The organism is Fulvivirga sp. M361 (genome assembly GCF_007097395.1).
GTDB lineage: Bacteria > Bacteroidota > Bacteroidia > Cytophagales > Cyclobacteriaceae > Fulvivirga.
The window spans coordinates 1-57671 of record NZ_VKDC01000011.1 but is presented as its reverse complement, the minus strand read 5'-3'; the positions used below and the strand labels follow the sequence as shown (position 1 = coordinate 57671).

51 protein-coding genes and 1 pseudogene (1 of these 52 running past the window's edge) are annotated in these 57671 nt (G+C 39.7%); 23 read left to right on the top strand and 29 right to left on the bottom strand.

All coding sequences use genetic code 11. The features are described from left to right. Positions 1–4 carry the final stretch of a hypothetical protein gene (locus FNH22_RS14335; RefSeq protein WP_143399092.1) on the top strand. It extends 221 nt beyond the left edge of the window, so only the last 4 of its 225 coding nucleotides appear in the window; its start codon lies off the left edge, out of view; its stop codon occupies positions 2–4. Between the two features lie 4 nt (positions 5–8). Here FNH22_RS14335 and FNH22_RS14330 read toward each other — a convergent pair whose 3' ends face one another. Together FNH22_RS14330 and FNH22_RS14325 are read right to left on the bottom strand one after the other, a co-directional pair. Next, on the bottom strand, positions 9–302 hold the full coding sequence (locus tag FNH22_RS14330) for a transcriptional regulator (protein WP_143399091.1): 294 nt from the start codon (positions 300–302) through the stop codon (positions 9–11). A gap of 7 nt (positions 303–309) precedes the next feature. Continuing rightward, positions 310–1275 (bottom strand): sodium-dependent bicarbonate transport family permease, encoded by a 966-nt coding sequence (locus tag FNH22_RS14325; RefSeq protein WP_143399090.1) that lies wholly within the window; start codon positions 1273–1275, stop codon positions 310–312. A 78-nt stretch (positions 1276–1353) separates the two neighbouring features. Here FNH22_RS14325 and FNH22_RS14320 point away from each other — a divergent pair, with 78 nt between their 5' ends. The 7 genes from FNH22_RS14320 to cutA all read left to right on the top strand — a co-directional run bounded on the left by FNH22_RS14320 (position 1354) and on the right by cutA (position 9424). Then, on the top strand, positions 1354–2304 hold the full coding sequence (locus tag FNH22_RS14320; RefSeq protein ID WP_143399089.1) for a universal stress protein: 951 nt from the start codon (positions 1354–1356) through the stop codon (positions 2302–2304). Between the two features lie 175 nt (positions 2305–2479). Further along, positions 2480–3157, top strand: coding sequence for a TetR/AcrR family transcriptional regulator (locus FNH22_RS14315; RefSeq protein WP_185154231.1), 678 nt, complete (start codon positions 2480–2482; stop codon positions 3155–3157). A gap of 17 nt (positions 3158–3174) precedes the next feature. Then, complete coding sequence (locus tag FNH22_RS14310) at positions 3175–5349, top strand: peptidase domain-containing ABC transporter (protein WP_143399088.1); 2175 nt, start codon at positions 3175–3177, stop codon at positions 5347–5349. A gap of 5 nt (positions 5350–5354) precedes the next feature. Further along, positions 5355–6707, top strand: a complete 1353-nt coding sequence (locus tag FNH22_RS14305; protein ID WP_143399087.1) for an HlyD family secretion protein — start codon at positions 5355–5357, stop codon at positions 6705–6707. Further along, positions 6704–8140, top strand: coding sequence for a TolC family protein (locus FNH22_RS14300; RefSeq protein WP_143399086.1), 1437 nt, complete (start codon positions 6704–6706; stop codon positions 8138–8140). The genes FNH22_RS14305 and FNH22_RS14300 overlap by 4 nt, the downstream gene beginning before the upstream one ends. 424 nt (positions 8141–8564) lie before the next feature. Next, complete coding sequence (locus tag FNH22_RS14295) at positions 8565–9104, top strand: sigma-70 family RNA polymerase sigma factor (protein WP_143399085.1); 540 nt, start codon at positions 8565–8567, stop codon at positions 9102–9104. Positions 9105–9109: 5 nt separating this feature from the next. Further along, on the top strand, positions 9110–9424 hold the full coding sequence (gene cutA / locus FNH22_RS14290; RefSeq protein ID WP_143399084.1) for a divalent cation tolerance protein CutA: 315 nt from the start codon (positions 9110–9112) through the stop codon (positions 9422–9424). Positions 9425–9486: 62 nt separating this feature from the next. Here the strand turns inward: cutA and FNH22_RS14285 are convergent, their stop codons facing one another. The 5 genes from FNH22_RS14285 to FNH22_RS14265 form a co-directional block, all read right to left on the bottom strand. Further along, on the bottom strand, positions 9487–9996 hold the full coding sequence (locus FNH22_RS14285; RefSeq protein ID WP_185154230.1) for a dihydrofolate reductase: 510 nt from the start codon (positions 9994–9996) through the stop codon (positions 9487–9489). Between the two features lie 473 nt (positions 9997–10469). Beyond that, positions 10470–11852, bottom strand: a complete 1383-nt coding sequence (locus FNH22_RS14280; RefSeq protein WP_143399083.1) for a hypothetical protein — start codon at positions 11850–11852, stop codon at positions 10470–10472. A 257-nt stretch (positions 11853–12109) separates the two neighbouring features. After that, a complete protein-coding gene (locus FNH22_RS14275; RefSeq protein WP_143399082.1) occupies positions 12110–12532 on the bottom strand; it encodes a BLUF domain-containing protein in 423 nt (140 codons plus the stop codon). A gap of 119 nt (positions 12533–12651) precedes the next feature. Next, on the bottom strand, positions 12652–13575 hold the full coding sequence (fmt, locus tag FNH22_RS14270) for a methionyl-tRNA formyltransferase (protein WP_143399081.1): 924 nt from the start codon (positions 13573–13575) through the stop codon (positions 12652–12654). A gap of 143 nt (positions 13576–13718) precedes the next feature. After that, positions 13719–14915: an exo-beta-N-acetylmuramidase NamZ domain-containing protein gene (locus FNH22_RS14265; protein ID WP_255518060.1), complete on the bottom strand. Its 1197-nt coding sequence runs from the start codon at positions 14913–14915 to the stop codon at positions 13719–13721. A 256-nt stretch (positions 14916–15171) separates the two neighbouring features. Here FNH22_RS14265 and FNH22_RS14260 point away from each other — a divergent pair, with 256 nt between their 5' ends. Beyond that, a complete protein-coding gene (locus tag FNH22_RS14260; RefSeq protein ID WP_143399080.1) occupies positions 15172–16392 on the top strand; it encodes an ABC transporter permease in 1221 nt (406 codons plus the stop codon). Positions 16393–16408: 16 nt separating this feature from the next. Here FNH22_RS14260 and FNH22_RS14255 read toward each other — a convergent pair whose 3' ends face one another. Further along, a complete protein-coding gene (locus FNH22_RS14255; protein WP_143399079.1) occupies positions 16409–17581 on the bottom strand; it encodes a nitrate/nitrite transporter in 1173 nt (390 codons plus the stop codon). A 76-nt stretch (positions 17582–17657) separates the two neighbouring features. Beyond that, complete coding sequence (locus tag FNH22_RS14250) at positions 17658–18398, bottom strand: polyprenol monophosphomannose synthase (protein WP_143399078.1); 741 nt, start codon at positions 18396–18398, stop codon at positions 17658–17660. A gap of 127 nt (positions 18399–18525) precedes the next feature. On the opposite strand from FNH22_RS14250, the gene FNH22_RS14245 reads away from it, so the two are divergent. Further along, complete coding sequence (locus FNH22_RS14245) at positions 18526–19038, top strand: HAD-IIIA family hydrolase (RefSeq protein ID WP_143399077.1); 513 nt, start codon at positions 18526–18528, stop codon at positions 19036–19038. 7 nt (positions 19039–19045) lie between these two features. On the opposite strand, the gene FNH22_RS14240 is transcribed toward FNH22_RS14245, so the two are convergent. From FNH22_RS14240 to FNH22_RS14205, 9 genes and pseudogenes are all read right to left on the bottom strand, one after another. After that, positions 19046–19972 (bottom strand): isoaspartyl peptidase/L-asparaginase family protein, encoded by a 927-nt coding sequence (locus tag FNH22_RS14240; protein WP_143399076.1) that lies wholly within the window; start codon positions 19970–19972, stop codon positions 19046–19048. Then, complete coding sequence (locus FNH22_RS14235) at positions 19969–21030, bottom strand: hypothetical protein (protein ID WP_143399075.1); 1062 nt, start codon at positions 21028–21030, stop codon at positions 19969–19971. Before FNH22_RS14235 ends, FNH22_RS14240 begins: the two co-directional genes overlap by 4 nt. Before the next feature lie 165 nt (positions 21031–21195). Continuing rightward, on the bottom strand, positions 21196–21741 hold the full coding sequence (locus tag FNH22_RS14230; RefSeq protein ID WP_143399074.1) for an ankyrin repeat domain-containing protein: 546 nt from the start codon (positions 21739–21741) through the stop codon (positions 21196–21198). 70 nt (positions 21742–21811) lie between these two features. Then, the gene (locus tag FNH22_RS32665) at positions 21812–22048 is read right to left on the bottom strand and encodes a catalase-related domain-containing protein (RefSeq protein ID WP_255518061.1); all 237 of its coding nucleotides are present in this window, start codon (positions 22046–22048) and stop codon (positions 21812–21814) included. 126 nt (positions 22049–22174) lie between these two features. Further along, a pseudogene (locus FNH22_RS14225) lies at positions 22175–23262 on the bottom strand (catalase); the annotation flags it as partial. 360 nt (positions 23263–23622) lie between these two features. Then, on the bottom strand, positions 23623–24810 hold the full coding sequence (locus FNH22_RS14220; RefSeq protein WP_143399073.1) for a hypothetical protein: 1188 nt from the start codon (positions 24808–24810) through the stop codon (positions 23623–23625). A 489-nt stretch (positions 24811–25299) separates the two neighbouring features. Next, positions 25300–26025, bottom strand: coding sequence for a hypothetical protein (locus FNH22_RS14215; protein ID WP_143399072.1), 726 nt, complete (start codon positions 26023–26025; stop codon positions 25300–25302). Then, positions 26015–26737 carry a hypothetical protein gene (locus FNH22_RS14210; RefSeq protein ID WP_143399071.1) on the bottom strand — a complete coding sequence of 241 codons (723 nt, stop codon included), beginning with the start codon at positions 26735–26737 and terminating at the stop codon, positions 26015–26017. Before FNH22_RS14210 ends, FNH22_RS14215 begins: the two co-directional genes overlap by 11 nt. 28 nt (positions 26738–26765) lie before the next feature. After that, positions 26766–28079: a YCF48-related protein gene (locus FNH22_RS14205; protein ID WP_143399070.1), complete on the bottom strand. Its 1314-nt coding sequence runs from the start codon at positions 28077–28079 to the stop codon at positions 26766–26768. A gap of 401 nt (positions 28080–28480) precedes the next feature. Between FNH22_RS14205 and FNH22_RS14200 the strand changes: the two genes are divergently transcribed. The 9 genes from FNH22_RS14200 (at position 28481) to FNH22_RS14160 (ending at position 45361) form a co-directional block, all read left to right on the top strand. Further along, on the top strand, positions 28481–30358 hold the full coding sequence (locus FNH22_RS14200; protein ID WP_185154229.1) for a tetratricopeptide repeat protein: 1878 nt from the start codon (positions 28481–28483) through the stop codon (positions 30356–30358). 6 nt (positions 30359–30364) lie between these two features. Then, entirely contained in the window at positions 30365–31060 is a 696-nt protein-coding gene (locus tag FNH22_RS14195; RefSeq protein ID WP_143399068.1) for a LytTR family DNA-binding domain-containing protein, read from the top strand. Positions 31061–31298: 238 nt separating this feature from the next. After that, positions 31299–35738, top strand: a complete 4440-nt coding sequence (locus FNH22_RS14190; protein WP_143399067.1) for a BspA family leucine-rich repeat surface protein — start codon at positions 31299–31301, stop codon at positions 35736–35738. A gap of 4 nt (positions 35739–35742) precedes the next feature. Further along, the gene (locus FNH22_RS14185) at positions 35743–36663 is read left to right on the top strand and encodes a type IX secretion system membrane protein PorP/SprF (protein ID WP_143399066.1); all 921 of its coding nucleotides are present in this window, start codon (positions 35743–35745) and stop codon (positions 36661–36663) included. A 461-nt stretch (positions 36664–37124) separates the two neighbouring features. Next, positions 37125–37793, top strand: a complete 669-nt coding sequence (locus tag FNH22_RS14180) for a DNA alkylation repair protein (RefSeq protein ID WP_143399065.1) — start codon at positions 37125–37127, stop codon at positions 37791–37793. A gap of 46 nt (positions 37794–37839) precedes the next feature. Beyond that, positions 37840–38217 (top strand): ester cyclase, encoded by a 378-nt coding sequence (locus FNH22_RS14175; protein WP_143399064.1) that lies wholly within the window; start codon positions 37840–37842, stop codon positions 38215–38217. A gap of 236 nt (positions 38218–38453) precedes the next feature. Beyond that, a complete protein-coding gene (locus FNH22_RS14170; protein WP_143399063.1) occupies positions 38454–39035 on the top strand; it encodes an O-methyltransferase in 582 nt (193 codons plus the stop codon). Between the two features lie 540 nt (positions 39036–39575). Next, on the top strand, positions 39576–41861 hold the full coding sequence (locus FNH22_RS14165; protein ID WP_143399062.1) for a T9SS type A sorting domain-containing protein: 2286 nt from the start codon (positions 39576–39578) through the stop codon (positions 41859–41861). A 476-nt stretch (positions 41862–42337) separates the two neighbouring features. Further along, complete coding sequence (locus FNH22_RS14160) at positions 42338–45361, top strand: T9SS type A sorting domain-containing protein (protein ID WP_185154228.1); 3024 nt, start codon at positions 42338–42340, stop codon at positions 45359–45361. A gap of 117 nt (positions 45362–45478) precedes the next feature. On the opposite strand, the gene FNH22_RS14155 is transcribed toward FNH22_RS14160, so the two are convergent. Further along, on the bottom strand, positions 45479–46654 hold the full coding sequence (locus tag FNH22_RS14155; protein WP_143399060.1) for a hypothetical protein: 1176 nt from the start codon (positions 46652–46654) through the stop codon (positions 45479–45481). Continuing rightward, entirely contained in the window at positions 46651–46833 is a 183-nt protein-coding gene (locus FNH22_RS14150) for a hypothetical protein (protein WP_143399059.1), read from the bottom strand. The genes FNH22_RS14155 and FNH22_RS14150 overlap by 4 nt, the downstream gene beginning before the upstream one ends. 190 nt (positions 46834–47023) lie before the next feature. Between FNH22_RS14150 and FNH22_RS32045 the strand changes: the two genes are divergently transcribed. Next, complete coding sequence (locus FNH22_RS32045) at positions 47024–47170, top strand: hypothetical protein (RefSeq protein ID WP_185154227.1); 147 nt, start codon at positions 47024–47026, stop codon at positions 47168–47170. Positions 47171–47218: 48 nt separating this feature from the next. After that, positions 47219–47938, top strand: coding sequence for a DsbA family protein (locus FNH22_RS14145; protein ID WP_143399058.1), 720 nt, complete (start codon positions 47219–47221; stop codon positions 47936–47938). Between the two features lie 339 nt (positions 47939–48277). Here FNH22_RS14145 and FNH22_RS14140 read toward each other — a convergent pair whose 3' ends face one another. The 9 genes from FNH22_RS14140 to FNH22_RS32040 all read right to left on the bottom strand — a co-directional run bounded on the left by FNH22_RS14140 (position 48278) and on the right by FNH22_RS32040 (position 56922). Beyond that, a complete protein-coding gene (locus FNH22_RS14140; protein WP_143399057.1) occupies positions 48278–49024 on the bottom strand; it encodes an SDR family NAD(P)-dependent oxidoreductase in 747 nt (248 codons plus the stop codon). A 61-nt stretch (positions 49025–49085) separates the two neighbouring features. Then, positions 49086–49649, bottom strand: coding sequence for a TetR/AcrR family transcriptional regulator (locus FNH22_RS14135; RefSeq protein WP_143399056.1), 564 nt, complete (start codon positions 49647–49649; stop codon positions 49086–49088). 242 nt (positions 49650–49891) lie between these two features. After that, positions 49892–50758 carry a DUF1080 domain-containing protein gene (locus FNH22_RS14130; protein ID WP_143399055.1) on the bottom strand — a complete coding sequence of 289 codons (867 nt, stop codon included), beginning with the start codon at positions 50756–50758 and terminating at the stop codon, positions 49892–49894. A 440-nt stretch (positions 50759–51198) separates the two neighbouring features. Then, the gene (locus FNH22_RS14125) at positions 51199–52062 is read right to left on the bottom strand and encodes an SDR family oxidoreductase (protein ID WP_143399054.1); all 864 of its coding nucleotides are present in this window, start codon (positions 52060–52062) and stop codon (positions 51199–51201) included. Positions 52063–52113: 51 nt separating this feature from the next. Next, positions 52114–52665 carry a TetR/AcrR family transcriptional regulator gene (locus FNH22_RS14120; RefSeq protein ID WP_143399053.1) on the bottom strand — a complete coding sequence of 184 codons (552 nt, stop codon included), beginning with the start codon at positions 52663–52665 and terminating at the stop codon, positions 52114–52116. 273 nt (positions 52666–52938) lie between these two features. Continuing rightward, entirely contained in the window at positions 52939–54258 is a 1320-nt protein-coding gene (locus FNH22_RS14115; protein ID WP_143399052.1) for a TIR domain-containing protein, read from the bottom strand. An 85-nt stretch (positions 54259–54343) separates the two neighbouring features. Further along, entirely contained in the window at positions 54344–54904 is a 561-nt protein-coding gene (locus FNH22_RS14110) for a DUF664 domain-containing protein (protein WP_143399051.1), read from the bottom strand. Positions 54905–55165: 261 nt separating this feature from the next. Next, positions 55166–56683 carry a hypothetical protein gene (locus tag FNH22_RS14105; RefSeq protein ID WP_143399050.1) on the bottom strand — a complete coding sequence of 506 codons (1518 nt, stop codon included), beginning with the start codon at positions 56681–56683 and terminating at the stop codon, positions 55166–55168. A gap of 80 nt (positions 56684–56763) precedes the next feature. Further along, entirely contained in the window at positions 56764–56922 is a 159-nt protein-coding gene (locus FNH22_RS32040) for a hypothetical protein (protein ID WP_185154226.1), read from the bottom strand. Between the two features lie 156 nt (positions 56923–57078). Here FNH22_RS32040 and FNH22_RS14100 point away from each other — a divergent pair, with 156 nt between their 5' ends. Both FNH22_RS14100 and FNH22_RS32035 read left to right on the top strand, forming a co-directional pair. Beyond that, complete coding sequence (locus tag FNH22_RS14100) at positions 57079–57411, top strand: PadR family transcriptional regulator (protein WP_143399049.1); 333 nt, start codon at positions 57079–57081, stop codon at positions 57409–57411. Then, entirely contained in the window at positions 57404–57562 is a 159-nt protein-coding gene (locus FNH22_RS32035; RefSeq protein WP_185154225.1) for a permease prefix domain 2-containing transporter, read from the top strand. The genes FNH22_RS14100 and FNH22_RS32035 overlap by 8 nt, the downstream gene beginning before the upstream one ends. Positions 57563–57671 lie beyond the last annotated feature (109 nt).

Genomic DNA, 57671 nt, shown 5'->3' with positions numbered 1-57671 from the left:
CTGATGTTTTAGTGTATCAGCCATTCGGCATCACTCACCAAACATACACCTCCTGATTTTTTCAATAGTGCCCTGAGCGGTTCAGTGAAAGATTTCACTTCGTCTTCTGAACAGGCTACCATTAAATAAATGTTTTGAAACGCGTTGTGTAGCCCTTGACCATCCTGAATGCCTTTGTCACCACGGCCTTCTACATTTTTAATCATGGTATACCCAGTGATGTTATATTCATCCAATATTTGGACCACTTTAGGAGCTTCAAGAGCTCCTGTGACGATTTCTACTCGTTTTAAATGCTTCATCTTTCCTTTAATTTAACCAATTGATGATATAATAATAAGTAGGGATACCTATAATAATATTAAACGGAAATGTAATGGCTAATGACATAGGCACATAAAGGCCGGGATTGGCCTCTGGCACGGTTAACCTTATGGCTGCGGGTACTGCAATGTAGGATGCACTGGCAAGTAATACCACCAGCAATAATGCATCTCCGGTATTAATGTGGAAAAGAGTGCAGAGAGCAATTCCCACGGCTGCATTAAAAATGGGTATCATAAGGCTGAATACAATTAAAAAACTCCCGGCCGATCGTAGTGCTCGTATTCTTTTACCTGCCAACAAACCCATGTCCAGAAGAAAAAATGCTAACATTCCTTTGAAAATACCTCCTGTAAAAGGCTCAAGGGCGGTTGCAGTCTTACTTCCTCCTAATATGCCGATGATCAAACTGCCTAATATTAATACTACTGAACCATTTGTCAATGCTTCTTTCAGGATACTGCCATATCCCATTTTTTGCTGACCACCATTAGTATAAATATTGATCAAAAGTACACCGACAATAATGGCCGGAGATTCCATGAGGGCCATGGCCGCCACCATATGCCCTCCATAGCTTACATCCAAATCTTTTAAGAAAGCTGTGGCTGTAATAAAGGTAACAGCACTTATGGATCCATATGTGGCTGCTATAGCCCCTGCATCATAGATGTTTACCCGTTTTTTAAGGATAAAGAAAGTATACACGGGAATAACAAATGATGTCAGTACGGCTATACCTAATGTAGTAAGGACATGGGCATTAATACCACTATGAGATAGTTCTATACCTCCTTTTAACCCTATAGAAAGCAAAAGATATAGTGATAAGAACTTAGGAATAGGTTGTGGTACTTCCAGGTCTGATTTTATGAAAACGGCTATTAAACCTAGAAAGAAGAAAAGTACGGCCGGATTTAGTAAATTGTTTAGTATAATATCAGAGCTCATGATATAGATATGTGAAACATTACAAACTTATGATTGTTTATCTATATAATTTCATAGTAATACTATTATTTTTAGGCAATGGATTTTTTCAAAACATGGGTAGTGGGGGTTGATATGTCCCTGACAGATACATTTATCTTAAAAAATATTGAACAGCTGGCAAAGCAATTTAAGCCCGATATCATTCACTTTGTATACATAACCAATCAACCGGATATCCCTCAAGAGGTATTGGATGACATTCCGGATTTACACCTTCCTGAATTAAACCATTATCAATCCAGGATAGAAGAATGGTTGAGTGCGAATTTCAAAGCGGATATACAAAAAAAGGTTTGCGTAAAGGAAGGTAATGTTGTAACCGAATTATTGAGATATGCTTCGGATGTGAATGCTGACCTTTTTTTATTGGGAAAAAAGCAAAAGGAGATGCCAAGCAGTGTTGTGAAGAAAATGGCCCGAAAGGCACCTTGCAGCCTTTTGATAGTGCCTGAAGAAGTGATTAACTCAATTCATGCTACTTTGGTACCTGTTGATTTTTCCAGTTATTCACAGTTGGCACTGGATATGAGCCAGGCTATAGCCGAAAAATATCGAGAGTGTAAGTTACATACTTTACATGTGTACCAGGATGCCACTAAATACCTGGGGCAGGTTTTTGAAACGAAACATGAAATAGACGGCATTTTAGAAAAAAGAGCAGCTATCAACAACAAACTGGACCAGTATGCCAGGCATCAGTTGGATGAATACCTGGAGAATGCCAACTTGTCAGTAGAAGTAGTGCCCCATATTGCCAGTATAGATCATAGCAAAGAAGTGAGTCATGCTATAAATGACTGGGTAGAAAATAATAAAGTAGATATGGTAATTATTGGAGCCAAAGGGAAGTCGGCAGGTTTAGCGACACTCATTGGTAGTGTTTTTGAACATGTATATTTCAAAGCATACCATCATTTTTTATTGGTATTGAAGAAAAAGGGAGAGAACAATGGATTATTAAAGGTATTATTGGGGCAAAAATTTTAAAGAGCTCTGTTAAATACATTACATTTTAATTACTGAGAGATATTATGATCTATTACCAGAAATGAAATTAAATGTATCAGGGTTAAACTTTTTGAACATTGGTACGTTATTTGAATATCATAATTGATAGTAATACTTTTAAATAGGTTAGTATCTTTAATAATCAAACGGGCACATGGCAATTTTACAGTTGTTGCTGAAAGAGAATCTCTTTTTAAGGGATCCACAAGAGACTGAACTGGGCAGGAAAATCGTGCAGGACAGCATCATGATGATTGACGAATTAGGTTTTGAAAAATTTACTTTCAAAAAATTAGCGCAAAGGATCGATTCTACGGAAGCATCTATTTACCGTTATTTTGAAAATAAACACCGATTACTGGTTTATCTTATCGCCTGGTACTGGAATTGGATCGAATATCGGATAGACTTTGGTACTCAAAACATAGATGATCCGAAGAGAAGGTTAGAAATAGCCATAAGGATCATTGCGGAGAAAAAGGAGAAGGATGCATCATTTCCTCAAATAGATGAAGAGGCACTTTACAGAATTGTTATTGCAGAATCAGATAAAACCTACCTGACTAAGCAAGTGGATGAAGATAATAAGGAGGGGCTGTTCAGAGGCTTTAAATCACTATGTGGAAAGATAGCTTCATACATTTTGGAGATTAACCCTGATTTCGAGTATCCACATTCTTTAGTAACTACGGCTTTGCAGACAGGTCACCAACAGTTGTTTTATGCTGAGCACCTACCTTCACTTAGTAATTTTAAAAAAAGCAACGGAGATATCTACAAACAGAATGAAGACTTCCTGAAACAGCTCGTTTTTAACGCTATACACGCCTAACTCCTTCTTTTCATATCATGAATAGTAATCAGATCATACAGATTATCAGGGAATCTGCGTATATGCTTGAGCAGGACTTTGACGGGCTTACTTTGACTGAAATTGATTCATCGCCCCGTGAGTATGCGATGGATGAAATTGCTGAGTTTAAGAGAGACCTGATAGAGGCAGCGAATAAACAGCGTATCATTTATCTTGATAATAGCCTTGAAAGAGAAGAGTTTCGAGCCTTTATCCAGGGAGTGGAGATTCCACTGGTTGCTTTTGAGGAAACAGAAGGGGATAGGATACCAGTTCTTTTCTTCAAAAAGAAAGGGAAAACCCAGGTACTCCAACTTTTGGAAAATGATACTCGAGTTAAGGAGTGCTCTGACGATTATTTCCCTTCTCTATACGAAGAGATGGGTAAGGTGTCGTTTTTAGGCGTATTTTCTTACAAAAGCCTGGTCAGCGATGATCCTGACGACGGGGAAGAGCAAAAGAAATTGAACCCGGTACAACGTCTGATCAGGTTGCTTTCTGAGGAAAAGAAGGACATTTTTTATGTGTATGTGTATGCTGTGCTTATAGGACTTATTAGTCTTACGTTGCCCTTGGGTATCCAGGCTACAGTATCTCTTATTTCAGGAGGCGTGGTATTCAGCTCTGTATATGTTTTGATAGGGCTGGTAATTGTAGGTGTATTGGCTACGGGAGGTTTGCAGGTCATGCAGATTACCCTGGTGGAATATCTACAACGGCGAGTGTTTACCAAAGCAGCCTTTGAATTCGCTTTTCGTGTACCCAGAATTAAGGCTGAAGCCTTGTTAAACTACCATGCACCTGAACTGATGAACAGGTTTTTTGATGTGCTGACCATACAAAAAGGACTGCCTAAGCTTTTAATTGATTTATCTGCGGGTGTTATCCAGATATTATTTGGATTGATATTGCTATCATTTTATCATCCATTCTTTGTGTTCTTTAGTTTAATCCTTTTGATAGCATTAACACTGATTTTTTACTATACCGGACCCCGCGGTCTGAATTCCTCTATAAAAGAATCTAAATTTAAGTATAAAGTAGTTTATTGGTTGGAAGAGCTCGCACGTACCATTAACTCTTTTAAATTATCCGGTAATACGGCACTACCCATTCGAAAGACGGATTACAATGTAAACAACTATTTAAAAAACAGGAAAGTACATTTCGGAGTACTGATTAGTCAGTATTCGTTTATTCTGCTGTTTAAGGCATTAGTTACCGGAGGTTTGTTGATCATTGGCACTATCCTGGTGATTCAACGTGAAATAACATTGGGCCAGTTTGTTGCATCAGAGGTGATTATTATCCTCACACTCAGTTCTGTAGAAAAGATAATTATGTATATGGATGTCATTTATGACATGCTTACTGCAGTGGATAAAATATCACATGTAACTGATCTGCCACTAGAAAAAAGCGGAGGAATGGACATGCCGAAAGCAATGTTGTATCGTGGTTTTGGTATTCAGATGAAGGATTTGAAATATAAGTTCCCGGACAAGTCACAACAGGCTTTGAAAGGGATCGATCTTACGATAGAAGGTGGGGAGCATATTTGTATTGCCGGAGGTGGAGGCTCTGGTAAAACCGTGCTTATGAATACCATAGCAGGACTGAATACGAATTACCAGGGGATCATTACCATGGACGGCTTTTCATTGCGGGATCTGGATCTGACTAACCTTCGGGATAAGATAGGAAAGAACGTTTCGCAGGAAGACATTTTCGAAGGGAGTATTATTGAAAATATACTATTAGCTAAGCCTCATGCACAGGCAGCTGATGCCATTTGGGCAATCAATACGGTGGGTATCGCTGATGACATTAATGCGATGCCTGAGGGGCTGGATACTATGATGGTGAGTGGTGGTAAAGGACTATCTAATAGTTTGGTAAATAAAATTATCTTAGCGCGCTGTCTTGCCAAGCGCCCTAATTTGTTAATATTGAATGATTTTTTTAACGATTTTCTAAAATCAGAACGTTTAAACTTGATAAACATGCTCACGAGGCCAGAACATCCCTGGACGTTGCTTGTGGTCTCAAATGACCCGGTGATTATGGCCGCTTGTGACCGCGTTGTACTAATGGAAAAAGGGCTCATAAAAAGTGAAGGGTCTTTTGAAGGACTGGTTAAGTCCGGCGAGTTAAACAACATTATTAACTGATTGTCATGGAAGTCAGAGAAGAACTAACAAGTAAAGAGCTCTACACTTTAAAAACATTGAAAACGCCCAGTGCCGGGCGTAGGTTAGCACGTGTACTTTTAGGAATCGGAGCAATTTTTTTCATTGTATTATTTGTACCATGGCAGCAGAACATTCAAGGTGTAGGCAACGTTACCGCCTTTACACCCAGTAACAGGCCACAATCTGTAGAATCTGCCATAGCAGGGCGTATAGAGAGCTGGAAAGTTCGCGAAGGTGAGTTTGTTAGTATCAATGATACTATTCTGACACTTAGTGAGATAAAGGATAAATATTTTGACCCTGACCTCCTGATCCGCCTTGAAGAGCAGTTAGAGGCGAAAGCAAATAGTATTATTTCGAAGCAAGCCAAGGTTGATGCACTTAAGAACCAGATAAAAGCATTAAACGACGGCCTCACCGTGAAGTATGAACAAGCCCAGAATAAACTGGCACAGACAGGTTTTAAACTTATTTCTGATAGTGTTGACTACCTTGCGGAGAAAGTTCGATTCAATAACTTTAGCAATCAATACGAACGTAATAAGACTTTATATGACGCTGGCAATATAGCTTTAACCAAATTTCAGGATATAGAATCCAAGTACCAGGAGTCACGAATGAAAGTCGTTTCTTCAGAAAATAAATACCTGGAAGCTAAAGCAGAACTTGTTAATTCTCGTGTAAACCTTGCAGGAGTACAGGCGGAATATCAGGATAAGATCAGCAAGGCCCAATCCGATCTTAACGCTACACTTTCGGAACTTTTTGATGCGGAAGCTTCTTTAGCCAAGCTTAAAAACGAATATGCCAACATGCAGATCAGAAACAAGCAATACCAGGTAATAGCTCCACAATCGGGCTTTGTGGTTAGGGCAATGCAAGCGGGGATAGGAGAGACAATAAAAGAAGGGGAAGCTGTAGTGACCATTATGCCCGCTGACCCGGATGTAGCGGTAGAAATGTATGTTAAGGCCATGGATGTCCCTTTGTTATCTATTGGTCGAAAAGTAAGAATTGAATTTGATGGATGGCCTGCTTTGCAGTTTTCCGGATGGCCCAGCGTTTCAGTAGGTACTTTTGGTGGAGTGGTACAGGTCATAGATTATTTCAATACCCAGGGAAATGAATTTCGTATATTGGTTACTCCTGATCCTGATGATGAACAATGGCCGGAACAACTTAGGCTTGGTTCAGGTACAAAGGGCTGGGTAATGCTTGATAATGTGCCTATATGGTATGAAATATGGCGACAATTGAATGGCTTTCCACCTAGTTTGTATGAGGAACCCTCGTCAGACAAAGCTGGTAAAGAAAACAAGAAGAGCAAGGCAAAATGAGAAGACTGATAGGCATATTGTTTTGCTGCTGTATTTCTTTTCACCTATTCGCACAAACAGAGTCAGACAGTATCACGGTACTTAAGTTTGATGATTTCTATGCATTAGTTCTGAATAATCATCCGGTAGTTAAGCAGGCGGAGCTATTAACGGACCAGGCCATGCAAGAAGTCAGACTGGCACGTGGTGGTTTTGATCCAAAGCTGGAAGGTTCATGGGATTATAAGGATTTGTCAGAAATAGAGTATTATAACCGTCTTAAAGTTGGGTTGAAGATCCCCGTTTGGTTTCCCATTGATCCCCAAGTAGGGGTAGAAAGAGCTACTGGTGACTTTGTGAGTGATGAGAATGAGATTTCTGATAAAACAAATAATCAGCAGGTATTTGCCGGAGTATCTATTCCGGTAGGTAAAGGCCTTTTTATCGATCAGCGAAGAGCTACAGTAAAGCAGGCCCGGCTTTTTCAGGATATGGCTGAGGCAGAGCAGATCAAGGAGATGAACAAAATACTGCTGACAGCTGCTAAAGATTATTGGGAGTGGTATTTCGCCTACAATAACTACCTGCTGATGCAGCAAAGTATTGGTGTGGCCCAGGATATCTTTGACCGTACCAAATTAGCTTTTGATTATGGAGAAACAGCTGCTATCGATACGATCCAGGCTAAAATTACGCTTCAAACCAGGATGATCGATTATCAGCAGGCGAATATTGATCGTATTAAAGCAGCCCTGACACTATCCAATAACTTGTGGAATGCCGATGGTGCACCGCTTGAACTTGCAGATAATGTGAGGCCGGAACAATTGCCTACGCTTACGTTTGAAGATGCGTTTTTAAATGAACTGGTAGAAATGGCGCGAGAAAATCATCCGGAAATACGCAAATTGGATATTAAGAACAGGTCATTGATGGTAGACAGAGATCTGGCAAGGGAAAACCTCAAGCCACAGTTGGATTTGAACTATGTTCTACTGGACCAGCCATTCAACGCTCAGGGAGACCGTAATGATATTACCTTAACGGAGAATTTAAAAGTAGGAGTGGATTTTTCATTTCCTATTTTTTTGAGGAAAGAACGAGCCAAACTTAATCAGACCAAACTGAAATTAATAGAGAACAACTTTCAACGGGATTTTGCAGAGCGTCAGATCATTAACAATATCAATGGGCAGTTTAATTCTCTTGTAAATACCGGTGATATGTTGATACAACAAGAGGAAATGGCCAATAATTATCAACTTATTTTGGCTGCTGAACGGCTTAACCTGCAAAATGGAGAAAGTGATCTTTTCAAGATCAATGTCCAGATTGAAAAATTGATTGCTGCACAGTCCAAATTGTTCAAACTTCGCGCTACTTATTATAAAAACATCGCCAATCTTTATTGGGCAGCTGGCGTGGTTAATCTTGGATTATTGGTGGAGCAGTGATTTTGGCTTTTCTGCCTGAAAACCATCTAAATTAGTATCCAATCCAATACCCGTCAAAAACGATGCTTCCTTTACTTGACTCACAAAGTCATTTCAAAAGTCTGAGAAGAACTTTTATACTACACTATCCCTGAAAGAAGCTGCGATAATCTGAGCGAGTATCAATCGCTATGGTTTATCCTGCCGGCCGGTACAAACTCTTAGAAATATAAATCTATCAAGTGATAGCTATTGGCTGTTTTTTTAAGTGATTAGACCTTTTTCGATAACCGGATAAGTGATAGAAAACCTTATTAAAACACGGCCTTCTTCCTTCTATCATCAAAATTAAAAGTATAGCACGTTAGTTTGAAACACTTCATAACTTTTTTCAGTATATTGCGTTTAAAAATAATAGTATTACTATCATGTAAAATATTTGGCTATGCATACATTAACTTCATCTCCAAACGAGCAACATCTAGAAGAATTTTTACAGCATACAGATGCTATGTTTCATTTTGCTGTAAAACTTGCTAATAATGAGGAAGACGCCCAGGACCTGGTACAAGATACTTTTCTACGGGCTTTTAGATATCAAAACTATTATGAACCCGGTACCAACGCAAGGTCATGGTTGTTTAAAATGATGTATAACCTGTTTGTTAATAATTATAGAAGAAAGCAAAAAGGACCGTTTGTGGAGATGACGGATGAGAATAATGATATTAACTATTATGAAACACCTGTGAAGCCGGATGTTTTTCGGAATACCTTTAGTGACGAGGTTATGAACGCATTTAATGCGCTAAAAGAAGAATTCAAGTGGGCCATTTTTTTGAGGGATTTTGAGGGGCTGAAGTATGAAGAAATTTCAAAGGTATTGGATATTCCTTTGTGTACGGTAAAAACCCGGATACATCGGGCCAGAATGTTAATGCGTAAATCTTTGATGGATTCAGGGTTCTATGGGCGCAACAATTAAGTGTTATGGTATTGATCTATCTCATTACCAAAGATGCTGCAGAGGCAAGGAGTATTGGTCGTGTACTTATTCAGGAACGTATTACAAATAGTGCTAATGTTATCCCCAGAATTCAGACATTGAGGTGGATGGACAATGAAGTTCAGGATACTTCTGAGACGATTTTACTAATTAAGACGAAGGCGCTTCTGTACTCCAGCATAGAAAAACGCGTTTCAGAATTAATGGGTACAAAGCAACCTAACATCTTCTCAATGCCTATTACTCAGATTAATCACTTTTACCAGGATGTTCTACGGGAAGGAGTTATTACTGTATAGGTAATACCCACTTTTAATGACGTATAAATAAAAATGCAGAGGTAATATTTACTCCTGCATTTTTATTTATAAGACGTTCTGTCATAAGTAACAAAATCAAAGGGATATGCGTGTCGTTCATCTACTTCATGAGGAATACGTTCACGCTCTTTCCATTCCGACGAGGGGTATACAGGATAAAAAGTATCTCCTGTAAAGGAAGCCTTTATTTCAGTGATATACATAATATCCGATAAAGGGAGGCCCATTTCATAAATTTGGCCTCCCCCAATAATGAAAGCCTCCGTTTCTTCATTCTTTTTGGCTATTTCCAACGCTTCCTGAATGGAGCCGACGATTAAGGCATCCCCTCCGTCGTATGTTTGGTTTCTTGTAACAATGATATTAGTACGATTTGGTAACGGTCTGAATTTTTCCGGAATAGACTCAAAGTTTTTCCTTCCCATAATTACATGGTGACCTGTGGTCTTACGCATAAAAAACTTCATATCGTCGGGTAAATTCCAAACAAGGTCATTATCTTTTCCAATGACGTTGTTTTCTGCTACTGCGGCAATCATAGATACCTTCATGAGATAAAGCTAAGTGAAAATGAACTAATTCTTATACATTAAGTAATGACATCTGCTATCTCTTTTATTTTCATCCTTGAGTCACTCTTACTTCATATGTTGTCATTTGAGAACTTACTCCTGTTTTATTTTAAGAATGATTTTGATCTGTTGTTTAGTCTAAAATGTAAATGAGCCTCAAGGCACATAGAGGGGCTATCGAGTCATAGAATCTTTTATGGATCTCATTCTCCATGGGCATTTTCTGAGCTGCATACTAAATTTAGTAGTATAAATGGTAGTCCTGTTACGTACTCCTACTCAGCTGCTGGCATACTCCGTTTTCCATGTTTTATCAATAAGTCGATTTTGTGTCAACTTGTTTTAGCACGTGACAATCAGTCAAAAAAGGCCTCGCAAACTTGAGAGGCCTTTTTTGATTATTTCACAAATCAACAGCTGTATTGGAACAAGATGTGATCAGTTCTACAATTTTATTCTCCTTGCCATTGGCCGGCTCCATTTTGATTGCCATTCCCTATATAGTCATAAGGAGTTCCAGCGGCTACAAATTCACCTGCTGCCCAGATACCTTTTTCTATCGCTACACTTACTCTACCGCCGGCTGCTACATCTTCACCATACTGCATGAAGTCCATCATGGCCTCGGCTGAAGTAAATGAGTTTGTACTGTAGAGTCCTACGTCTGAGGATGTATCATCCAACGTTCTGTCAATTACAATCGTTTCATCAGGATCAAGTATTAAGTCTGCACTGGATAGGTCACTGATTTTGGAATAGGAAAACCTGTTACAAAGCCATATGTCTGTAAGGTCCAGTGGTCCATTGCCAAAGTTTTTCAACGTAATTTGATCTGTATTGGCATCTACTTTAAATAAACGCACATTAGGAGTAATTGTATTGGTCCACGAGCTGGCTCCATTTTGACTACCATCGCCTGTATAGTCGTAAGGAGTTCCGTTTTCTACAAATTCACCTGCCGTCCATATGCCTTTTTCTATCGCTACACTTGCTCTACCGCCGGCTGCTACATCTTCGCCATACTGCATGAAGTCCATCATAGCTTCGGCTGAAGTAAATGAATTTGTACTATACAGTCCTACATCTGAAGACGTATCGTCTAAGGTTCTGTCGATCACTATTGTTTCGTCAGGGTCTAGTGTTAGATCAGCCGTAGATAGTGCACTGATCTTTTCATAGCTAAACCGATTACATAGAAATATATCCGTAAGGTCCTGAGGTGCGTCGCCAAAGTTTTTCAATGTGATCTGATCTGCACCCGCATCTACTTTGATCAACCTGACGTTAGGTGTACCAAGCGTGCCGGTACCTGTCCAAAAGTTGGCTCCGTTTTGTGTGCCATTACCGGTGTAATCGTAAAGCGCTGCACCTTCTACAAATTCACCTGCTGTCCAGATGCCCTTTTCAACAGCTACATTTACCCTGCCATCAGTACCCAGGTCTGCTCCATACTGCATGAAATCGATGAGCGCGGTAGCAGAAGTAAAAGTATTGTCATTATAAAGACCTACGTCAGAAGTATTATTGTCGAAAGAACGGTCTATTGCGATCATTTCATCCGGGTCTAATGTGAGGTCTTCTGATGATAAGTTACTTAACTGCTCATAGCTTTTTAAGTTGCATATCCAATAGTCGCTGATATCTTTGGCAACAGTACCAAAGTTTTTCACATAAAACTTATCCTCTGAAGGGTCTACTTTCACCAATCGAATATTTGCAGATCCTTCCGGGACTGAATCGTCGTCGTCTCCACAGCTTTGAACTGAAAGCAGAGCTGTCATGCTAAAAAGGAATAAAATTGCACGTGTTAGGGTAGTGCTTAGGTTGTGTTTCATAATGCTTAGTATTATTTCATTTAATTTCAATCCATCACAACACGAGGATACATGGAAATGGGTTGCCTCAGTGGCATCGGGAATTATTAAAAGGACTATCAAAGTTCAGTGCTTTATACAGAGTATTTATGTGTAAATAACTCATTATCAGAGAGTAAAATCAATTTTTAAAGACTGGATAAACCTTGAAAAAAAATAAAAAAGATATGGATCTCTTCTGTTAAAATAAGTATGGCAATATCTGTTTTGTGCTCTTGTTAAGCTTTTTCGAAGAATTTTTTCAGGAGAGAAATACCTATACCTATTTCCGGCATATCACCCTTGATCATGTTGTTAAAAACAATTTTGTCTTTCTCTGTAATGGATGTGTAAAACCCTAACTTATCGATGTCCTTGAACCCCATTTGCCAGCTCGGGAAAATTCGTTTTTCTATTGGGCTATAGGCTAAGAGTGTAACATTAAAGTGGCGATCATCTAATTTTATTTTTTCGTACAGCTTAGATATTTCACTTGTTCCTTCTATGTATTGAATGAATCTATTCCTCGAATGTAGAAGAATACCGGTGATCTCCTCTTTAGAATTATTTCTTTTGCAGGATCTTAAAATATCTTCAATCTCAGCATCAGTGCAACTGGGGGTTCGAATACTTGAATAAATAAGTTGATATAATCCAGTCATCTCTGAGCTTTAATATTCTGACCAATAGCAGAATAAGTAAGTTAAGACAAGTAGTCGACAATACAAATTAATTGTCAAAGACTATGGTCGCACTTATGTAGAGATGATGGAGACTACTTTTATAACGTTGACCCTCTTAATAATTCTTCAGTGGTCATTCGTTTCTTACCGGCCAATTGTAATTCCATAACTTCCAACAGGTGGTCAGAGGTCTTGAAATAAAGTGTTTTCTTGTTGTCAGCAAGAAAATCTCCAGGTTGCAAATCAGGGAGTTGGTCATTCTCTGCCAATTTAACCCTGAACAGCTTTGTCACTTTTCCATTTACCTCTGTCCATGCACCCGGATAGGGAGAAAGGCCACGAATAAAATCATATACCTTTGTTGCTGGCTGGTGCCAATTAATCTCACATGTTTCCCGGAAGATCTTGGGCGCCCTGAAGAGTGTATTAGATTCCACCTGATCCACTTGAGGATAATCATTTTTTGCTATGGCCTGAACAGTTTTCAAAACAAGTCGGCCACCTTTCTCCATGAGCCTTTGATATAGACTGCCTACTGTATCATCAGGGTGGATCGGCTCTTTTTCCTGGAAAATGATCTTACCGGTATCTATTTCATGTTTTAAGAAAAACGTGGTAACACCAGTTTCTTTTTCTCCGTTAATAATGGCCCAATGGATAGGTGCGGCACCCCTGTACTGCGGTAGGAGCGAGGCATGAAGATTAAAAGTTCCAATTTTCGGCATGTTCCAAACAACCTCAGGTAGCATTCGGAAAGCTACTACTATTTGGAGGTTAGCTCCATAATCTCTGAGCTCTTCCAGAAAAGCCGGATCTTTTAAATTAGTGGGTTGTAAAACGGGAATGTTATGACTTACGGCAGATTCTTTTACGGGTGATGAAGCCAACTTTTGTCCTCGCCCTTTAGGTTTGTCCGGCGCTGTGATAACAGCTACTATGTTGAAGCCGTTTTCCACCAGAATATCCAGGCTTGGAACTGCAAAGTCCGGGGTGCCCATAAAAATTATCCGCAGTTCATTCATTAGATGTTGTCAGGTTTTAGTTCGTACGTGAAATTAAAGCAATCGGAAAGACTTTTAATCAGGAGTAGAGCCAAGTTTTGCTGATGCAAAGGAAAAATTGTATGTGATCAAACCTTAATTAGAACTAGGTGGAAAAAATAATTTCATTCAACATCTGTATACAGTAAGTAGCGCTTTCTCATCTCTTTGTAAGAGTCAAGTTGATCCTGCCATGAGTTTCGGATTTCCTTCTCCGACAGACCTGCCTTAATTTGGTCCATGGTATTTGATTGCCCCAGTAGTTTGTTGAAATAAGGCTTAAAGAAATTTTCCTTATTCTCAAATATCTCATAAGCCTCCAGTACATACTTCAAGGTGAAAGACGGGGCTTTTTTGAGCGACATCAGAGATTTTCCATAACAGGTTTCACCTTCTAACGGCGGATATTTGGACATGCCCTCAATGGACACAGGAGTAAAACTATAGTTAAAAGTACCTTCAAAAGATGGATGGCCAAACTGCAAGAATGGCTCATAAGTACCGCGTCCTATACTTATTGCTGTGCCTTCAAACAAAGCCAGGGAAGGGTATAAGCCTACAGCCAGGTCATTAGGCAGATTAGGAGAGGGTTTGACAGGTAATGGATAGATGGTAGCATGATCATACTGGTTCATCTGGATGACTGTGAGATCAGCTTTAATGCTATTTGTAAGCCACCCTTCTCCGTTGATCATTTTAGCCAGCTCGCCCATAGTCAGGCCATGCACCAATGGAATAGGGTGCATACCAACGAATGACTGGAAATCAGGATCTAATACCGGACCATCTATATACATGCCATTAGGGTTTGGGCGGTCAAGTACAATAAATGGGATATTGTTTTCCGCACAGGCTTCCATCACATAGTGCATCGTACTGATAAAGGTAAAAAAACGTACTCCTACATCTTGGATATCAAAGAGTACTACCTCTACATCCTGTAACATTTCTTGGGTTGGTTTTTTTGTTTTACCATAGATGGATAAGATGGGTATACCTGTTTTAGCATCCCGACCGTCGGCAATGGTAGCTCCATCTGACTTATCTCCGCGAAAGCCGTGCTCAGGTGCCATCACCTTGGTAATAGGGATTCCTAATGTGAGCAAGGTGTCCACTAAATGAATATCTCCGACTAATGCAGAGTGATTAGTGACCAGAGCAACTTTTTTATTCATGATTAATGGGAGGTATTGTCCTGTACGTGCTGCCCCTACAGTCAATAGTTTAGCTTCAGGCTGTGTATGTCTGCAGCTTAGGCTAATGAAAATGAGGAGAATAGATAACAATTGATTGTGAAAGGTGATCATCAACAGAAATTTCATGTGTTTAGTTACCAAACTTAAAGGTTATCATGGTATATAACATGTAACCTGCCAAAACTACGTTTTGTGCAGAACTTGCGTGTGTGCTATCTGTATTTTCTGAATTGTAGTATGATCTAATTGTTTTTTGAATGTTCGGGAGAATATTCTGCTGGAGTTGATAAATTTTAACACCCAAAAAATAGATAACGTAATACAGACGTTCTTAGATGGTTAATGCTTTAATTTGGAGGATGACTGAAACAGTAAAAGCCTTTTGAATTTTTCTTATTTTATATCTAAAAAGGTCAGCAAAGGAGCAACAGGTACTTTTTCTGCTACTATTCATAAAATAGCTGTTGGCAGTATAGCCATTGGATTGGCAGTGATGATCGTCTCTTTTTTAATCTTAAAAGGGTTTCAGAGTACTGTAACAGAAAAAATTTATAGTTTCAGTGCTCATATACAGGTTACCAAATATACATTGGGCAATTCTTATGATGAGGTACCCATTTCTTTAAATAACATTTTGTTTCAATCCTATGGCGAACTTGATCAGATTGATCATGTGCAGGAATACAGCCATAAGGCCGGGTTACTTAAAACCAAAGAAGAGATTTTAGGAGTTGTATTCAAGGGAGTGGGTAAGAGCTTCGACCTTTCCAGGTTTGGAGATAATCTGGTAGAAGGACGTTTTGTGGATTTTTCAGTTGACAGTTATTCCAAGGAGGTGGTAATTAGCCGTATCATAGCGGATAAGCTTCAATTGGCTATAGATGATGATATTATAGTGCATTTTTTTATGCAACCGCCACGGCCACGAAAACTTAAGGTGGTCGGTATTTATGAAACTAATCTTTCTGATTATTATGACGATAAATTTATCCTGGGAGATATAAGACTGGTACAACGTCTTAATAGTTGGCCGGACTCATTGGCGGGAGGCATGGAGGTGTTTGTAAAAAATACTCAACAAGTTGATAAGGCTGAATCTTTATTGGATGACCTGCTGGACTTTGACTTATTTGTAGAAAAGATCAGTGACAAATATATCCAGGTATTTGAGTGGCTTTTCCTTATCGACAGGCAGGTGAATATTTTCCTGGGTATCATATTATTAGTCGTGTGTGTAAACATGGTATCTATCATCTTGATCCTTATCATGGAGCGCACTCGGATGATAGGATTATTGAAAGCATTCGGCGCTACCAACCGACAGATCAGAGGTATATTCACATATAATGGAATAAGCCTGGTCCTAAAGGGTTTAATAGGGGGTAACTTTATTGGCCTTGGTATTTGTTTTATTCAGTATTACCTGAAAGTAATACCGCTTAATCCGAATGATTATTATATGAGCTATGTGCCTATTGGCTGGGATTGGCAAATCATTTTGACGCTGAATCTTTTAACCTTTACGGTGGTGAGCCTGATTGTTATGCTTCCCGGTATGATAATAGTACGAGTGAATCCTATTAAAAGTATCCGATTCGATTGAACAAGGACTTCGAAGGTCAGCTTTTACTTTTGTTTCGAGTGATAGATAATAGCCCAAAAATGGGTCCTAAGGCCAGTACCGTAAAAATATATTTTATTTCCCATTCAGTGACCATCCAATTAAGCAATTGTATACTTATAATGGTGATCAAAAAGCCAATAGAGTTGACAATGGTTAATGCTGTCCCCTTGGCGTCCTCCGGTGCCGACTGGGCTACAAGTGTAGAAAACTGTGGTGAGTCGGCAATAACACTTAATGTCCAGATGGACATGAGTCCTATAAAAGGCAACAGGCCAACCTCGAAGAAAAAGGGAGATAGAATACAACAACATCCCGAAATTAAAAGTGCGTAAAAAGCAGTTTTATGACTACCGATCCTGGTGGAAAGATAACCTCCGGCCACACAGGATATACCTCCTATGGCAATCATCCAAAAGGAGAGGAGGGACACATTCAGTGTAATGCTGTTATAAGAAGCATAAGCCTCCAGCAGACCAGGTATGAAAGCCCAAAATGCATATAATTCCCACATATGACCGAAGTAACCAAAGGCAGACAGACGAAATTCTTTTCGCTTAAAAACCTTAAAAAAGGAAGACAGGTCAAGTTTTGTACTTCTCTTCCGATAAGGGCCGTCAGGGACGAAAAGTACCATGAGTATGCCACCGGAAAGTGAGCACAGCGAGGTAGCTACCACTACATATTGCCAGGAGAGTATGTGATCAAAACTGCTCAAAAGGTGGGGAAAAGCTGTGCCCACGACGAGTGCTCCTACCAGGTACCCAAGGGCTTTACCCAGCCCCTGCTTATGATGATCGGCAGCTATTTTCATGCCTACCGGATAAATGCCTGCTAACAATAAACCTGTAGCAAACCTGGAGATCAGTAGAATGGAAAGCGCAGAGCCTAAAAAGATGATCAGGTTAGCCAGTGCACCAAGTACTGCACATGTGAAAAATACTTTTGAAGGAGAAAAGCGGTCGGCCAGTGTGAACAAGGCAAAAAGCAACGTTCCGGTAATAAACCCAAACTGTACAGACGAGGTGATGTACCCTACGACATCTGGTTGTAAGGCATAAGCGTCAATAATATTATTGACAACGGCATTACCCGCAAACCAAAGTGAGGTACAGGCAAATTGAGAAATAACGATGATCAGGAGAACCCAACTTTTAGAGGCACCTGTCATTCTGGTAGTAACGATAATTCAGGTATTGCAGGACCTTGATGATCAGTTAGCCGTATTAGATCCTGGTCAGAAGAGCTCAAGCCGGGATGTATTTTTTAAATAAACTATCTATCTTCATTTGTATTACACCGAAGAAGGCTTCTTTAAAAATAGAGGTTGACATTTTTGATTTCCCCCGTGTACGATCTGTAAAAATAATAGGTACTTCGTGGATATTGAATCCAAACTTTGTAGCGAGAAATTTCATTTCAATCTGGAAAGCGTAACCTACAAACTTTACGCTGTCCAGGGCAATACTTTCAAGTACATGCCTTTTGAAACAGACAAATCCGGCCGTAGTGTCATTTATAGGCATTCCCGTAATAAACCGAACATACATACTGGCGAAATAAGACATGATGACACGCCCCATAGGCCAGTTTACCACATTTACTCCTGATACATATCGTGAACCTACCGCCAGGTCAGCACCTTCTTCCGCACAGGCCGTATAAAGTCTTTCCAGGTCTTTAGGATTGTGCGAAAAGTCTGCATCCATCTCATAGATGTAGTCATAACGATTATCAATGGCGTATTTGAAGCCTGTTATATAAGCAGTTCCCAGGCCTTGTTTTCCCGTGCGTTCCAGCAGGTGTAGCTGACGGCCATCGTAATCTATTTGCTGTAGCTCTTTGACGATATCACCAGTACCGTCTGGTGAACTGTCATCAACGATCAGTACATCAAATTTCTTCTCCAGTGTAAAAACTTCTTCAATGATTAAGCGGATATTTTCCTTTTCATTGTACGTAGGTATTATGACCAGACTATCGTTCAAGAATTAATGCGGTTTATTGAGTGTTGACTAATTTAAGAAAACTTGATGAATCTTTAAGAATGTTAATTTGAATTAAGTTAAATGTCATTCTTTTAATTAACATTGAATTTTTCAACAAATTATCGAAATGTCCAAGCCTTGTATTTTTCTTGATAGAGATGGTGTAATCAACAAAGACTATGTGGATTATGTGTATTCATCCGAGAAGTTGACAATCCTGCCCGGAGTAGCGGGTGCCATCCGTTTATTGAAGGATACAGGTTATACTATAGTAGTTATTACTAACCAGTCCGGTATTGCCCAGGAGATCTATACACGTCAGCAAATGCATGAATGTCATGAACTTATCCAGAAAAAATGTGATCATGGAATTGATCATTTCTACTATTCACCATGGCATCCCAAGGTTACGGAAAGTCTTACCCGCAAGCCCGGATCGCTCATGTTTGAAAAAGCCATAGCGCGGTTCGATGTAGCTGTTGAAAGGTCATGGATGGTCGGAGATAAGGAACGGGACCTGGTACCTGCAAAAAAAATAGGTATCCGCACTATCCAGGTAGATCATAGTGATAGTACTATTGCTGACCATAAAACTAAGGACTTGGCTGAGGCCGTTGGGATCATTCTTTCCAAGGGATAAAGCTCAATCACTCAAAAATACCCACAAACTCTTCGTTTTTTGAGCTTTTGAGGCCACGGTACATTCCTTTGGTATTAAAGGGCATTACAATATGGCCATGTTTATCAATGCCAATTAATCCACCTCTTCCTCCTAATGCAGGCAGTTCTTTATGAATTACTTCGTTTGATGCTTCTTGTAGGGATTGTTTATTGTACATCATTCGTGCTGAAATATCATAAGCTACGGCAGCACGTATAAAGAACTCTCCATGGCCGGTGCAAGAGATGGCACAACTGTCATTGTTTGCATATGTGCCTATCCCAATGAGAGGTGTATCACCAATACGTCCATATTTTTTATTTACCATACCACCTGTAGAGGTGCCTGAGGCAAGGTTTCCTTTTTTATCTAGAGCGACGGCACCAACCGTCCCAAACTTTTGCCCGTCCTCATCGTGATCGAGCTGAACTTTGTCATTCATCAGGGCCTTTTGCCATTGTTTATACCTGAACTCATCGTAGAAGTATTCTTTAGATTCTATTTCCAGGTTATGATCTTTGGCAAATTCTGTTGCTTGTTCACCACTGATCAAAACGTGTTTTGTTTTAGTCATCACAGTGTGTGCAAGTTTGATGGGATTTTTTACATACCCGACACTGGCCACAGCACCTGCTTTAAGCTTTTTCCCCTCCATAACAGCAGCGTCCATTTCATGAGTGCCGAGATGTGTGTATACAGAGCCCTTCCCGGCATTAAACAAATAGCTGTCTTCAAGAATAACAATTGCCTCAATAACCGCGTCTATTGAGCTCCCTCCTTTGTGTAATGTTTGATATGCCATGCTATAGGCTCTTTTCAATGTTTCTTTGTATGCCTCAGCCTTCCATTTGGTCATTTTTGCTCTAGAAACGGTGCCGGCTCCACCGTGTATGGCAATACCATATGCCTTCATGATTTATGGTTTTGTGTACGTTTTCTAGTTGTGGTTAATATTTTAAATAGCTCCTGGGATTTGATATTAAGGCTATTGAACACAGGTATGTCTGTATATTCACTCAACTCTTTAATATGAAGCGGAGAACTTGAACATACTCCTGAAATGGCATCCGGTATCAAATTGAATTTGTTTTTTAATACTTCCAGTCCGCCTATGGCACCAAAGGAATCTGCCGCACAAAAGATAAGTTTGTGTATTCTTTTTCTTACAGTTTCAGACCGAAGTAACATAGCGGTCTCTCTTTGATTAATACCATCTGCAAATTCTACCACCCAGTAATTCTCCTTGTTATTCGCGTATTTCATGTCTAGTTTATCAAAAATAGTAGTGACCTCACTTTCATCAATGAGGTAGGTTGCAGGATATCCCATAAATGAAAAGTCAGAATAATGAGTAGCGCCAGCATCATTCATGCTCAGGATGTCTTTAAGGCTGGCCGTGCCTGTTACTTTTGAAGCTCGTACTTCTTTGTCATGAACTGATAGTGCATAAACACAGGCCGTAGCAGCAGCACTTTTTCCGGAGTTCATGGCAGTGCCGATAGCCAGGATAAGCTTAGCCCTGGGGAATTTCTTTTCAATATTTTTTGGTTTGATCAGGCTGAAAGACCTTGTATTTAGGATCTCTCCCGTCAGATCACAAGCATATCCAATAGGTTTTATCGTTGTAGGTGAAATGACCTTACCACTTTTCGATACCACCTGACCTATAACTCCGGAACGTGCCAATAAATCAAGGTTTTCAAAGTTAGTAGTATCGGGGATTATACCCTCATAATAATCTGGTGCATAGCGATTGCCAAACACAAAAGTAGCTTTAGTCCCGGGGTGAATAGTATGTATTCTTCCCTGGCTGTTCTCCAATGAACTATGCTGTCCTATTGTATCGACCTGGCCATACAATACGTCACCAATTTTCGGAGGTTGTTCAATAGGGATATACCCTTTAATAGCTTTTCTGGGTAGGGTATAGGCCGCACTCGGCATTCTAAAGCCTTTATCAAGTTTCTTCATTTCATTCACAATTTGTGAATGAAAAATATGAATGTTAATTGAGATTTTTAACGATGCAGATAATATTTATTATAACAAGTAAATCGAGTCATACACATAGTATATTGTACTTGCAATACAATGAATAATAAAATTCGTTTAATTGTGTTCCCTCGGATGCCCTGTTTAATCAGTATAAGTCCTAATTAATTCTTCTGCCATGATGTTACCCTGCATCCAGGCATGATCTAAGGGAGTCAATCCACGTGCGTCTTTTAGGTCATATTGAGCTTCTTGCGCTAGTAATTCGCTTACTACGTCAGAGCTACTAAAGGTAACGGCGAATGTAAGTGCTGTAGCAAGGTTGTAGTTTTGCAGGTTGACAGAAGCTTTATGCTGCAAAAGAAGTTTTACGTAATATGAATAACCTTTGAACACAGCTCCCATTAATGCGGTATTGCCAGAGTTATCCTGAGCATCTACATGTACTGATTGAGATAGCAAAAACTTTACAATATGAGGATGATCATTATATACGGCCAGGATCAGGGGAGTGTAACCTTTGTCATCCTGGCTGTTGAGTATATCAAGGTGGTGTATGCTGAGTTTTTTTATTACGTCAAAGTTACCGGTACGACATGCATCGAAAATACCGGGAAGTTGCTGCCCCTTAAGCTGGCATGATAAAATATTGAACAGAATAAATGTTAATGTGAGTTTTATGTTAATCATTTGTGTCAGAATTGTCTTTATTTCGTTGCAATGCTACGATCCACAGAAAGATGAAGCAGAGATCAGGATTTTAGGGATCCACGAAGTCCTTCATTCCAAATCCCAATGCTTGTGCTACTCGCATGCCATAGTCTTTGTCTGCCCGGTAAAAATAAGTCACCATCTTTTTTTGTATGTTTTTGTCTGTTACCTGCCCCAGATCACCACTTAAGTTGGCAATCAAATGATCTTGATCTACTTTGCTCAACGAGCGATAGAACTCACCCGCCTGGGCAAAATCATTTGTCTTGGATATACTTTGCTGCATGATCGTTACATTTTTTAAGGTTGATTTGGAATAGCGATAATCCGTATTTTCAGCTAGTGAGACTTTATTGCTGGATTGATAATTGATATCCGCATGTAAAAAATCATCGTTTCTGGCGCTTAAATAGCTATCAGAATTATAGTTTACGGCTTTATTTTTAGGCTCGTTAACATCTATTTGTAAGTAATTAGGCCCTAACCTGTGGAGGTGTGTATCGAAATAGGAGAAAAGCCTGCCTTGTAATAACCGATCTTCCGAAGACTCTACACCCGGGATCAGAGAGCCACGAGAAAAGGCGATAGATTCTACTTCCTGAAAGTAATTTACAGGATTTCTGTTCAACGTCATGGTAGCGATCTTTACTTTGTTAATTTTATCGGCTGGCCAATCTTTGGTAGCGTCCAGTGGCCAGAAATCGAAGTTGTGTATGTCTTCAGGCTTGATCATCTGCACGTATAGGTTCCATTGGGGATGATTGCCCTCTTTTATATTATTGAATAATGATACTGTTGCGTGCTGCCAGTCTTTGGATTGCTGTATACTGACTTCTTCTGAACTCATATTTTTCTCTCCTTGCTTTGATACCCAGGAATATTTTACATAAGTCACTTCACCTTTATTATTGATCCACTTAAAACCATGTACACTGCTGCCGTTTATGTATTGATAACCCAGTGGAGTGCCCAGGTCTGTCCAAAGCCGGGTGATCATATGAGTAGCCTCAGGGATGTTAGAAAAGAAATCAAAGAAACGGTTAGGATCTTGCTTATTAGTTACCGGGGAAGGTTTCAGAGAGTGTACCATGTCCGAAAATTTCATGACATCACGGATGAAGAACACCGGAAGGTTGTTACCCACAATATCATAATTGCCTTGCTCGGTATAAAACTTCACAGCAAAACCACGAGGATCACAGGCTGTTTCAGGTGAGCCTTTACCATGAATTACAGTAGAAAACCGTACAGCCAGCTCCGTTTTTCACCTTTTTGGTTGAATGGTGCTGCCATAGTGAATTCAGACATGTCGGCCGTAGCTTCAAAATGACTGAATGCACCTGCCCCGCGTGCACGTACCACCCGTTCCGGGATACGCTCCCTGTCAAAAGCTGCCAGCTTTTCTATCAGGTGAATATCTTCAAGCAGAACGGGGCCATATTCTCCGGCAGTTTTGGAGTTTTGATTGTCCCCTATGGGGGCGTCTGTGTTAGTTGTCATGTCTTGTGCAAAGGCCCCGGCTGTGCAGAGTAAAACAAGACCGATCGATAATAGATTTTTCATAGATACTTGAGTTTGTTGGATCAATTAATGTGAACTCAAAAATCTACCAGATAATGATATTATTCAAATCAATATATTCAATTGCTTATTTATAAAACAAATATTGATGGCCGGATCTTTATCAGTAGCGCAAAGCATTTGGTTTATCCTTTTTATAGATGAAAGTATCACGATAAAAAAGAATTATCTAATTGAATAAAGGACAGCTTCCAAAATGGAAGGCGGAAATTTTATTGATTTTTAATGATAAACAGGAAGGGGCTTGAAAAACAGTGGTATTTCAGAGATTTATCTAGTTTATTCCACAACTGTACCACTGATTTCGAACTCCAGTGGTTCATAAATATCTTCTACAAAATTGAGCGATGTGCTGAAACCTGTTACCATGTGCCGTGTGAAGTCAAAATTAAAGTCAAAAACAGCTGTTGACCTATGTTCACCCGTTATAGCAGGTGCCTGGACACTCAATACATTAATTTTGCCCTCCTGGCCAGGGTTTATATCTCCAGACCCACCTTTAGTGAGACTGGCGCTGAAAAGTTTATATTCAGATCCACCGGTGGGTGTTTTGATATTTATATATGAATTTGGAGATAATGGAGGGATTGGGTGATTGCCTTGATTTATCCACTTCATTATGCCAAAACCTTGATAACTATCTCCTATTGTGATGTCTGGTGTGACAAACTTTATTTCCTCCAGTTGTATAGGTTGAGGAACGTCAACGATAACCTGGAAAGTTTGAGATTCATTGCCATAGAAGTTAGTTACGCGGATATTAATTCTATTAGGGTATTTAAAATCAATGGCCTTACCCTCAGTGGGGTAGTCGATAAAGGGTCCGTTGTCTTTACTATACTCAAGGGTAGCCCCTTCATACGTTATAGTGGGGATCAACGTAGAAAAATCTGTACCTACGGGTACCAGGATAAACACAGCCCGACTGTTTCCTAACGTTGGATATTCGGTAAATTTTAACGCTTGAATATCTGAGGATAACGTAGGATTCCGGCTTTTTTCAAACTTAAAACTCGTTAGTTCCAGCTTCCCTCCAGTCGGATCTTCTTCTATAACCACTTCAACATCGTAGTGGATGATTTTATCACCATCTCTTGTAGAATTGATCTCATAGGTGAAGGGTGACCCAACAGATAATACTTTTGAACCGATACCTGGAATTATATTGAATTTTGAAAGGTCGAAATTAACAGACCTTAAACTCAGAGATCCCAGACGATCGGCATAAGATATTGTAATTTTAATGGAGCCATGTTCGATCTCTTCAGCGTTGTCATTGAATTTTGGCTGCACAATATCAATATCTAAATAGTCAGCCTCAGTTAGTGGAAAGTCACTCAATAGAGCATCTTTGATATCAACACTGGTTGTACCCACGCTTGGTCCGTCATCAGAGCTACAACAGGTTAAATTAATTATGCATAGGAAGAAAAAAGAAATGCGTGCAGCTTCAATGATAACCTTCATGGTAAGTAATTCTAATACTTAATTAAAATAGTTAGTTCTTATTTATGTTAGACAGCAAATATTACTAAAAGGTGACAAACTTGTAATATGATCGTTGATGATGCAATGTGAGGAGTGAAAATAAGTAGCTGATTTTTTGAGTAATAGCTTCAGATAGATTACTAATAGAGTTTTTAAGGTCTATTTTTTTGATGTTGCATCTGAAGCTTTTAGTTCTGTTATTTTAATGCGGTTCTTTGATATAGTTAAGGACTTTTTAGGATTGAGGAAGTTATATATCAACAAGCAACAGTGTGTGTATGTGGCTGTAAGGAAATAATTCACCTGAACATAGTAGAACTATGCTCAGGTGATATTTGGTTTTGTATTCGATACTTCCTTTACCGTAATCCTAGTGCTACCCTGATCATCTCAGGTCAATACAAAACATAAAAGTGCTTTGATCTTGAAGGTATAATCTGCTATGTATTTTAGGTGGTATTTATTTCATTAGTTACCACACCTTAAGTCCAGGAAATAATTTCCAATAATTATATTTCTTGAGAGGTTCTCAGTTATTCGGCCTTCACTGGTGAGTTTCTGGTCATTGTATTCTGCCGAACGACTATCAAGATAGTATCTATCACCGCGTTTCAGTGTCAAATCTCCGGAAAGTATTATAGGTCTGTTAGGGCTTACAAAAATTGTTAAAATCTCATCCACCCGAAAGTTATCACCTCGCACTACTTGTTCGACTGAATAATCATTACTGCTCACGGCTATAAAATAGAGCCAGTTGTCAAAACCAGGGTCAAAGTTAAAAAGGTCGGGAAATCTACGTCTGAGCTCACCTAGGGTAAAACAGGTTACAAAAGAATAATTCCTAGGTTGTCCATTTATGGTTAATGTAGCATTACCTTTACTAAAATTCAGTCCATCTATTGTCGTTTGTTCCTGATCAGAAAAGCTGAAACCCTGAGGTGCTGAAGTATATTCATTTGATCCTATTCCTAAGAAGGGGCCTCCAGGCGAAAAATTTATTGCCATTCCATTAGGAAGGACACCGGAAAAATTTAGACCCTTAACCAATTCCAGAATTTCGAGACTTATTCTTCTGTCCCTGTCCTGCTGACTTATTATTCCTGAGCCTTCCTCATCATTACAGCCTGACAACAACAGGAGCAGAACGGCGAGGTATTTATGGGTGTAGGTAATGATCCGTTGACTAAAAAACATATCCAAGTCTTATATCCACGTTTACGTTAGGGCCGATGTCAAAAGCACTGCCACGTTTTAACGGGTCTGGCTCTTGAAAACCGGTCACATCACTTTCAACTTCTACATCCAGTAACCTGGTTACCGAAGCGCCGAAACCCATTTCTGTCCCCAGATAAAGTTTTTTGGCCACATAAAAGTCCAGGCCTGCTATAGCGTTTGCTCCAATCCTGAAAAAACCATTGTCATTTTTCCGTAAAGTGTAATTAACATCGTCGCCATTTTGTACCTCTGACTTAAACCTTGAGATCTGGTATCCAAGGTCCATTTCCATTCCAAAATAAGGAGAGAGTTTCTTAGTGCCTTTCAAATGCCACTCATAACCAGGGCGGATGTTAAGTGAAAAAATGGCTGTTCGGTCTTTTAATTCACGCAGGTTGGTATTTGAGACCGCTTGCTGGGTAATGTCAGAGTCTACATCATATCCCAGGAAAACGTTCAGGCGAACCGCTTTATTCGGTGATTTGAAAAAACGTGCTCTAATGCCATTGATGCTAACAGGGTTATCACCAAAAGGCTCAAATTGTACCTCTAATGAGGTCTCGCGTGCTTCCGGCTTGTAAGAATTTGTGGCATCTTGTGTTGGTGCAATAGTTGTATTTTCATCCGTCTGCTGTGCCAGTGTGGCAAGTGACAGGGTTAGCATTACGAGGGTACTAAAAAGTTTCGTCATGTTAGTTGAGTTATGAAGTATGGTTGATTTATTTGATATAGACATTTAGTTTGCCAAAGTGATCGATGAATACAGGTGAACCCTGGTGAAAGTTTAAACGAGAGATACGGGATGAATTTTTAGGCATTTCGAATGACTTAATTTGAAAAGAGCCGTTTTCATAGACTCTGTAGGTATTCGAATTATCGGTAACATACACCTTACCCTGAGATTTCACCAGGCTGTGCTGGTATTGGAGAGAAGAAGATGTTATTGATCCTGAGTTTGTATTAATACCATAGACCTTATAATTTCTGTTGTCGAGTAATATTACGTTGTTTTTTCCCGCTTGCGCATGAAAACGGGACATATCCGAATAGATAGGCCATGAATTGGTATATGCTTTGACGTGTATGGTTTGTCCTTGAATTGTGATGACATGGTTCGCATTGCGTGTGACGATATGAAGAACATCATCATCACTGGCAATGGCTAATACCTGAGAGGATGTGGAATTCGTCTCATCTAAAACATTCACAAACTCTTGCCATGAAGCGCCTGCGTCCGTGCTACGATAAATGAGATGACTATATTCCCTTGCATATATATAATCTCCGTTTTTCATGATGATCATGTCATGATTCCCCCAGTTATTTGGCAAAGAGATGGACTTCCAGGATTGTCCATAGTTATTTGATATGCTTAACCCATTTCCATAACGGCTCTTTGCATACATATGACCATTTTCAGCATACGCTATTTCTCTGTAATTGGAGGTTTGAGGTGAGCTGTTAGTCGTCCACTCTCCATTGACAGGATCGGTAGTAGTGTAAACACTCTGGTATGTGATCACGCTGATATACTTATCATTGGAGATGACAGAATTATTAGAATAGCTACCAAAAGTTTCACAGGATTGAAACCAACCTTGTTGAATCTTCTTGGCCTCTGCTGTTATCTCGAAAACTTCTACATCAATACACCCGTTTTTGGCCAGCCCACATACATTGTCTGTTATTTTTAATGTTTGGTTTGGTTCTGTACATCCTAGTTGCCAGCTTATGGATATTGTATCGCTGTTATAATGATTTACATGAGTGAATACCCCATTGTCCGATGCCTCAAACTTTAAATTTCGCCTTACAACCCTGCCGGTCAAATCGGTTATGCGAATTTTAATTACTTCATCCAGCGCTTGACCAAATACTCCACTCTGTTCGTCCCCCTGTATAATGGTGTAAATATGATCTCCTATTATTATTGCTTTTGAACCGAGATTATCAGGTTCCGGCTCGTCATCATCACAGGAAAATGCACATAATATCGCTAAGAAAAGGAAAGTATATTTTGAAAAAGCCATCATAACTATAAATTGTATTTATACACGAATATAAATTCACTTTTTGCCTACACAAACTAAAAATTTGATTATTTAAGACGTTGTAATACTGATTTTCATCAGTAATTCGGATGTTCGAAGGTTCCGTTACCATGAGGGACCCGATTAAATTTCTTAGTACCCGGATAGAGAAAGCTAACCTAAATAAAAAGGCAGACCATGAACGAGTGTCGAGTCAGATGATTTAAAGTGCTGATTATAAGAATGCTTGTGTCTTTTGAAATTCTCAGACACGAAATGATTGAAAAACCTGACCCCTCAAAAACTATTTACTATATTGACGCAAAACAGTCTGAAAATTCAGTGGTTTTGATAAATATGACGGGCTTAAAATGAAATTACTTTGGTCAATATTTTTTTTACTTATGGGGACGTTAGTATACTCCCAACACAGTAAAACGATTGACAGTCTCTACCATGTTCTTGCCACTGATCTCAATGCCAGCAAGAGAGCTTATGTATTGGATGAGCTATCTTACCAATGGTTTACGAGAAGCCTGGATAGCTCACTTTATTACGGACGTTTGGCATATCAGGCTTTTGAAGTGTTAGAGGAGCCAAAAGGGCTGTCTCAAAGTGCTACCTCAGTGGCAGTAGCTTTTCATTACCTCAATCAATGGGATAGTGCAGCATATTATTATAAACAGGCACTGCAAATCAGGAGAGACAGTAAGGATACGGCAAAGGTAGCTTCTTCGCTGAATAATCTGGGGGTCATGTTCATGAGTCTGGAGGAGTATAAGGTTGCTACGGACCATTACATTGAAGCGATGCGTGTAAGAGAACAGCTATATGACAGCCTGGGAGTAGCAATAACAAAGTTTAACCTTGGTCTGATCTGTAAGAAACAAGGTAATTATCCCAAAGCCATAAGCTATTATATGGAGGCAAAAGAAGTCTTTGAGCATTTTGGTAAAAGTAATTACCTTGAGACATCGCTGCTTAACCTGGGCTCCATTTACAACACTATTGGCGACTTTGAAAAAGGTGTGTTTTACAATTTAAAGTTAGTGCGCCTGGCAGAAGAACGAGCGTCACAGCGTAATCTGGCCAAAGCGTATGTGAACCTGGGTAATGCTTATCAAGGTTCAGGTCAGTTGGATAGTGGCCTGTATTATGTAAAAAAGGGATTGACTTTTTTTCAGTTGGAGAAAGATACGCTGAATATTTCTCATTCACTGTTGTCCATAGCCCAACTATATTTTGATAAAAAAGATTTCAATAACGCAATTACTTATTCCGAAAAGGTAGATGATTATAGTAAAAATCTGAATAACAATGAGTTAATGATTTCAAATCAATTGCTCATAGCCCAGGCTTACGCGTCAAAAGGCAGGTACAGACAAGCTTATGATGCCATGAAGCAATCATTTGAACAGAAGGATTCTCTGCTGAACACCTCTTTGAATGAGACTATTACTGAACTCACACTGAAATATGAAACGGAGCAAAAGGAAAAAGAGATCGCCACGTTAAAGATTGAAAACCAACAAGCTGAAATTGAGCAACAGCGCTCCGTAAACCAACGAAATGTTTTCATTTTTATCGCCGGGTTGTTGATTTTAGGCACAGTCTTACTTTACCTGCTGCTTAAAGCCAAGTCGAGGGCAAATGCAGTTATATTACAGTCGTTAGCGGATAAAGAAACATTACTTAAAGAGATCCACCATAGGGTAAAAAACAATCTTCAGGTGATTTCCAGCTTGTTGAGCCTGCAGTCCAGGTTTATGGATGACGACGGGGCCAGAAAAGCGGTGAATGAAGGGCAAAACCGGGTAAAGTCTATGGCATTGATCCATCAAAAGCTTTACCAGCATGACAACCTCAGTGGAGTGGAGGCCCTGGATTATATACAAAACCTTGCAGGTTCTCTAAGAGCTGCTTACGGCATTGATGGCGATAGGGTAGCAGTTGATCTTGATGTAGATGAGCTTAACATCGATGTAGATACTATTATTCCCATTGGTCTCATATTGAATGAATTGATCAGTAATTCTTTTAAACATGCTTTCCCTGACGGTCGTAAGGGACAAATATGCATTGGTCTTAAATCTGTGGAAGGAAAGCTCAAACTAACTGTAAAAGATGATGGTATTGGAAATAGTGATATTAAGCAAAATACTGAGACTTTTGGTCTGCGCATGATCACATCGCTTTCCAGGAAACTGGATGCTACTATTGCCACTGATCATGAGCATGGTACAGCTACTACACTCTCCATTTCCAGCTATAAATTAGTATAATTGTAAGTGCAAAAGTCAGTACTTATTGTAGAGGACGAGCCTTTGATAGCAGATGATCTAAGTTTTCATCTCAATGATTTGGGCATTCAGGATGTGAAAGTGTCGCTGAGTTATGACCAGGCCCAACAACAGTTACGGACTAGCAATTTTGACCTGGTACTATTGGATATCAACTTATCCGGTGACAAAGATGGTATCGATCTGGCACATTTCATCAATCAGCAACGTCCGGCGCCCTTTGTTTTTGTTACTTCGTACTACGATGCTGCTACACTTGGCCGGGCCAAGGAAACAGACCCCTATGGATATATCGTCAAGCCATTTGATAAACAAGAAGTCTATGTTAATGTGGAAATGGCCTTCCATAAAATAGACCTTAAAAACCGTACGCCGGAACGTTTTTTTATTAGAGAAAAAGAAGGGATCATACCCATTGAACCGGCGGATATCCAGTATGTGGAAGCATTTGATAACTATGCAAAAGTATTTACCAGCGACCAGTTCCACATTATAAGTCATACACTCAAAAGCATAGAGAACAAACTGTTACCTTTTGGTTTTGAGAGAATTCATAAATCTTATCTTATCAATTTTTCAAGGTTAACCAGGATAAGTGAAGGTCATGTGTACTTTGGTGAAAAGGCGCTACCGATTGGAAGGGCGTTTAAAACAGCTTTTATGTCCAAACTTTCTATGCTGTAGCTAAGGTTAGCTTAAAAAAAGTAATCAATGGCTTAATTAACATTAGAATAAAAGCCTGGGGTATATCATCTTAGTACTTGAGGGTCATGTTAAAAGGAGTGCAATAAGGCCTTTTATCATTAATTCTACTAACTCATCTCGAGATACTGTCGCTTCCTAAATAAACCAGGTCGTTTACTAAAAACCGTTATGGTATTACATTATCCCGGACTATTTTCCAGAGTTAAAATAGTTGGCCATGATACATATAATCGGGGTTTTAAAGCGATTCCTACTTTTATTGACAATCCTGTTTGTCTTTTGCCATGGACAGCTGAAAGGGCAGTCATTTATTACCACCTGGCAAACAGATAATCCGGGAACCTCCAATGACAATGAGATTACCATACCTACCACAGGAGGAGGTTATAACTATACCGTGGATTGGGGCGATGGAACGATGGACGCCGGTGTCATTGGAAATATTACGCATACCTACGCGGTTCCGGGCACTTATACAGTGGCTATTTCAGGTACATTTCCGAGAATCTTCTTTAATAACGGGGGCGATCGTCAAAAAATACTAACAGTGGAGCAATGGGGTGATATCTCCTGGACTTCCATGGTGGCTGCATTCAGGGGGTGTACTAACCTGACGGTTCCGGCACCAGATGTCCCGGACCTGTCCGGGGTAACAGATATGTCCTCTATGTTTCGTGGCGCCAGTGCGTTTAACAGTGATATAAGTGGCTGGAACGTAATTTCGATCACTACCATGGTGGACCTTTTTCGTGAAACCAGTTTATTCAACCAACCCCTGAACGCCTGGACTGTTGATAATGTGACAGATATGGAAAGCATGTTTTTCTTTGCTAATTCATTTAACCAGGACTTAAGTGGCTGGAATGTAAGCAGCGTCACTAATATGCGTTTAATGTTTGGCGGGGCTTCTTCTTTTAATCAGAATATTGGTGGCTGGACCGTGGACAATGTTACCAACATGGATCAGCTGTTTGCCGGAGCCCAGGCTTTCAATCAGGATATAAGTGGGTGGAATATGAGTAACGTTACTAATATACGTTCGATGTTCAGTAGTGCCAGCGCCTTTAACCAGGATATTAGCGGCTGGACGGTTAGCAGTGTTACAAATATGAGTAACCTGTTTAGAAGCGCAGTTGTTTTTGATCAGGATATCAGCGGCTGGGTGGTGGATAATGTCACTAATATGCGGGGTATGTTCAGTAATGCCCAGGCTTTTAATCAAAACATCAGTAGCTGGAATGTAGACAATGTTACAGACATGAATAGCATGTTTGAAAACGCCGTTTTATTCAATCAAAACATTAGCGGCTGGGCAGTGGGGAGTGTCAATGATATGAACTCTATGTTTGCTGGTGCTACTGCCTTCAATCAGGACATTACCGGGTGGAACATAAGTAGCGTACAGGATATGCGCTCAATGTTTTCCAATGCCTCATCGTTTGATCAGAACCTGGGCGTGTGGGATGTGAGCAATGTTCGTTTTATGTTCAACATGTTTAATAATTCCGGATTGTCTCTTACTAATTATGACAATTTATTGATTGGGTGGGCAGCTTTGCCTTCCTTACGAAACAATGTGAATTTTGGGGCTTCCGGTATCTTTTATTGCAGTGCTCAAACTGCCCGTGACTTTATCATTTCAAGCTATAACTGGTTTTTTACAGATGCCGGACAGGGTTGTATTGCAGTATATGACGGAGGCGATACCAGTGGTACAGAAATAACCAATGGTCAGTCAGAGGCTATTGACTATGGTTCCGGAACTTTGGGTGTAGGGAAAATACGCAGTTTTACCATCGAGAACAGGCTTGCGGTAGATATCACGAACCTGGATGTTACCATAACCGGAACGGAGTTCAGTACAGCAGCCTCTTTACCTACTACATTGACGGCCGGAACTACGTTAACGATTGATGTTGATCTGCTTGGCACAACAGTTGGTTCGTTTACAGAAACATTGTCCATCACCAGTGATAACTTTAGCAATACCTTTGAATTTATACTAACAGGTGTTGTTACGGCTACACCTGAACCGGAGATAGTAGTATTTGAAGGCACAACTACTGCCAGCACGCAAATACAGGATGGACAAACCAGTCCATTCGACCTTTTTCAAGGACCCAGAGGAACTGACCTAACCCGAGAGATAACCATTACAAACATAGGAGCAGCGGCACTTAATATTTCAAATATATCCATAACAGGAACGGCCTTTACCTTGGGAGCAGTACCTCCCACCTCAATTGTTGTTGATGGTATGGAAACGATCCAAATAGTGTTAAGTGGCGTAACAAGCGGTGTGTTTTCGGAGACACTTACCATTACCAATAATGATTCTGATGAGGCCATTTTTAATTTTGATGTCGAGGGTGAGATCATTGGGCCGGATATCGCAGTATTTGACGGGACTAACATATTTTCAGATCCGGAAATATTTGATGGTCAGGTAGTAAGTCTTGATCTTGGATCAGGATCATTAGGTGTTGATGTTGTAAGACAGATCACCATTGCCAACTTTAATGCCTCTGACTTAACTATTTCTGATATTTCTATAACCGGTACGGCATTTAGCCTGGTAGCTGCTACCCCAATAACCATTGATGCCGAAATAGATGGAATAATATCCAGGGTAACGTTGGACCTGGTACTGAGTGGGGCAGCTCCGGGCTCCTTTGATGAAACGCTTACTATCACTAGTGATGACGATGATGAGCCGCTTTTTGATTTTCCCGTAAGCGGTGAAATTACCGGTACTCCTGCACCTGAAATAGCCGTCTTTGATGTTTCCCCTGCTACAGAGATCTTTGATGGACAGGCAGTGGCTATTGACTATGGTTCTGATACTCAGGGAAACAACATTAATCGCCAATTCATTATTGAAAACCAGGGTTCTTCAACCTTGAATATTAGCAGTATATCCGTTACAGGAACGGCTTTTAGCCTGGTCGGAACAGCACCTCCTGCTATAGCTTCCGGAAATTCAGAAACCATTGAAGTTATATTAAGTGGTTCCAGCACAGGCACATTTACAGAAGTATTGACGATTACCAATAATGATTCTGATGAGGCCATTTTTAATTTTACTTTGACCGGGGTAATAACTGCTACACCAACTCCCGAGATATCGCTTTTCCTGGGGCCGGATGCGTCAGGTCTTGCTATAATGGACGGACAGGCCAGTGTTGTTAATCTGGGAAGCGCTGATTTAGGTACAGATATTAACCAGACATTTACTATTTCTAACACGGGGTCAGGGGTTTTGACGATTTCCAATATAGCCATTACAGGCACAGCCTTTTCTTCTCTCACAGCCACTCCTCTCACCGTTACTGCCGGGAACATCAATAATTTTATGATTACTCTGAGTGGGGCTTCAGTAGGTACTTTTAATGAAACACTGACCATCACCAGTGATGATGCAGATGAAGCAAGTTTTGACTTTCCAATTACCGGCACTATTACTATGCCCAATACCTTACCCACCATTAGCACGGTAGATGACGTCATTATAGATGAGGATGGCGCAACAGGCAATATACCATTTACCATAGGTGATGCTGAAAGTTTACCCGGTGATCTGATAGTTACGGCAACTTCCGATAATACTACCCTGATCACCGATTCAGGCATAATGTTGGGAGGTACCGGTACTTCACGCCTTATTACCCTGACGCCTGAACCTGATCAGAATGGTAGTGCCAACCTGACCCTAACGGTTGATGATGGTGTGGCTACCATTAGTGAAACGTTTGTACTCACAGTAAATGCCGTCAATGATGCGCCACTCATTACCGGTCAGGTAGTCTTATCAACTCCTCAGAATACGACACTTACATTAGATGTTAATGATGTTATGGTTACTGACCCTGACAATAATTTTCCAACAGGTTTTACCTTGTTTGTCAACTCAGGAAATAACTATACGGCTGAAGGTACTACGATAACACCGGCAACAGATTTTGCGGGAGCGCTCAATGTGCCTGTGGTTGTAAATGACGGACAGGATGACAGCCCCGTGTTTGATCTGTTGATAAACGTAATAGCGGGAGAAATTATGGTCGAAATAGATGGTATAAGCCAGGCAAGCGGAGGAGACATCGTGTTTGATGATGTGTTGATAGGTACTCAAGACACACAAGAGTTTATCATCACAAATACAGGCACGATACCTTTGATTATTACCAATATTACCATCAGCGGTGATGACTTCCGGCTGATCAGCCCAATTCCCGACCCAATTGCATCAGGAGGTAGCAGTACACTATTAATTGCCTTTTCTCCAACGACTACAGGGGTCAGAACCGGACGGATTACTATAGAGAGTACGTCAGCTGAAGACTTTACGGCTACACTCACTTCTAATGGCCTGAGCGAAGCACCACCTATTGAAATATTCAATGTGGTAACAGTACAGGCTAACAACAAACACGACCATTTTGAGATCCGAAATATTGAGTTCTATGATACTAATCGGGTGTTCATTTATAACCGTTGGGGTAATGAAGTGTATAAGACCACAGATTATGATAACACCAATAATCGATTTATTGGTCTGTCTGACAGTGGAGAAGAACTGATAGACGGAACGTATTATTATGTGATCGAACTCAATAGCGGTGAAATCACTAAAAATGGCTTTTTCCTTTTAAGAAGATAAGATCATGTTGAAAAAATATATACTGCTACTGGGGTTCTTTTCAATGATCATACCTGTATGCCTGCAGGCACAGCAAGATCCATTGTATAATATATACACATTTAATCAATATATGATCAACCCGGCTTATGCCGGAATTTACAATAATTTTAATGCGAACCTTATTACACGAAAGCAATGGGCCGGTATAGACGGCACACCTTTGACGAATGTGCTGTCATTACATTCCTCTATTGACCGGCAGTTTGGTGCCGGGGTGCTTCTGGTGAACGATCAACTGGGAGTGAATAATAATTTTGAAGGCCAACTGTCCTTTGCTTATAAATTGATCAATGGTATCAGTACACTTGCCTTTGGTGTTCAGGGTGGATTTATCAGCTACCGCTATGACTATAATAAGCTTAATCTCGCCTTTGTAGATGATGAAGGGCTTGACCTGAACAACGATGCATTCAATAAGGCCAACTTTGGTGCAGGCGTATTTTATATGAATGATGTGTTTTACCTGGGATTATCCGTTCCCCGCATTTTAAATGCTGAAGTTGGTGACGGAGTGGCTAACAGCACACGTTATCAACCTCATTATTATTTGAGTGGAGGTTATGTGATAAAGTCCAGTTCTGTGAGCGGTTTTCTGCTGAAACCAACGTTTTTACTACGCTATACCGGTGGTAATCAGCTTTCTGCTGACATAAGTGTTAATGCACTCTTTGGTAATGTATTTTGGGCAGGTGTCACATTACGTAATGTGAACGGCATTGGCATCAATGCCCAGGTGCAGGCAAGTAGATCGTTTCGTTTTGGATACTCCTTTGAGTTACCTACAAATCAACTGGTCAATGACAATATCGGTACGCATGAGTTATCATTAATGGTGGAACTGAATGTGTTCAAAGGTCAGTTTGATATAGAACGATATTTCTAAACATTCTATTCCAAGCTCAAACCGCTTCAATATCAAGTATTTCAGAACTCACCGTGATGGTAGACTACGATTCCGTGCTAAAATAACCCGAAATACTTGACCTTATTGCATTTTGAACTTTCATAACGAGTTTTAATGCATTATCCGGGTTTAAGGTCGATTGATCAGTGTCATGATATCTGATAAATGGTACTTCTTTTTTGTTTTTCGCCAAGTAAAACCAATGGACTGAATTGAATAAAACAAGCATTAACGGTATGGATGTTCATTGTCTTTGTTAAGCCCCTGTCCATAGGGTCATGGTAATCCAATAACCTGATCTTAAATAGGTTCAAAAGCTATTCAGAGATGGTTTCAATTTTAAAAATGATACTGGTTTTAGATTGCTGCTAAATGCTTACCGGAATCTGAAAATATCATGGATATTGTAAATTAGTTATATGGCAATGTGAAAAATAAAAATGACAGAATTCATAAATACTTTAGAAATTGAATTAGAGAAAAATGCGAATCCAAAAATTGCTTTGGAACAGAAAGCATATATGCGAAATCAATTTGAGTATTATGGCCTGAAAACCACCCTAAGACGAAAAATTCAAAGCGTATTTTTGATCAAAGAATATTTACCTGAAAAAAAGGAGTTAGATGAAATAGTCAAAACTCTTTGGAAGAAGCCACAGCGAGATTACCAGTACTTTGCGCAAGAACTTGCATATAAGTATGTTAAAAAATTGGATAAAAAGGATATCAAACTTTTCGAATTTATGGTAACGCATAAATCCTGGTGGGATACAGTAGATTTCATTGCCAATAAACTAATAGGAGAGTACTTTAAGACATTTCCCGAACAGAGGGAGATCTATATCCAAAGGTGGGTCGATTCAAATAATATCTGGTTACAGCGATCTGCCTTATTATTTCAACTCAAATACAAGGAAGCGTTGGATACGACTTTATTAAAAACTACTATCCATTTATTATCAGATACGAAAGAGTTCTTTATAAATAAGGCCATTGGATGGATCTTGAGAGAATACAGCAGGACTGACCCGTCGTGGGTGACTGAATTCGTCAATAACACAGAACTAAGTAACCTGAGTAAAAAAGAAGCGCTAAGATTGATCAAATGAAAACGGCAAAAGCCAAGTCTGGTCTGTAAGTAATAATTAAGAAAAAATGAATGCAGAAAAGAATAAAGAAAATGCGGTAGAGTTCTATCGAATGGCGTATGCAGGTGAACCGAAGAAAGCCATTGAGCTGTATGTCGGTGAGGAATACATTCAGCATAATCCTGATGTAGCCGATGGTAAACAAGGGTTTATCGATTATTTTGAAAGAATGCAAAAAGAGTATCCGAATAAATCAATCGAATTCGTTCGTTGTATTGCGGAGGCAGACCTTGTAGCGCTTCATACACATCAAATATGGCCGGAAGGCGACGAATACGTGACCATGGATTTTTTTCGCTTTGATGAAAATGGAAAGATTGTTGAGCACTGGGATTCAATTCAGCAAATTCCTAAAAAATCTGCTAATAATAATATCATGTACTAGTGTCATGTCACAGCTCAAATGGTGGTTAAATTTTTTTCAGCCTCGTTCCCAAAGTCGGCAGTCGGCAAAGTGCAGTAGGCAAAATTTTATGAACGGGTTACCATGCCCTTTGCTGACTGTTAGCACATCGAATGACACTAGTTTCTATAAATACTGCGTATGATCAACATCGGATGTGACATGTAATCATTGACCAATGCCAGTGACTGTTTTATTTAAACGATTTACCCAACGAAATGAACGATTTTAATATTCTTGATTTCCCGGAAGTTTACCCAAAAATTAAAGCCAAATGTAAAGAAACCGGGTTTGACATGCCTTCTGATGTTTACATAGGAACTTTTTTGAAGACACTGATAACCTCTAAACCCAAGTCAAATATTTTAGAATTGGGAACAGGAATTGGGCTGTCATTGGCCTGGATGATCGATGGGCTGGATAATGATTCCAGGCTGACCACCGTTGATAATGATCCTGAACTCATTGAAATAGCCAAAGGCTTTTTTGGGAAAGATGAAAGAGTAAAGATTGTTTGCGAAGACGGTGCGGATTGGATTAAAAGCTATTGTGAAGAGAAGTTCGATTTGATTTTTGCAGATGCATGGCCTGGAAAATACAGCGAGTTGAACGAAACACTTGACCTTGTCAAGGTGGGAGGCTTTTATGTGATTGATGATATGAACCCTCAACCCAACTGGCCGCATGGGCATTCGGAAAAAGCGAAAAGATTGATGGAATACCTTGAGAGGCGCAGTGACTTTTCTATGACAAAAATGAACTGGTCAACCGGCTTAGTACTTTGTACAAAGAGATTATGAAGTTTACCCTCCAATTTTTACTCACTCCAAAACTGTCATACAAGCGGTTTTAGAAAACGATCACATGGTATTTTACGTGGGTCAATGTTATATTTTTTGATCTTAAAAAAACTTATCATTAAAGTTAATCTTCTGATAGTCAATGTTATTTAAGTAAATAACAAAAAAGTAATAAAATACACATTCTGCTTTTGGTATAAAAAGAAATTTCAGCATACATTTATATCCTTTCTGATCCTCCACATAAGTAGCCCTGCGTATGGGAGGAAATGTCAGTGGTGACGGCCTTATGAACTAAGTCCGTGAACAATCGAATTTCACTTTTAAATGTCGTTTATGGTAATAACCGGATCATCCCTTTATCCTGCTACAAGGAAAATATAATTTTTCTAAAAGCAACCCCCCTTTGTGGGCTCCAGGAGTCTGCAAGAGGCTTTAAAAAATAATTATATGAAAGGACTGATTTGCAATGGGAGATGGAAATCTTAGGTAAGACTAAGACGATACACTTGCAATACAGTCTATTAAACAATCTTTAAAATGAAAGATTTTTTCAACAATTATAGAAAAAAGCTACAGAACGTTCTGGCAATAATAGTGTTAACGTGCTGTGCACTGAATGTCAAAGCGCAAGTTGATATTTTTGGATCAGATACAGTTTTAATTAATGCAACTAATGTTGAGTATATTTTAGATATAGGGCCACGAAACCCGGCTGATTTTAGTGATATCTCCTGGGGTGCTAGGGGTGATCTGCAGTTGGAATCTGTCTCAGTGGACGGATTTAGAGCATTTTATTCGTCGGTAAAACGAAATACAGCAGGTCAGATATTGGAAGGTTATGGTCTAGGTCAGGTAGTGGTCAGTTATACTGATTCATTAAGACCATCGGTCTGCGGTCGACCTAATTTGGGTAAACGAATATTTAAGAAGTTTGGGAAAGCGACAGAGATAGATAACATAATCGGACCTTCATGTATAAAGCCTGGAGACACCGTGACCTATTCGATCTTGCCTATCGTGAGTGTCAACATTAATGATCGTATCGGTATTGACAAATATAAGTGGACATTGCCCCCTGGTTGGGAAAGTGGAATCCAGTTCTACTCCGGTGATAGCAGCTCTATTACTTTTATAGTAGGTGCGCTGAGTGGTAATGACATGTTGAAGGTAGATATTGGACAAGCGAACTTTAATGATACCTTTGAATATGAACTGAACCTGGCATTGGGAGTGGATGATCCCATCTTTGATATTGCTCCACCAATCTGTCTTTCTCTGGATTCTACAAAATTTACTGTGGATGTGGCAGCAATTGCCGGACTCGAATATACCTGGGGTTTTGGCCCTGGCACAAGTTGGGGTTTTGGTGAAGGCACGGGAGCGAAAGACGAAAGGATAGTAGTGAACGTAGATGATCGAGTGGGGATACTTACCTTACAGATTAAAGGTGCCTGTGATCAGCCATTAGATACTACCTTCATTATAAACAGGCAATTTGGCACAAGCAATGAATTAATAAGCGTTAATGGCACTTGTCTCAACGGTGGTGCTGAAGCGGTTTTCTCCATTACCAATTCCGATGCAGATGTACAATGGCTGTTACCCGGAGGATGGAATTTTGCTAATGCCAATGTAAATCTTTCTACAGTAACCCTTATTGCAGGACTGCAAAGCGATACTCTGAGAGCAGTTTCGGCTAGCTGTCCGGGGGATACGCTTGCATTGGCAGTCGACATTATTCCATTGACACCTGAAAACCTCCAAGGAGATGATTGTATACCCAACGGTTTGATCGGGGATGTTAGCTATATGGTGACTCCGGTAGATAATGCAGTAAGCTATACCTGGACTTTTCCTGCCAGTTTTTCACCTAACACATTGACTACAACTATTCCTTCTGCTACGGTAACCGCCAACCCTTTTGAAGGAATAGGAAATGTTACGGTGCGAGCCAACGGTTGTCAAAACAGTGCTGTTAGTACACTGCCCGTAGCTTATGGGCCGAATGTGCCTACAAACCTTGATGGCCCTACTTGCATAGGATTGGATTCATTAAGTAATTATTTCACTTATTCTGTAGATAATCAGGTAGGTGTTGCCTTCAAATGGAAGCTCCCTGTGGGTTGGGGGTTTGAACCAGGAACCAGTGAGACTGGCAATACGGTTTCTGTTACACCTAATGGTAATGTTGGTGATAACTCATTTATTGAGGTATCAGCTATTGGATGTGATACTACGGCAATAAGTAGTCTGGAGGTCGTGATTGAAGGTGATGGTGGTTTCAATTTTTCCGTTGTTCAATTTCCAGGGACTACATTTTATCAAATTATTGAGCCCAGTTACAATTTTAGCAGTGCAGATCAAATCGTTTGGACTTTTAGCAATGAATCGGGTACGGTAATGGACAGTGTTGTATTGCCCAATGGTATTGTATATGGTCAAATCCAATGTGAAAAAGGCACGTTGACCGCAAGAGTCATCGACCGGGATGCTTGCATAAATGCTACTGCATTATTTACCATTGATACGTGTTTAAACGCTTTAAATGCAAGCGCTGCACGAACAATGCAGTCTTCAAGTATTGTCAGCGCAGATTTTAAAGTTATGCCCAATCCTATAACAGATAAGATCAATCTGACTCTGCCACCTACGGAAACGACCTTTACTATTGTATTACTTAATGCTGAAGGCAGGCAGCTAATTATCAAAGAGAGCGATGCAAGAATGGAAGTTATAAATATGTGGGATAGAAAACCAGGTGTTTACTTCTTGTTGGTGAATGACGGCACTAACAAGTTTTCCACAAGACTGATAAAAGAATAATAATTCGGTTAATTTAAACATCCGAAGTTTCAGCACTTCGGATGTTTATTTTCTTCATAGGCTCATTTTTCTCTACTTTGTTACGTTGGTAGTGTAGAATTTGAAATGTCCTAAACATAAACTTACTATGAGTTATTGTTAAATATAATAATGGGAGATAGTCCAGGACATATGTCATATTTAACAATTAACATACTTAAGGTTGAAATATTATATTTTTTATATTTAATTAATTTAAATCTGTATTAATGTGATATTTTGGCTTTCAATCTTTTCCTCTTAGGCAAAAACCATGAATAACTTACATCACTAATTACTTCTTACTCAAGAAACGTATAGAAGAACAAGGTCTGATGATCTGTTAGACTTGTTTACAAATGATGAAACAACTTGTTATGATTAAGCAATTACCATATGTGATTAAACATTTATGGTTACTTATCTTCTTGTGTCAACCAGTTCTTGTTTTAGCACAAGTGAGTAATTACACTTTTTCAAATAAAGATGGAGGGGCAGGACCAAGTTCAGGTGTCGGAACCTCACTTTTAAAACCTTTTGATATTTTTGATCGAACAAAGCGAGGGGCGATTGTTATTAATAATGATTTAGAAGAAGATACTACTTTTGTTAAGGGTCCGGGATTTCCTATGGGTTTTGACTTCTATTATGATGGTCAATACTTTGATCGTTTTGCCGCTTCTACCAATGGTTATATTAAATTGGGTACATCCTCCGAAGACTTTACAATAAAAAGAGATACATTGACAGGGGCGGTGTTTGAACATGATTTTGCGAAGGAAAGACAAAATATTATATCCGTTTTTCAAACCGACGTAAATACAAACATCCCATATAGTCATACCTTTAACTATGTGTCGGGCCTTGGATTCCCAGGAGAGAAAAAAACAATTGTATCGTGGTATAATATTTATTCTATTGGTTTTTATGAAGAATATCCATCTGGTAGCGCACGGGAAATATTCACACAAGTAACACTTTTAGAGAGAGAGAGGAGTCTACGGTTTTCGTATTTCGCGGGCCTGCCTTTTGCTACACATATTAAAGAAGTAGCTATAGGCTTGCGTGGCTCTCAATTGAATAATAATCCAGAAAATTTACACCTGCGTAGCGTTGTCAATGGAATCAATGATTGGACCACTTCTGAAAAAAGTGCTAATCCGAGTGCTGTGATGGATTTTAACCAAGACCTGCTGTCGGGAAACTCCCGCACATTCACATTCAGTCCTCCGATAGATAATACTGCTACACCCGAAAGTCCTGTTACTTATTTTCTGGTACCTGACTATTATTCGGGCTCTCAGTATGGAGATGCTGAATTCCACTACATTCTGGCTGATCAGGCAGATAGTATTTCCCGAAACCCGGTTCTGGGCTGGTCACCCGCAAGTCAATTAGACAATACCTATGATGTATACCTGAGTACTGATTACCCACCTGCTGATCTACTTGTTTCAGGGGTGAGCGAAAGACGATTGGAATTACCGGAACTGGCCCCCGGCACTACTTATTATATCGGGATAGTGGCTCATAACGCAAACGGCAGTACACCCCTGGACATCTCTTCTTTTACCACACGTGGAGGGTTAGAGTATTGTAGCCCTCCGATTAGGGGTGGCCTTGGTATAATAGAGTCTGTTGAATTGAATACACTTCATTTTCAAACCAATGAAGCTTTGGAAGAACTAATGGAATTCCCTTTTGAACCTCCTTATACCACTACATTGATACGTGGAGAAACATACGCATTTCGTTATTCAGAATCCACCGTTACCAATGAAAATGGAAGTGTTTATGTTTTTATAGATTATAACCAGAACGGGCTATTAAGTGAAACCAATACGGCAACAGATAAAGAAGTTAAACTGATAGGTTCTAGAGTGCGTGGCGGTACGACAGAGGCTCAAATTACTATACCGGAAGATGCACTTTTAGGCGAGACCCGGTTAAGGGTAAAGGTATTACCTGCAAATATTAGCGGGCGCAACCCATTCGACCCCTGTATCTCCAGTGGTTTAAGGCAGGATTATATCATTACCATAGCCCCTTCTGTGAGTTGTGCAGGTTTTACCATGTCCCCGCAGGTACAGCCACTTTCTTGCTTTGAAGCCGGAGACGGGGCCATTGATTTACGTCTGACCGGAGGAACCGAACCGTATACTATCACCTGGGAGAAAGATGGACAGCCCTTAGCGGGTACTACAGGAACCCAGGATAACCTGGGAAGAGGTATATATCGCGCTTTTGTGGAAGATGCCGTTGGTTGCGATATGCAAACGGTGTTAATAGCCGTGATTCAACCGCCAGGACTCCGCTCGACCCTTGTGGAACAGGTTGACCTAACTTGTGCAGGCGACGGTAACGGAAGCATTTCACTTGATGTATCCGGGGGTACCGGACCTTATACTTACCTGTGGAGCAATGGACAAACCGAGGCAACTGCTACAGAACTTGTAGAAGGAGAATATTCGGTGACTATTAGCGATGCTAAGGACTGCTCTATTACTTCAGAGACATTCACCATAGTGGCCCCTGCCTCTTTGATGTTTTCAGAACCGGAAATGATGTCCCCAAGTTGCCACGATGCATCTGATGGCAGCATTAAAATTAGTACCTCCGGAGGTAGTGGGTCTTATACCTATTTATGGAGTAATGGAGAAACCGAAGCCATCGCTACGGAACTGGTTGAAGGAGAATATTCAGTAACCGTTACTGATATAAAAGATTGTTCCATTACCTCGGAAGCATTTGCTCTTTTGGCGCCCACACCAGTAATACTTTCTGAGTATGAAGTGGTGTCTCTCAGTTGTCATGGAGAGTCTGATGGTCGCGTTTCTACTACGATATCCGGGGGTACCGGACCTTACACTTACTTATGGAGTAATGGACACACGGAAGCTACCGCCACAGCATTATCAGAAGGGGATTATACAGTCACTGTCACTGATGCGAAGGGATGTGTATTTATATCAGACGTATTTAACTTAACCGAACCAGCCCCCTTAGTGGCTACCTTATCAGTAGATGACCTCACAGAAGGTGCTGACCTGGTAGTGGAAGTAAGTGGTGGAAACTCTCCGTACAACTACCGTTGGCTTCCGGAGCATAATGAAGCGGTCTTGGAAAATGCCGCAGCAGGTGAGTATAGCGTTACAGTAAGTGATACCAACGGGTGTACATTTTTATTAGAGAACATTGTGGTAGAGGCTAATGTGACCACTTCCCTGGAGGGTCAGGCTATATCATCATTTTCAGTGTATCCCAATCCTGTGGAAGACCATATGACCATACAATTTTCCGAACCGGCCCCAAAGCTGCCCTGGCAATTTTCACTGATCAATAGTGCAGGTAAAAAACTGTGGGAAACCAGTGCCTATGGTACCGGAACAAGGATAGATGTATCGGAAGTAGCTTCAGGAACTTATTACCTAGTAATAGTTGGGGAAGGTCAATCTATCATCAGAAAGGTATTGATCAGGTAATGGAACAAGTTTTTCAATAGACGGCTAAAACTAAATATGCTGCCCACCGATTTCCCAACAGACTAGCTACGGATTAGTTGAGGAAATGTATTGTTTTCACATTATGATATGCATAAGTTAGTCACAAGCATTTTCCTCCAAAAATGCCATCACTTCTTCAAGCTCCTTGATTTTTGAAGACTTGTTAACGATCTTTTCATCCAGTCCACATCCTTCCAGCAGCGTGTTAAGTACTTCTTTGATGTTCTTTTTGTAGACAAGATTTTGAGTATTGTGTTTATTGTCTACGATGAAATACTCTTTGAAATAAAGGCCGCCCGCATCGTCAAAATTAACGGCCCCTTGTATTTCATTAGCGGCTTTTTGAGCATTAACGGTGGCATTTCCGATGGCCGTACCCAGGTCCTCGCCATTTTTCATTGACCTTTCAAAGCTCCGTTTAGCGGCACCCTTGGCAGCAGATTCAGCTAATTCTTGTTGTGCAGATTCAGCTACACCTTTCACAAGGTTGGTGGTACCTTCCCGCACATGGGTCGGTCTTGAATTTCTGTAGTAGCTGAACCTGCCTCTAGGGTTGAAGACACGAATGTATGTACCGTATACGTTCAAATAATGCTGCTCTTCCCCGCCAATATTTTGCATGTAATACGATACCGTGAAGGTTTTACCCCTATACTCGATAACCTCATCATTTTCTCCCACATATTTTACGCCGATAGGGCCGTAGACCTTTGTGCCATCCGACTCTTTTACATCTCTTTTCCGGGAAGCTATTTTACCCGTTTTTTTCTGCCCATCTTTTAAAATGATATAACCCGGGTGAAAGTTTTTGGAAACATCTTTATAGTCATTTTTAACTTCTGACAATAGTAAGTTTGCGGGCCCGTAATCCAATAAGTCCAGCCTTTTAAATTTCATCTTTTCTTTATTATTACCCTGGTAGCGGATCTCTACCGTATCCGTATTCACCACTTTGAGAGAGATCTTCCCATCTTTTCTTTGTCCCGAACTTAATACCACATATCCTTTGATGTAATTAGTGGTAGTGATCTGCTTCTTTCCGGCAGTCATGGTTGATTTCACCGTATATTGTCCGAATAAGGTACAGGGCAATAATGTAAGTAAGATTAAAAATGTTTTCATGACAGCTTTTTTATTGATCTTGATTAATTGAACATAACAAATGCCCCGGTAGAAAGGGTGAGAATATTTTTTGAATACTGTTTTTTGTGCATTGTGAAATGCTGTTTCCACATCGTTGGTCTTAAGCCATTCTTCATAAAATGAGGTCATTTACGTACATCGTCTGGCCCTATCGTACTTACAAGCTTTTCAAGCTGTGCTTTTACCATCCAGGTTTGACCTGTTCTAAAGTTACCTTCATTAAAAAATACCTCATTCATCAGGTGAGCGGCTCGACTACCTCCTTCGCCACCTTTTCTGGCTATGACCAGGTCAGCATACAAGGACACATTCAGGCCGTCCAGCAGTGAATAACTAAAGTCAGTCAGGTCCTTTTTAGTGATTTTTGGCTAACCAAATGTCGTATAGGTTAAAAACGATATGAATAACGCAATGAAGTAACACATTGAAGATGAGCAACATAGGGCGATTTTGCGAATTAACGTTCATGAAATCAGGCATTTATTAAATATTTTTTCTGTGCTAACTGACAATGAAATTGAAAATGACACAGATCAGAACCTCATTGAAAAAATAACATCAAACAGGGCAAGTGCCCATATCTCTGCTGTCGAGATCAATTCCATTGATCAATTGAAACCTCTTCGTGAAGCATTTATTAAATAACAGAACTTATACCTCCGGCAGGTTGTTAGCTCTCAAAACATATAAAAGATGAACACTTATTGCGATCCCGAAACGGGTATTTGTACCCCTTCTACACTACAGGAATTAAGTAGTATCGGTTCTAACCCACAAAGTGATAAAACCGAAATTATTTATGTAGGTGATCCTATGTGCTCGTGGTGTTGGGGAATCTCTCCGGCGTTGGTGCAGCTTAGAGATCATTTCAGGAAGAGTAAAGTTGCCTTTAGGGTGATTGTTGGTGGGTTGAGACCGGGAGGAGGACAGTCTTGGAATGATCAGATGAAGGCATTTCTCAAACATCATTGGGAGCAGGTGACAGAGCGTAGTGGACAACCGTTTGGATATGAGTTACTTGATCAGGAAGCATTTAACTATGACACAGAACCGTCTTGCCGGGCGGTAGTAGCTGCAAGACCCCTGGTGAAAGAAAGGGAAATGGAATTTTTCGAAGCAATACAACATAAATTTTATGTTGAATCCCAGGATCCGGGCAAGGCTTCGTTTTATGCCGGTATTTGTGATCAGTTTGATATAAACTATGGTGTTTTTTTAGATCGTTTTGAAAATGCTGAGATAAAACAGGAAACCATGGACGAGTTTAATATAAATCGCTCCTGGGGTATTCAGGGGTATCCATCGGTATTATTACTTCACAATGATCAACTTCATAAAATTGCTTATGGATACAGTACTTTTGATCAGATGAAAGAACAAGTGGAGTATTGGCTTATTTCGGGAACAAAATAAATAATTTGTATCCTACATAATGAAAACATTTATTCTTCTTAGCCGGACGAAATTCGGCCCGGGCTTTTTGTTGTTAAGGGGCTTTTATTATACCAGAAACAGCGGCTTGTTTATGAATAATTGTTGGAGTTACTCATAGCAAAAACGCTTGAAAGTATAACTAAAAACAGAATAGTACTTTTACAACTGTGTGGAACCAGGGCTTAACTTATTTATACTTAAATCGTTTTATTCAATGCTGAAAGGTAGGTTCAGCTAGTTTTACATGTTGTGGTGTGAAGATAGCGGTTGGATACTTACCTAACCGCCATCATTTCCATCAGTTAAAAAATATCGGTTTTAATTTCTTCCGGCCATAACTCCACCATCTATGTCCCAAACAGCCCCGGTCACCCAACTTGACTTGTCAGAAAGTAGAAATAGGATGGCATTAGCGATATCTTGTGGAGTGCCATTTCTTCCAATGGGATGAAAGCCGTTAAAGCCAACCAATGCTTTTTCAGCCTCTTCTTTCCCTCCAAAAACACCATGGTAGACCGGCGTGTCTACTACGGCCGGAGAGACAGCATTAACCCTGATGTTAACATCTGCCAGTTCCATTGCCAGGTGCTGCGTAAGAGAATGTAATCCTGCTTTTTGCATGGAATAAGCGGAGGATGGTGTGGCTTTTACAGCTTGTTTAGCCCACATTGATCCTACATTCACTATAGAACCGCCCCCCGTCTTCTTCATTTTTTTTGCTACAGCTTGTGTAATGAAAAAGAAGCCCTTATTTAGATCGAGATAAGCGTTATAGTCTTCTTCTGTATGCTCAAGAAATGGTTTAGGGTCAAATATTCCGGATGCATTCACCAGGAAATTTACATCGTTAAAAGAATGTATTACGGATATAAATGTATTAAAACTGGCAGAGTCAGTAATGTCTACCTGGTGTTTGTATAAGTTAGGAGTATCATGCACTTTGTCCACATTACGGCCAACAATATGAACATTTGCTCCATGTTTTAAAAGTTCTTCAGCGGTTGCCTTTCCAATACCACTTGTGCCCCCTATTATGACGGCTGTTTTGTTTTCTAAGTTTTCCATAATTGTAATTATTAATATAAATAATGAACAGACAAGTCTGTCTTTTTATTGAGAAATTTTTTTAATTTAATATTTGGTCACATAATTGTTTAGCAGATTTTATAGGCCAGTTTTCCTGGTGCAGGTGACTTTCTGACACTGCACTTTCATAGAGTAAATAGATTTGCCTGGCAAGCAGGTCAATCTCTTTTCGGGATTTTTCCTGGACGTTATCTTCTAATAGTTTACCGATCAGTTCAATAAGACTTGTCTTCTGTTCCTGGATCTCATCTCGTATTTTATGATCGTCTTTAGGGATTTCAGATACTGTTCTAATGCACCAACAACCATTAAAATCCCGGTCTTTAAAAAACAACAAGAGAAAATCAAAGATGGCCAGTAATTGATTCCTTCCTTTTTGCCTGGACCGGCAGAATTTTTCAATATCACTTAAGAAAGTGTCATTCTTAAACCTTAAATATGCCAGGCAGATGTCTTCCTTGGATTTGAAATGACTATATAGTGTAGCCTTTGCAATGCCAGCCTCCGAAATTATTTCATTTATTCCGGTCAGATTATACCCATTCCTATAAAATAGAAAAGAGGCCGTTTCAATGATTCTGTTCCTGACTTCTGAGTGTTTCACAACACAAAGATATGATTAAATAATAAACAGACAAGTCTGTCTTTTTTTATAAGAAATACGGCACTGGGTCAAGGAGTCAGACTTACTGACATCCCTTAAAATACTATCTACCAAGAGCAAAACTGTCAATACACTGGGAAATAGTAAGTAATAAAATTTGATTATGAATGGGTCATAGGTAAAATATATGCCTGGCGTGTTTATTTGGAGATAATTGTCGGGACACCACTGAGGTCCGGATATCAGTATAAACAGGCAGACGGTTTGGGTTTTATGTAATAAGATTTATAGTTGACGGCTTTTTTGTCCATACATCCTTCCAAATTGAGTAGTTCTACTTTTCTGAAGTGGATCGCATGGCTTTCTGCTTGTAGCGCCAGGTATCCTTCCCGGAGCAGTTCGCCATTCCTTTCAGCCCAATAATCGTATTGCTCAGGAAGTTGTTTTTTGATCCAGGGAAGAGCGCCTATCTGTGGACGGTTATAGGTCAATACAGTATCACCGTTAATGAGGTGATGTATGATTGAATCACCGAGTACTATGGCTTCAGCAGTGACCCATTGATCACCATTGTACGTTTTTGAACTGGAATTAATACAGTGGTCCGGAAGTAGTTTTCCGTTCATTTCTACCTGGGTTCCCGGAGTACATACGTTACCCGTAGGACGTTCTTCTCCTAGTCCTCCAAGGAGCTGCAATTCTATAGATATCGGGAAGGGCTGATCTTTGGTAAGGGTATTAGCAGCCTGAGAATGAAGCATGACCCCACTATTTCTTACGTTCCAATGTACCCCCCCTTTCAATTGCTCACCTACAAACCGATATTCTGTACGAATGATGTAATACGAGAAGGGCTTGTAATAATAGATATGACCAAATTTGTTATCAAAGTGTTCATATTCATTATAATTAACCTTGAGCAGACCGTCCTCCACTTTGAACGTGTTTTTATAGTTGTCACTAAGTTCGTGCCCGGCAATTTTAATGTCCCATCCACTCAGGTCTTTTCCATTGAAAAGCTGTTCCCAAACAGGTTTGTCGGGAGTGCTGTTCGAACAACTGAATTGAGAAACCCCCAAAAACAACGGGATTAGGAATAAATAACGCATATAAGTTGAAGTTAACTGAAGGATGTTTAATTATCAACTAAGGTACAGGTTTTGCAATACCCACAGGTGAGGTATCTCTTTGATGTAATTACCTTCTTGGTATCACCCGCTTTTGGCTCTGACGTTGATGTTCTTGACAGTTAACTTTTAATTTGAAAGAACCCTCTTGAATGGGGCCATCGCTTGTTAGAAAAAGATTGTAAATCCTAATACATTGAACGAAAATGCAGGACGGAAAATCCGCGGAAATCTGGCAAATATGACGCACGCCTCAACCTGCCGATTTGAAACTGATCTGCAAATTCGCTACTTTAAAAAATCCTAATTATGCCCAGAGGCGCGACATCACATCTGGGCATAGGTGCAAGAATCCAAAAATAGAAAGATGGAGATTATTACGGTGATGGACCAACATATTATGTTCAGTTCATAACTGTTGCTCACAAAAAACTATCTTTTATTTGGCTCACCAATCTGGTCCCATCGGGGTCGGCCTGTGTTTTTAGCTGACAAAAATCTTCTGCCCATTTTGAAGTACGAACGCGTAAAGGCGGATCTTCATTTTGTGCCACTTTTAGAATTACTTCTGCTACTTCCAGTCCCGTTTGATAAACTTGTTCTTTGCTTTCATTTGCTCTTTTTTGATTGCCTGCTAAATACCTCTCGAATATTGGCAGGTACTCCCCTGAAGCTAATTGCCCGTCATCACCAGTGGTTTTTTCTACTGCCGATTTCATGAATTCTGTTGCAATACCACCAGGCTCAACATTGGTGATCTTAATATTAAAGGCGTTGCTTACATAAGTAGCTAAACCTTCCATAAATCCTTCTACGGCAAATTTTGCTCCGCAATACAATTCGTTGAATGGTTGCCCCACTAAACCACCTACAGAGGTTATACTAATGATCTGACCGGACCTTTGTTTTCTCATAAATGGCAAGAGAGCTTGTGTACAAAACACTACACCGTGATAGTTTACTTCCGTTACCGATCTGATTTCTTCCTCCGAGGATTGTTCAGTTGTTTTGGCAAAACCGGCTCCTGCATTGTTAATCAACACATCTATTCTTCCGTCTTTTTCAATAATGGTTTGTACAGCCGATTGAATGGATTGAATATTCGTAACATCAAGGGGAAGCAATTCAATCGTCAAATTTTCCTCTTTAATTTTTTTCCTAAGCTCGTCAGCTTTATCCAGGTTCCGCATAGTAGCATATACCCGGTAGCCATTCCTGGCAAACAGGATTGAACTTTCTAGTCCTACTCCGGTGGAAGTTCCGGTAATTAATACGTTTTTTTTCATTTTAGTTAAGTTATATTGGATTGAACATTCATTCCAATTTCATGCAAAAAATTATTCTTTAATAGCGTCCCACACCATTTGTTTTTGATTTTTTAGTGCAGTGTGTTTTGTTTCGTTCTGATTAAAATGCCATCTCAAATAAGATAGAACTGCGCCACCGATGAATAGTAATAATTCACTTATTTCTATATCCTTGATGACCCGCTCCTGTTTACCTTTGACCAAAAGCTGAATAACAGCGTCAACCGATTCCGATCCTATATTTCTACTTTCTTCCGTTATAATGGGGGAGGCCTGAAGTTGCTCCATAAAGTGAAAATACATTGGATTATGGATGAAAAAGCCAATGATCGAAGTGAAATAATCCTCAAATTGTGTTTTGATAGGTTGGTCTGATGCAAAGGCCTGCAATACAGACTTTTCTTTTTCCTTAATACTTACATAAATTTCATTGATGAGCGTTTCTTTGTTAGGAAAGTAGTTATAAATGGTCCCCATCCCTGTGCCTGCGGCTTTTGCGATAGCAGACATTGGTGTATTATGGACCCCTTTTTCTGTAAGTAGTTTTAGGGCGGATGATGCTATGGCTTCTTTTTTAGTCACAGTGTGAAGATATAAAATTGGAATGATCACTCCAAAAATATAATCTATTTTTTTAATTATTGCTTTGAACTTATGCTGTGACTAACGTTAAAATTGAATAATGAACGAAAGTGGTCATACCGACCTGGTAGATTTTCAAAATTCCAGTTCTATCTTTTATTGTACCTTTTAACTCAAATACAGCATATGTCTGCCGGCCTTTCTTTATCAATGACTGCCTGGAGAGTGTAATAAGTCATATGGATTTACACTCTTCTTAGGAGCCACAAACAACTAATCACATATTTTTCTGATGATATCGGGCATCTCATCGAATGTATCGGCCCAGATAACATTTAAACCCAATTCATTGGCATCTTGCTCTTCCAAAAGCATGGTCATTTTATCCACCGTTTCACTACTGTCCTTAAAATTGGGGGTTTTTTTAATAATGTAATGGTTAAGGTTTTTTGAAGGGTCTTTTCTATTGGATACATCGAGTAGCCGTCTCAAATTAGAATCGGTGAGACTAAGGCCGATCAGTAAGCAGGTATTCTGACCTAATTTGTTGAGTTGTATCAGATTTGACCAACTAAATGGATCAATAAATTGAGCATGATAAGCATCTTCACTGAACACAATTTCTGTCTCTTTGGGCACTTTACCCTTTCTGGGCAAAAAACCATGTACATGGTAGATCGGTAAAGCAGAGGGATCATTTCTTAAACCTTCTGCTGAAATGGTCTTGTGTTTAATGTTGGTATTATCTAAATTTTCTTCTATGAGTGCATCGAAATTAAAGGTTATGATCGAGTCCAATGGCATTCCATTTCTCTGTGGTCTTGACAATTCGACAATGGCATCAATTAAATCGCAGCAAGTGGGATTACCTTGATAGAGCGCTTCTCGCAATTCCGGCAGAAAATCCTTTCCAAGATTGGACTTTAAGTATTTCCCGATCATCAATGAAGATGACCCAAGCCTTTTCTGAAACTCATTCGCACTGACATTTTTTAAAGAAATTGAATGGTCATTCGATATTTTGATCATCATTGATTCCAGTAGTCTCAATAATAACGTATTCCATGAAGGTATTCCCGCACCAATGGAAACACCTGCTCCGCAAACCAGGGTCAGTTTTCCCGATTTCAGGGCCTCTGATAAAGAGCCATAGGCTGCATCGTAATTCCTTTCGTCAACTTCACTTCCTATGGGGTGTTCAGCAATCTCACCGGACAGCGCATTGACAATACGGTCTATGCCCAAAGACTGGTCGTTGGTTAAATCAACATACAAGTACCGTGATAAATATTGTGGCACCGTACTTTTATCTACCAGCACTGGGATGATACGGGCTTTCTTTTTAGAGATATCACTAAAAGCGATCACCGAGTACTCTTGCTTGACCCATTCCGATTGGAGAGAATGCTGACTTACGATAATAATAATGGCGTCCGTATTTCTCAGGCCCTCTTCAATTTTACTGATCAGGTTATCCCCCTCTCTGATTTTCCAGTCGTCGTACCATACTTCATGGCCGGTTTCCCGGAGTCTTTTAGAGATTAAATCAGCATATTTCTCGTCGTTTTGGCTATAACTAATGAATACATTCATATATTGACTAACGATTTTGGATACTTAGTGCGTCGACCTAAAGTGCAGTATGTCCGTTGCCGGTGTTTTCTAATTCGTCCTTTCTTTATTTTGGTAAACGGTTAATAATCAGTCGTATTTGCCCCATATGGTTAGCCTGATGCTCCATTACATGATACCAGGCCCAATGATTGTTCATACTACTACCTTTAACTTTAGAAGCAAACCAGTCGTCATCCTTATTTTTTAATAATTTTAAAGTTTCTTTCCGAACATCTTCCCAGATGGTGAGATAAAATTCTATTGGCTTGTTTGTGATTGACTTACGTGCTCTATCTCCTAAACTAAGCGCTACATCCCACTTTTCTGATTCTTCTTTGTTAAAGCCTCTGTTTTCAAAAGTGTATAATTGGTAGTATTTTTCTGTAGCTGCAAGGTGTAAAATCAACGCACCTATTCTATTCGCTTTTTCATCCAGGAGAAAATCTACTTCTGCCATGTTAAGGTTTACAACACTATTGGTGACTCGCTTTTTCAGATCTTCCAACATGGAGACGGTTGTGCCGATTTGCGCTGAATATCCTTTTTGAGGCCCAATAATGTTTTGAGCGTGTAGCGCAATTCCATTCAATAGTAGCACGAGGGCCCAATAACTTCGTAAATTCATACACTATGTTCTCTAATTTTAACAGATTGTAAAGACTGTTTGTCTCAAAACTTCAAATTAAGAAAATTAAGATGCCTTCTGTGGAATTAAGTAGCGTTTTTCTTTTTGGGAGTGAGGAGTAGACTGCCTGACTCGTTTGCTAAAAATAAATCAAATGGTTCCAGAAGGAATTTTGCTGGGATGGCAGTAGCTATGTTCTTTTTTCTGGCTTACTATTTCATAGTTTTCAGAACATTAAGTCTAACCATAAAATTAATTTAGCTATGGGTTTTCTATCAGTATTTCTTTCCACTGGACGCTTAATATAGGCCTGTTCCCATTCATATCGTAAAAAATGAATACGTCGTTTAAGTCGGTAGATAGCCGGTTAGCGCCACCATCATATAATTGTGTGTGAAGTTCAAAAAAACTTTTTATCGCTCGTTTTACTGTAGCATATACTTTTCCATTGTCTTCGTAAATCGTCATTTTTTGGCCGCCAATGCTATAGCTACCCACCAGTTTTTGTCTCATTTCTGACGATAGTAAAGCTTTTGAAGGTTTTTCCTCAGGCATACTCAACGTGGCATTATACCACGGGTCTTGCCTGCTTTTATGATGCTCATGACTATATGCGATGGTCTTTTCCGGTTGGAGTGTATTTCTTACATCTTTATCCCAACTGGTTTTCCATAGCGTATGTGTAACAGATACATTGATTCCGGAATTCGGTAATTCGATTTTCTTAATATCGCCGACGGAGTTAGCTCCCTCTCCTGTATTTTCACCCACCAATATGGCTGGTGTGTTATTGGCTAATATGGAAGTCAATTCTGCAATTGTACCTTTGGTTGCCCTACTCGTGAATATGAACAACGCTTTCTCAGGATAACTTATCAGGTGATTTTTTATCAAATCCGTAAATGGCTTTAGTTTAAAACCATTACCACCTCCACCAAAGCGATTATCTACTATTATCCTTTCGATGTCTTTCTCGTTAAGATCGTTGCTGATCTCTTTTACAAATTGTTTGAATGGGATGCCTGAAGGATCGTTGATAATTCTTAGAAACTGAATTGTTAATAGTTTATGTTCAGGGATGTACTCTTTCCAATAGTAACTGCCTTCAAATTTTTTGCCAGTAAAGCCAGATTCCCTGTTACCAACCAGATTTCTCTTGATTTTGATATATTCAGAGACTGTTTCGAACGGAACATTTATCGATTCTCCATTTTCTAACTCTAGTGTTATGTACTTTTCCATGCTCTCTGTTCCTGCTGCGGTCAGCCATGCAGAAATTTGCGAGTACATAGGGAAGGCATACTTCTTGTAGGATAAATTATCACCCGGGAGATAGGGTTTCATTTTTTCGAACAGGTTTTCAACAGTTTCACCGTTTATCCTTACGATCTTTTTGCCTATCAATGGTTGGTTCGCTTCATTCGCATCGCAGATATACATTCCATCAGAAAACCAATAGCTTTTTATGGGCAGTACGGGGCTATCAAATGCTTTTTGGAAAGGATAGATAGACGTGCCTTCATCTTCGAGAAGTCCCAGCGCTCTTTGGATTTCCAGGACGATCTCCGTGGATGATTCCTGATTTAAAGACGCTTCCAACTGACTGTCAAAAGCCGTCTCGCTGATACGATCGTCAAAGTCAGGAAAAGTTTTTTTGATCTGTGTTTTTAAGAAATTAATGTCTTCTTTCCACTGACTTTTCGTCAGATCACGCTTTACCTGGGCCTTCAAAGTAAAAAATTGTATGGACAAGAGCAATAAAATCAGTGTTCTGAACATCTTGTAGGGTCAATAAATTAGAACTATTCAATAATCAGGCAATTTATACGTATTATTGATGATTTCAGTTTTAATTTCTGCTAACCTCGCCTGGAATTTTCCAGGGATAATTCATTCGCTTTTTTAAGGGTTACCAAAGCTTTTTTCCTGCTCCCCAGGAAATAATGGCAGATATTCTTACTTAATAGCATATACCAGGTATCCGGATACACCTTAAGTGATTTGTTGATCAGATTCATTCTATTCAAACTCCTGATTGGGAGAACAGGTATTTACCTGTTTATTGCTATAATCCCTTTAAAATCTTTGAACTAAAAGAATAATTGCTCTGAGCTTTTATATATTATTTATACAATTAGGAAACAAATGAATTTTTTCTTCGTTTCGGATATCATATGAAATATACACAGCTAGGTGAATTCGAAGAATTGGTACTCCTCGTTATTGGTACGCTTGGGAATGAATCTTATAGTATATCCATCAAAAATGAACTTAAGGAGCGTACAGAACGGAATCCGAGTATAGGTGCTTTGCATTCTGCATTGAACCGTCTTCAGAAAAAAGGATTTGTAGATTCATTTGAAGGGGGGGCTACGCAGGAGCGAGGAGGGCGGAGAAAACGATTTTATGCTATCACAGCATACGGAAGGAAAGCGCTTGATCATTCTTATCAGCTTAGATCTACCTTGTATCATTCACTTCCAAAATTAAGCTTGTCCAATGAATGAATCACCCAGAACAACACCTCCCGGGTGGTTAGACCGATTGCTTGGATGGTTTTGCAGGAAAGAAGAGGTTGAGGTATTAAGAGGCGATCTTTATGAACTGTATGCTGAACGGTTACAGGAGAAGGGGAGGATGAATGTATCCGTCCGATAAAATCCATATTTGAGGGAGTGGTAAAAAGCGATAAACTTGTGTCATGAAAAGACATGATCAGGAACAGATGCGTATTCTTTACCGCCAATGGAAAGAGTCAGGAGAAAGC

Bases quoted from the DNA above. Each gene is read 5' to 3' on its own strand.
- FNH22_RS32665 (WP_255518061.1), bottom strand. From the start codon at position 22,048: ATGCAGCAAAGTATATCCAAGACAAATGATTTTGCCCAGGCGGGTGAG.
- FNH22_RS14185 (WP_143399066.1), top strand. From the start codon at position 35,743: ATGTTGAAAAAATATATACTGCTACTGGGGTTCTTTTCAATGATCATA.
- FNH22_RS32035 (WP_185154225.1), top strand. From the start codon at position 57,404: ATGAATGAATCACCCAGAACAACACCTCCCGGGTGGTTAGACCGATTG.
- FNH22_RS14105 (WP_143399050.1), bottom strand. From the start codon at position 56,683: ATGTTCAGAACACTGATTTTATTGCTCTTGTCCATACAATTTTTTACT.
- FNH22_RS14130 (WP_143399055.1), bottom strand. From the start codon at position 50,758: ATGCGTTATTTATTCCTAATCCCGTTGTTTTTGGGGGTTTCTCAATTC.
- FNH22_RS14155 (WP_143399060.1), bottom strand. From the start codon at position 46,654: ATGACCTCATTTTATGAAGAATGGCTTAAGACCAACGATGTGGAAACA.
- FNH22_RS14200 (WP_185154229.1), top strand. From the start codon at position 28,481: ATGGGGACGTTAGTATACTCCCAACACAGTAAAACGATTGACAGTCTC.
- FNH22_RS14115 (WP_143399052.1), bottom strand. From the start codon at position 54,258: ATGAATGTATTCATTAGTTATAGCCAAAACGACGAGAAATATGCTGAT.
- FNH22_RS14220 (WP_143399073.1), bottom strand. From the start codon at position 24,810: ATGAAGGTTATCATTGAAGCTGCACGCATTTCTTTTTTCTTCCTATGC.
- FNH22_RS14330 (WP_143399091.1), bottom strand. From the start codon at position 302: ATGAAGCATTTAAAACGAGTAGAAATCGTCACAGGAGCTCTTGAAGCT.
- FNH22_RS32040 (WP_185154226.1), bottom strand. From the start codon at position 56,922: ATGAATCTGATCAACAAATCACTTAAGGTGTATCCGGATACCTGGTAT.
- cutA (WP_143399084.1), top strand. From the start codon at position 9,110: ATGGTATTGATCTATCTCATTACCAAAGATGCTGCAGAGGCAAGGAGT.
- FNH22_RS14235 (WP_143399075.1), bottom strand. From the start codon at position 21,030: ATGAAGAAACTTGATAAAGGCTTTAGAATGCCGAGTGCGGCCTATACC.
- FNH22_RS14310 (WP_143399088.1), top strand. From the start codon at position 3,175: ATGAATAGTAATCAGATCATACAGATTATCAGGGAATCTGCGTATATG.
- FNH22_RS14265 (WP_255518060.1), bottom strand. From the start codon at position 14,915: ATGAAATTTCTGTTGATGATCACCTTTCACAATCAATTGTTATCTATT.
- FNH22_RS14210 (WP_143399071.1), bottom strand. From the start codon at position 26,737: ATGACGAAACTTTTTAGTACCCTCGTAATGCTAACCCTGTCACTTGCC.
- FNH22_RS14140 (WP_143399057.1), bottom strand. From the start codon at position 49,024: ATGGAAAACTTAGAAAACAAAACAGCCGTCATAATAGGGGGCACAAGT.
- FNH22_RS14325 (WP_143399090.1), bottom strand. From the start codon at position 1,275: ATGAGCTCTGATATTATACTAAACAATTTACTAAATCCGGCCGTACTT.
- FNH22_RS14110 (WP_143399051.1), bottom strand. From the start codon at position 54,904: ATGAATTTACGAAGTTATTGGGCCCTCGTGCTACTATTGAATGGAATT.
- fmt (WP_143399081.1), bottom strand. From the start codon at position 13,575: ATGAATGAACTGCGGATAATTTTTATGGGCACCCCGGACTTTGCAGTT.
- FNH22_RS14240 (WP_143399076.1), bottom strand. From the start codon at position 19,972: ATGAAGGCATATGGTATTGCCATACACGGTGGAGCCGGCACCGTTTCT.
- FNH22_RS14170 (WP_143399063.1), top strand. From the start codon at position 38,454: ATGAACGATTTTAATATTCTTGATTTCCCGGAAGTTTACCCAAAAATT.
- FNH22_RS14315 (WP_185154231.1), top strand. From the start codon at position 2,480: ATGGCAATTTTACAGTTGTTGCTGAAAGAGAATCTCTTTTTAAGGGAT.
- FNH22_RS14215 (WP_143399072.1), bottom strand. From the start codon at position 26,025: ATGTTTTTTAGTCAACGGATCATTACCTACACCCATAAATACCTCGCC.
- FNH22_RS14305 (WP_143399087.1), top strand. From the start codon at position 5,355: ATGGAAGTCAGAGAAGAACTAACAAGTAAAGAGCTCTACACTTTAAAA.
- FNH22_RS14175 (WP_143399064.1), top strand. From the start codon at position 37,840: ATGAATGCAGAAAAGAATAAAGAAAATGCGGTAGAGTTCTATCGAATG.
- FNH22_RS14300 (WP_143399086.1), top strand. From the start codon at position 6,704: ATGAGAAGACTGATAGGCATATTGTTTTGCTGCTGTATTTCTTTTCAC.
- FNH22_RS14190 (WP_143399067.1), top strand. From the start codon at position 31,299: ATGATACATATAATCGGGGTTTTAAAGCGATTCCTACTTTTATTGACA.
- FNH22_RS14245 (WP_143399077.1), top strand. From the start codon at position 18,526: ATGTCCAAGCCTTGTATTTTTCTTGATAGAGATGGTGTAATCAACAAA.
- FNH22_RS14285 (WP_185154230.1), bottom strand. From the start codon at position 9,996: ATGAAGGTATCTATGATTGCCGCAGTAGCAGAAAACAACGTCATTGGA.
- FNH22_RS14280 (WP_143399083.1), bottom strand. From the start codon at position 11,852: ATGAAACACAACCTAAGCACTACCCTAACACGTGCAATTTTATTCCTT.
- FNH22_RS14255 (WP_143399079.1), bottom strand. From the start codon at position 17,581: ATGACAGGTGCCTCTAAAAGTTGGGTTCTCCTGATCATCGTTATTTCT.
- FNH22_RS14275 (WP_143399082.1), bottom strand. From the start codon at position 12,532: ATGACTGGATTATATCAACTTATTTATTCAAGTATTCGAACCCCCAGT.
- FNH22_RS14100 (WP_143399049.1), top strand. From the start codon at position 57,079: ATGAAATATACACAGCTAGGTGAATTCGAAGAATTGGTACTCCTCGTT.
- FNH22_RS14205 (WP_143399070.1), bottom strand. From the start codon at position 28,079: ATGATGGCTTTTTCAAAATATACTTTCCTTTTCTTAGCGATATTATGT.
- FNH22_RS14165 (WP_143399062.1), top strand. From the start codon at position 39,576: ATGAAAGATTTTTTCAACAATTATAGAAAAAAGCTACAGAACGTTCTG.
- FNH22_RS14180 (WP_143399065.1), top strand. From the start codon at position 37,125: ATGACAGAATTCATAAATACTTTAGAAATTGAATTAGAGAAAAATGCG.
- FNH22_RS14320 (WP_143399089.1), top strand. From the start codon at position 1,354: ATGGATTTTTTCAAAACATGGGTAGTGGGGGTTGATATGTCCCTGACA.
- FNH22_RS14145 (WP_143399058.1), top strand. From the start codon at position 47,219: ATGAACACTTATTGCGATCCCGAAACGGGTATTTGTACCCCTTCTACA.
- FNH22_RS14295 (WP_143399085.1), top strand. From the start codon at position 8,565: ATGCATACATTAACTTCATCTCCAAACGAGCAACATCTAGAAGAATTT.
- FNH22_RS14230 (WP_143399074.1), bottom strand. From the start codon at position 21,741: ATGATTAACATAAAACTCACATTAACATTTATTCTGTTCAATATTTTA.
- FNH22_RS14125 (WP_143399054.1), bottom strand. From the start codon at position 52,062: ATGAAAAAAAACGTATTAATTACCGGAACTTCCACCGGAGTAGGACTA.